At 65.3% G+C, this 55,629-nt stretch carries 62 protein-coding genes (1 of these 62 only partly in view); 56 read left to right on the forward strand and 6 right to left on the reverse strand.

The features are described from left to right. The 27 genes from F595_RS0105050 to F595_RS0105180 all read left to right on the forward strand — a co-directional run. Positions 1 to 705, forward strand: partial view of a 2-dehydropantoate 2-reductase gene (locus tag F595_RS0105050; RefSeq protein WP_022955784.1) — the 3' portion only. It extends 309 nt beyond the left edge of the window; 705 of the gene's 1,014 nt are visible here — the last part of the coding sequence; its start codon lies beyond the left edge, outside the window; the stop codon is at positions 703 to 705. Between the two features lie 215 nt (positions 706 to 920). After that, positions 921 to 1,529 carry a hypothetical protein gene (locus F595_RS0105055; protein ID WP_156873802.1) on the forward strand — a complete coding sequence of 203 codons (609 nt, stop codon included), beginning with the start codon at positions 921 to 923 and terminating at the stop codon, positions 1,527 to 1,529. A gap of 258 nt (positions 1,530 to 1,787) precedes the next feature. After that, complete coding sequence (locus F595_RS14135) at positions 1,788 to 2,807, forward strand: YfaP family protein (protein ID WP_022955786.1); 1,020 nt, start codon at positions 1,788 to 1,790, stop codon at positions 2,805 to 2,807. Between the two features lie 126 nt (positions 2,808 to 2,933). Further along, positions 2,934 to 3,605: a PAQR family membrane homeostasis protein TrhA gene (gene trhA / locus F595_RS0105065; protein ID WP_022955787.1), complete on the forward strand. Its 672-nt coding sequence runs from the start codon at positions 2,934 to 2,936 to the stop codon at positions 3,603 to 3,605. A gap of 322 nt (positions 3,606 to 3,927) precedes the next feature. Further along, a complete protein-coding gene (locus F595_RS0105070) occupies positions 3,928 to 4,290 on the forward strand; it encodes a response regulator (RefSeq protein ID WP_022955788.1) in 363 nt (120 codons plus the stop codon). A 10-nt stretch (positions 4,291 to 4,300) separates the two neighbouring features. Beyond that, the gene (locus F595_RS0105075; RefSeq protein ID WP_022955789.1) at positions 4,301 to 4,774 is read left to right on the forward strand and encodes a hypothetical protein; all 474 of its coding nucleotides are present in this window, start codon (positions 4,301 to 4,303) and stop codon (positions 4,772 to 4,774) included. Positions 4,775 to 4,785: 11 nt separating this feature from the next. Continuing rightward, positions 4,786 to 6,594 carry a chemotaxis protein CheA gene (locus F595_RS12855; protein WP_022955790.1) on the forward strand — a complete coding sequence of 603 codons (1,809 nt, stop codon included), beginning with the start codon at positions 4,786 to 4,788 and terminating at the stop codon, positions 6,592 to 6,594. Positions 6,595 to 6,609: 15 nt separating this feature from the next. After that, a complete protein-coding gene (locus F595_RS0105085) occupies positions 6,610 to 7,101 on the forward strand; it encodes a chemotaxis protein CheW (protein WP_156873826.1) in 492 nt (163 codons plus the stop codon). A 34-nt stretch (positions 7,102 to 7,135) separates the two neighbouring features. Next, a complete protein-coding gene (locus tag F595_RS14930; protein WP_022955792.1) occupies positions 7,136 to 9,481 on the forward strand; it encodes a methyl-accepting chemotaxis protein in 2,346 nt (781 codons plus the stop codon). Positions 9,482 to 9,545: 64 nt separating this feature from the next. Then, positions 9,546 to 10,391, forward strand: coding sequence for a CheR family methyltransferase (locus tag F595_RS0105095; protein ID WP_022955793.1), 846 nt, complete (start codon positions 9,546 to 9,548; stop codon positions 10,389 to 10,391). A gap of 2 nt (positions 10,392 to 10,393) precedes the next feature. After that, entirely contained in the window at positions 10,394 to 11,008 is a 615-nt protein-coding gene (gene cheD / locus F595_RS0105100) for a chemoreceptor glutamine deamidase CheD (RefSeq protein WP_084682833.1), read from the forward strand. 1 nt (position 11,009) lies between these two features. Beyond that, positions 11,010 to 12,095 (forward strand): protein-glutamate methylesterase/protein-glutamine glutaminase, encoded by a 1,086-nt coding sequence (locus tag F595_RS0105105; protein WP_051144638.1) that lies wholly within the window; start codon positions 11,010 to 11,012, stop codon positions 12,093 to 12,095. 165 nt (positions 12,096 to 12,260) lie between these two features. Further along, positions 12,261 to 12,737 (forward strand): flagellar basal body-associated FliL family protein, encoded by a 477-nt coding sequence (locus F595_RS12860; RefSeq protein ID WP_022955796.1) that lies wholly within the window; start codon positions 12,261 to 12,263, stop codon positions 12,735 to 12,737. Positions 12,738 to 12,747: 10 nt separating this feature from the next. Next, positions 12,748 to 13,737 (forward strand): flagellar motor switch protein FliM, encoded by a 990-nt coding sequence (locus tag F595_RS0105115; RefSeq protein ID WP_022955797.1) that lies wholly within the window; start codon positions 12,748 to 12,750, stop codon positions 13,735 to 13,737. Then, entirely contained in the window at positions 13,734 to 14,102 is a 369-nt protein-coding gene (gene fliN / locus F595_RS0105120; RefSeq protein ID WP_084682834.1) for a flagellar motor switch protein FliN, read from the forward strand. The genes F595_RS0105115 and fliN overlap by 4 nt, the downstream gene beginning before the upstream one ends. A 14-nt stretch (positions 14,103 to 14,116) precedes the next feature. Continuing rightward, entirely contained in the window at positions 14,117 to 14,563 is a 447-nt protein-coding gene (locus F595_RS12865) for a FliO/MopB family protein (RefSeq protein WP_022955799.1), read from the forward strand. After that, the gene (gene fliP / locus F595_RS0105130; protein WP_022955800.1) at positions 14,560 to 15,306 is read left to right on the forward strand and encodes a flagellar type III secretion system pore protein FliP; all 747 of its coding nucleotides are present in this window, start codon (positions 14,560 to 14,562) and stop codon (positions 15,304 to 15,306) included. Before F595_RS12865 ends, fliP begins: the two co-directional genes overlap by 4 nt. A 9-nt stretch (positions 15,307 to 15,315) precedes the next feature. Continuing rightward, positions 15,316 to 15,585 (forward strand): flagellar biosynthesis protein FliQ, encoded by a 270-nt coding sequence (gene fliQ, locus F595_RS0105135; protein WP_022955801.1) that lies wholly within the window; start codon positions 15,316 to 15,318, stop codon positions 15,583 to 15,585. 16 nt (positions 15,586 to 15,601) lie between these two features. Continuing rightward, the gene (fliR, locus tag F595_RS0105140; protein ID WP_022955802.1) at positions 15,602 to 16,390 is read left to right on the forward strand and encodes a flagellar biosynthetic protein FliR; all 789 of its coding nucleotides are present in this window, start codon (positions 15,602 to 15,604) and stop codon (positions 16,388 to 16,390) included. Then, a complete protein-coding gene (flhB, locus tag F595_RS12870) occupies positions 16,380 to 17,534 on the forward strand; it encodes a flagellar biosynthesis protein FlhB (RefSeq protein ID WP_022955803.1) in 1,155 nt (384 codons plus the stop codon). Before fliR ends, flhB begins: the two co-directional genes overlap by 11 nt. A gap of 2 nt (positions 17,535 to 17,536) precedes the next feature. After that, positions 17,537 to 19,678: a flagellar biosynthesis protein FlhA gene (flhA, locus tag F595_RS0105150; RefSeq protein ID WP_022955804.1), complete on the forward strand. Its 2,142-nt coding sequence runs from the start codon at positions 17,537 to 17,539 to the stop codon at positions 19,676 to 19,678. A gap of 33 nt (positions 19,679 to 19,711) precedes the next feature. Beyond that, the gene (locus tag F595_RS0105155) at positions 19,712 to 20,893 is read left to right on the forward strand and encodes a flagellar biosynthesis protein FlhF (RefSeq protein WP_022955805.1); all 1,182 of its coding nucleotides are present in this window, start codon (positions 19,712 to 19,714) and stop codon (positions 20,891 to 20,893) included. A gap of 19 nt (positions 20,894 to 20,912) precedes the next feature. Next, complete coding sequence (locus F595_RS0105160) at positions 20,913 to 21,743, forward strand: MinD/ParA family protein (protein ID WP_022955806.1); 831 nt, start codon at positions 20,913 to 20,915, stop codon at positions 21,741 to 21,743. Continuing rightward, positions 21,737 to 22,474, forward strand: a complete 738-nt coding sequence (locus tag F595_RS0105165; protein ID WP_026913255.1) for an RNA polymerase sigma factor FliA — start codon at positions 21,737 to 21,739, stop codon at positions 22,472 to 22,474. The genes F595_RS0105160 and F595_RS0105165 overlap by 7 nt, the downstream gene beginning before the upstream one ends. A 23-nt stretch (positions 22,475 to 22,497) precedes the next feature. Beyond that, on the forward strand, positions 22,498 to 23,277 hold the full coding sequence (locus F595_RS12875) for a flagellar motor protein (protein WP_022955808.1): 780 nt from the start codon (positions 22,498 to 22,500) through the stop codon (positions 23,275 to 23,277). 2 nt (positions 23,278 to 23,279) lie between these two features. Next, complete coding sequence (motD, locus tag F595_RS12880; protein ID WP_022955809.1) at positions 23,280 to 24,167, forward strand: flagellar motor protein MotD; 888 nt, start codon at positions 23,280 to 23,282, stop codon at positions 24,165 to 24,167. After that, entirely contained in the window at positions 24,118 to 25,131 is a 1,014-nt protein-coding gene (locus F595_RS0105180) for a hypothetical protein (protein WP_156873803.1), read from the forward strand. Before motD ends, F595_RS0105180 begins: the two co-directional genes overlap by 50 nt. Here F595_RS0105180 and F595_RS0105185 read toward each other — a convergent pair. The 5 genes from F595_RS0105185 to flgA all read right to left on the reverse strand — a co-directional run bounded on the left by F595_RS0105185 (position 25,083) and on the right by flgA (position 28,593). Continuing rightward, on the reverse strand, positions 25,083 to 25,400 hold the full coding sequence (locus F595_RS0105185) for an EscU/YscU/HrcU family type III secretion system export apparatus switch protein (protein WP_022955811.1): 318 nt from the start codon (positions 25,398 to 25,400) through the stop codon (positions 25,083 to 25,085). The genes F595_RS0105180 and F595_RS0105185 overlap by 49 nt on opposite strands. After that, on the reverse strand, positions 25,397 to 26,980 hold the full coding sequence (locus tag F595_RS0105190) for a flagellar hook-length control protein FliK (RefSeq protein WP_022955812.1): 1,584 nt from the start codon (positions 26,978 to 26,980) through the stop codon (positions 25,397 to 25,399). Before F595_RS0105190 ends, F595_RS0105185 begins: the two co-directional genes overlap by 4 nt. Before the next feature lie 14 nt (positions 26,981 to 26,994). Next, the gene (gene flgN, locus F595_RS0105195; protein WP_022955813.1) at positions 26,995 to 27,465 is read right to left on the reverse strand and encodes a flagellar export chaperone FlgN; all 471 of its coding nucleotides are present in this window, start codon (positions 27,463 to 27,465) and stop codon (positions 26,995 to 26,997) included. 13 nt (positions 27,466 to 27,478) lie between these two features. Then, complete coding sequence (gene flgM, locus F595_RS12885) at positions 27,479 to 27,778, reverse strand: flagellar biosynthesis anti-sigma factor FlgM (protein ID WP_022955814.1); 300 nt, start codon at positions 27,776 to 27,778, stop codon at positions 27,479 to 27,481. An 80-nt stretch (positions 27,779 to 27,858) separates the two neighbouring features. Next, positions 27,859 to 28,593, reverse strand: coding sequence for a flagellar basal body P-ring formation chaperone FlgA (gene flgA, locus F595_RS14140; RefSeq protein WP_022955815.1), 735 nt, complete (start codon positions 28,591 to 28,593; stop codon positions 27,859 to 27,861). Between the two features lie 328 nt (positions 28,594 to 28,921). Here flgA and flgB point away from each other — a divergent pair, with 328 nt between their 5' ends. From flgB to F595_RS0105350, 29 genes are all read left to right on the forward strand, one after another. Beyond that, complete coding sequence (gene flgB / locus F595_RS0105210) at positions 28,922 to 29,341, forward strand: flagellar basal body rod protein FlgB (RefSeq protein WP_022955816.1); 420 nt, start codon at positions 28,922 to 28,924, stop codon at positions 29,339 to 29,341. Then, on the forward strand, positions 29,338 to 29,739 hold the full coding sequence (gene flgC, locus F595_RS0105215; protein ID WP_022955817.1) for a flagellar basal body rod protein FlgC: 402 nt from the start codon (positions 29,338 to 29,340) through the stop codon (positions 29,737 to 29,739). Before flgB ends, flgC begins: the two co-directional genes overlap by 4 nt. Before the next feature lie 13 nt (positions 29,740 to 29,752). After that, positions 29,753 to 30,427, forward strand: coding sequence for a flagellar hook assembly protein FlgD (locus tag F595_RS12895; protein WP_022955818.1), 675 nt, complete (start codon positions 29,753 to 29,755; stop codon positions 30,425 to 30,427). Between the two features lie 35 nt (positions 30,428 to 30,462). Beyond that, positions 30,463 to 31,689 carry a flagellar hook protein FlgE gene (gene flgE, locus F595_RS0105225; RefSeq protein WP_022955819.1) on the forward strand — a complete coding sequence of 409 codons (1,227 nt, stop codon included), beginning with the start codon at positions 30,463 to 30,465 and terminating at the stop codon, positions 31,687 to 31,689. 28 nt (positions 31,690 to 31,717) lie between these two features. Next, positions 31,718 to 32,458, forward strand: coding sequence for a flagellar basal body rod protein FlgF (locus tag F595_RS0105230; protein ID WP_022955820.1), 741 nt, complete (start codon positions 31,718 to 31,720; stop codon positions 32,456 to 32,458). A gap of 15 nt (positions 32,459 to 32,473) precedes the next feature. Then, positions 32,474 to 33,259 (forward strand): flagellar basal-body rod protein FlgG, encoded by a 786-nt coding sequence (gene flgG, locus F595_RS0105235; protein WP_022955821.1) that lies wholly within the window; start codon positions 32,474 to 32,476, stop codon positions 33,257 to 33,259. Between the two features lie 15 nt (positions 33,260 to 33,274). After that, positions 33,275 to 33,970, forward strand: a complete 696-nt coding sequence (flgH, locus tag F595_RS0105240; RefSeq protein ID WP_022955822.1) for a flagellar basal body L-ring protein FlgH — start codon at positions 33,275 to 33,277, stop codon at positions 33,968 to 33,970. 11 nt (positions 33,971 to 33,981) lie between these two features. Beyond that, positions 33,982 to 35,094 (forward strand): flagellar basal body P-ring protein FlgI, encoded by a 1,113-nt coding sequence (locus F595_RS0105245; protein WP_022955823.1) that lies wholly within the window; start codon positions 33,982 to 33,984, stop codon positions 35,092 to 35,094. A gap of 1 nt (position 35,095) precedes the next feature. Then, entirely contained in the window at positions 35,096 to 35,470 is a 375-nt protein-coding gene (locus F595_RS12900; protein ID WP_051144640.1) for a rod-binding protein, read from the forward strand. 46 nt (positions 35,471 to 35,516) lie between these two features. Beyond that, positions 35,517 to 37,133, forward strand: a complete 1,617-nt coding sequence (flgK, locus tag F595_RS0105255; protein WP_022955824.1) for a flagellar hook-associated protein FlgK — start codon at positions 35,517 to 35,519, stop codon at positions 37,131 to 37,133. Positions 37,134 to 37,145: 12 nt separating this feature from the next. Further along, positions 37,146 to 38,228 carry a flagellar hook-associated protein FlgL gene (gene flgL, locus F595_RS0105260; RefSeq protein ID WP_022955825.1) on the forward strand — a complete coding sequence of 361 codons (1,083 nt, stop codon included), beginning with the start codon at positions 37,146 to 37,148 and terminating at the stop codon, positions 38,226 to 38,228. Positions 38,229 to 38,381: 153 nt separating this feature from the next. Next, positions 38,382 to 39,524, forward strand: coding sequence for a flagellin (locus F595_RS0105265; protein ID WP_022955826.1), 1,143 nt, complete (start codon positions 38,382 to 38,384; stop codon positions 39,522 to 39,524). A gap of 113 nt (positions 39,525 to 39,637) precedes the next feature. Then, a complete protein-coding gene (locus tag F595_RS14465; protein ID WP_022955827.1) occupies positions 39,638 to 40,018 on the forward strand; it encodes a flagellar protein FlaG in 381 nt (126 codons plus the stop codon). A 22-nt stretch (positions 40,019 to 40,040) separates the two neighbouring features. Continuing rightward, entirely contained in the window at positions 40,041 to 41,408 is a 1,368-nt protein-coding gene (gene fliD / locus F595_RS0105275; protein WP_022955828.1) for a flagellar filament capping protein FliD, read from the forward strand. 78 nt (positions 41,409 to 41,486) lie between these two features. Then, positions 41,487 to 41,930, forward strand: a complete 444-nt coding sequence (fliS, locus tag F595_RS0105280) for a flagellar export chaperone FliS (RefSeq protein ID WP_022955829.1) — start codon at positions 41,487 to 41,489, stop codon at positions 41,928 to 41,930. A 4-nt stretch (positions 41,931 to 41,934) separates the two neighbouring features. After that, entirely contained in the window at positions 41,935 to 42,291 is a 357-nt protein-coding gene (locus tag F595_RS0105285) for a flagellar protein FliT (protein ID WP_022955830.1), read from the forward strand. A gap of 20 nt (positions 42,292 to 42,311) precedes the next feature. Continuing rightward, positions 42,312 to 42,893: a PilZ domain-containing protein gene (locus F595_RS0105290; protein ID WP_022955831.1), complete on the forward strand. Its 582-nt coding sequence runs from the start codon at positions 42,312 to 42,314 to the stop codon at positions 42,891 to 42,893. Positions 42,894 to 43,072: 179 nt separating this feature from the next. Continuing rightward, positions 43,073 to 44,149, forward strand: a complete 1,077-nt coding sequence (locus tag F595_RS12910; protein ID WP_211213139.1) for a sigma-54 interaction domain-containing protein — start codon at positions 43,073 to 43,075, stop codon at positions 44,147 to 44,149. 25 nt (positions 44,150 to 44,174) lie between these two features. Further along, a complete protein-coding gene (fliE, locus tag F595_RS0105300) occupies positions 44,175 to 44,534 on the forward strand; it encodes a flagellar hook-basal body complex protein FliE (RefSeq protein WP_022955833.1) in 360 nt (119 codons plus the stop codon). Between the two features lie 53 nt (positions 44,535 to 44,587). Beyond that, positions 44,588 to 46,264, forward strand: a complete 1,677-nt coding sequence (fliF, locus tag F595_RS12915; RefSeq protein WP_022955834.1) for a flagellar basal-body MS-ring/collar protein FliF — start codon at positions 44,588 to 44,590, stop codon at positions 46,262 to 46,264. Then, complete coding sequence (gene fliG, locus F595_RS0105310) at positions 46,254 to 47,270, forward strand: flagellar motor switch protein FliG (RefSeq protein WP_022955835.1); 1,017 nt, start codon at positions 46,254 to 46,256, stop codon at positions 47,268 to 47,270. Before fliF ends, fliG begins: the two co-directional genes overlap by 11 nt. Further along, positions 47,260 to 47,916, forward strand: a complete 657-nt coding sequence (locus F595_RS12920; RefSeq protein ID WP_084682838.1) for a flagellar assembly protein FliH — start codon at positions 47,260 to 47,262, stop codon at positions 47,914 to 47,916. The genes fliG and F595_RS12920 overlap by 11 nt, the downstream gene beginning before the upstream one ends. After that, complete coding sequence (gene fliI / locus F595_RS0105320) at positions 47,916 to 49,283, forward strand: flagellar protein export ATPase FliI (RefSeq protein ID WP_022955837.1); 1,368 nt, start codon at positions 47,916 to 47,918, stop codon at positions 49,281 to 49,283. Before F595_RS12920 ends, fliI begins: the two co-directional genes overlap by 1 nt. Positions 49,284 to 49,294: 11 nt before the next feature. Next, a complete protein-coding gene (gene fliJ / locus F595_RS0105325; RefSeq protein WP_022955838.1) occupies positions 49,295 to 49,792 on the forward strand; it encodes a flagellar export protein FliJ in 498 nt (165 codons plus the stop codon). After that, positions 49,789 to 51,342 (forward strand): flagellar hook-length control protein FliK, encoded by a 1,554-nt coding sequence (locus F595_RS0105330; protein WP_022955839.1) that lies wholly within the window; start codon positions 49,789 to 49,791, stop codon positions 51,340 to 51,342. Before fliJ ends, F595_RS0105330 begins: the two co-directional genes overlap by 4 nt. A 122-nt stretch (positions 51,343 to 51,464) precedes the next feature. Continuing rightward, on the forward strand, positions 51,465 to 52,457 hold the full coding sequence (gene acuI / locus F595_RS0105335; RefSeq protein ID WP_022955840.1) for an acrylyl-CoA reductase (NADPH): 993 nt from the start codon (positions 51,465 to 51,467) through the stop codon (positions 52,455 to 52,457). Positions 52,458 to 52,468: 11 nt separating this feature from the next. Beyond that, the gene (locus F595_RS12925) at positions 52,469 to 52,912 is read left to right on the forward strand and encodes a DUF3465 domain-containing protein (protein WP_022955841.1); all 444 of its coding nucleotides are present in this window, start codon (positions 52,469 to 52,471) and stop codon (positions 52,910 to 52,912) included. 90 nt (positions 52,913 to 53,002) lie between these two features. Next, positions 53,003 to 53,701: an NAD(P)H-dependent oxidoreductase gene (locus F595_RS0105345; protein WP_022955842.1), complete on the forward strand. Its 699-nt coding sequence runs from the start codon at positions 53,003 to 53,005 to the stop codon at positions 53,699 to 53,701. A gap of 343 nt (positions 53,702 to 54,044) precedes the next feature. Next, positions 54,045 to 54,452, forward strand: a complete 408-nt coding sequence (locus F595_RS0105350; RefSeq protein WP_022955843.1) for a DUF4332 domain-containing protein — start codon at positions 54,045 to 54,047, stop codon at positions 54,450 to 54,452. Positions 54,453 to 54,534: 82 nt separating this feature from the next. Here the strand turns inward: F595_RS0105350 and F595_RS0105355 are convergent, their stop codons facing one another. Next, positions 54,535 to 55,605: an AraC family transcriptional regulator gene (locus tag F595_RS0105355; protein ID WP_169446959.1), complete on the reverse strand. Its 1,071-nt coding sequence runs from the start codon at positions 55,603 to 55,605 to the stop codon at positions 54,535 to 54,537. Between the last annotated feature and the right edge of the window lie 24 nt (positions 55,606 to 55,629).

A 55,629-nucleotide genomic window follows, 5' to 3' on the forward strand; every position in this document is an offset into this window, starting at 1 on the left:
AGCTTCCAGAACGGCATCCACAATGCCGCCACCCTGCAGGCGCTGCTGCCGGATCAGCCGGTGTTTGCCGGCATGGTGCCGTTCAACGTGCTGGATCGCGGGCAGGGCGGTTTTCACCAGGGCTCCGCAGGTGCGCTTGAGCTGGCGCGGGATACACGGCTGATGCCGCTCTTCGCGGAGCTTGCCGCAGCCGGTCTGGCGCCGGTCTGTCATGCCGACATGCCGGCCGTGCTCTGGGGCAAGCTGCTGCTCAACCTCAACAACCCCGTCAATGCGCTTTCCGGTCTGCCGCTCAGGGATGAGCTGTCACAGCGCAGCTTCCGTCGCTGTCTGGCGCTGGCGCAGCGCGAGGCACTTGCCGTGATGTCGGCGGCGGGCATCCGTCCGGCGCGCGTGACAGCGGTTCCCCCGAGCTGGCTGCCGCGCGTCATGGACGTGCCGGATGCCCTGTTCCGGCGTCTGGCCAGCCGCATGCTGGCGATCGATCCGCTGGCGCGCTCGTCGATGTGGGAGGACCTGGAGGCAGGTCGCCGCACCGAGATTGACTGGATCAACGGCGAGGTGGTGGCTCAGGCCGCGCGTCTGGGCATGCCGGCGCCCGTCAATGCCCGTCTGGTCGCGCTGATCCGTGACGCGGAGGCGGGCGGACGACGCGACTGGTCAGGCCCGGCCTTGCTCGCCGAGCTCACGGCAACAGGGTCCTGAGCGGCTGACTGCCCGGCACCGGGCAGCCCTTTCTGGGTATCTCGTATCAAGACTTCCATTCGTCTGGCTTCCATGTCGCCGGTCACATCGCGTGGCGGCGCCGACAGGCCTGTGCCATGTTTTCTGCGTGCAAGGCCTGCATCCGGGCTGTTTTTCCCAGTCGCCGACCAGCCCCCGGCATTCAAGGAAGAAAATGCATGAAGACAATCCATGGCGTGGCCATTCTGGCCGCATGCCTGAGCGCGTGCTCAGGCAGCGGTTCAGGCGATGCGGGGCGGCGCGACGCCGCAGCAACGGCATCCGGCGAGCAGGCGTCGGCAATGACGGCCGGCAATGATCAGCGCATGCGAGCCGCGGGCGGCGGGCACGGCGGGCACCTCGACGGTGGCGTGGACAGCAAGCCGGGCAAGGGGCATGACCACGAGGGCATCAGCGAGGATACCTCGCGCGGGCTCAAGGGGCGTGATCGTGATGGCAACGGCATTCGTGACGACATCGACCAGCTGATTGCGCAGAAGTTCTCGCCGACCCCGGAGGTGAAGCGTGCCGCCGAGCAGAAGGCGAGGGCGCTGCAGGCGATGATGGAGGCGTCAACCAAGGCGACGGTGCACAAGGCGGTATACGAGCTGGGGCGTTCGACGGCGTGTATTTTCAAAGTGATTCCAGAGAATAACGCGCAAGACGCAAAGATCCGACAGGCAATATCACAGGAAATCGAGGCATATACCGCCAATACCCGAGAGCGACTGCTCAAGTACATGGACTCCAATCGTCTTGCCGGTGGTGGCTATTTCTCGCAGCCGCCTGAACCAGTGTGTGACTGATCCAGGTGATTACTCATGAAAACTATCATCTACTTAATGCTGGCTGTGTTCTCACAGATCGGAATCCTGCATGCAAGTTCCGAGTGTACGGACGCTGAGGAGGCATTCCGCATAACTTTCACCAACGGGGTTTTGGTCAGCTCTGAAAGTGCTCTTTTATCAAAAGAGGCTCTAAAGAAAGTTTATGGCACCTCCCACAGCGGACAAGAAATCGAATATGACCTGGCCTACAACTACACCCACGGGCCGTTCACGGACATGGTGCAGGCAGCCGACCAGCATCTGAGCCAGTATTCCCACGAGGTGCTGCTCTGGCTGCACGGCGTGGGGGTGATTCCCGACTGGTTCCTGCAGATGCAGCAGCGCCTGCTGCAGGCGGCCTATGTCGCCAATGCACCCGAGCTGACCGACCATGTCGCCAAGTACCGCGATGCGGTGCTGCAGGGCCGCAAGGTGCTGATCGTGGCGCATTCGCAGGGCAACTTCTACGCCAACCAGGCGCACCAGATCCTGTCGTCGTCGCAGCCGGCGGTGCCCATGGGCAGCATCGGGATTGTCTCGGTGGCGTCGCCGGCCAACCGGGTGGCTGGTGGTGGCAGCCATGTCACGCATCACCGCGATGTCATCCAGTTCGTTCCCGGCAACCTGGCCACGAACTGGACGCTGACCGATCTGGCCACCGGTTTGCCGGCGGATGATCTGGGCTTTGTCGAGGCACACGCCTTCACCGGCACCTACCTGAGCCATGGCTACGACGTGCAAGGGCAGCTGCTGACGCTGGTGGCTGCCACCTTGTCGTCACTGCAGGATCCGCCGTCAGTGGCAGGCAGCGGCCCGGTCACCGCGACCCTGACCTGGGATACCGGCCAGAGCGATGTCGATCTGCATATCTTCGAGCCCGGTGGCGCACATGTCTTCTATGCGCAGCTGCAAGGCGAGAGCGGTGTTCTGGATGTCGACAATGTCACCGGCATCGGGCCGGAGCATTACTACACCGACTGCAACCAGCTTCAGGTCGGCAGCTACCGCTTCGGGGTCAACTACTACTTTGATCACACCAAGGAGTCGCTCAGTGATCCGTCACGTCCGGTCACGGCGACCGTGCTGCTGGGCACGCCGGGCAACAGCAGCACGACGACGGTGACCTTGACGCAGCATCTGGGCAATGCCGGCAACGGCAGTCCGACCCTGGTGGGAGAGATCCAGGTCTCGCGCATCAGCGACCCGGGCAATCCCAACCGGGACGGGCAGCTCAGCTACGACATCGTGACTTACTGAGGCCTGCGAGGAGTCGATGGCGCAGCCGGGGCGGGGGTGAAAACCCGCTCCCGTCGCGCCATCGGCAAGCGATTGTGATGTTCAGTACTGACTGTCATGATCGGGCATCATCAGCGGAGTCCCTTCATGCCCAAGCGTCCTGTTGCAGCGCCCGTCATCGCGGGATATTCCGTGAGCGAGGAGATTGCCAACGCCCTCAGTCACGGGCTGGCAATGGCGGCGGCAATCGTGGCCACCACGCTGATGCTGGTGAAGGGCCTGCCGGTGCTGACCGCCACCCAGCTGCTGGGGGTGGCGATCTACGGTGCCAGCCTGATCACCCTGTTTCTGGTCTCGACGCTTTATCACGCCTTCACGCACGAGCCCACCAAGGCGGTGCTCAAGCGTCTTGACCACTGTGCCATCTACCTGCTGATCGCCGGTACCTACACCCCCTATCTGACCATCACGCTGGACGGGCTGCTGGCGGATGTCATGCTGGCCGTGATCTGGGGCCTGGCCTTTGCCGGGGTGGCGTTCAAGATCTATTTCATCCACCGCTTCAAGCGCCTGTCGCTGGCGACCTATCTGCTCATGGGCTGGTTGTCCATGTTCATGATCTACGAGCTCTGGCTGAACCTGGACCGCACCGGTTTCTGGCTGCTGCTGGCCGGCGGGCTGTGCTTCACGCTGGGCGCGGTGTTCTATGCCGCCAAGCAGTACGCCTACACGCATGCGATCTGGCATGTCTTCGTGGTGGCAGGGGCCGCCTGCCATTGCATTTCGATTGCCGTCTACGTGATTCCGGCCGCTACCTGACCTGACTGGCGGACAGCCGGCAGGCAGGGGTGATGGCTCGACTCTTGTCGCATTGACAGCGCTTTTCCAGCCAAGTGTTTCAGCTGCCTGCCGTGATCAGGCAACGCTGCAAGCGCTGCACAATTAACCTTCCGCAACATCCGGCGACAGTGTAATCGCACATCCCGACACCGGTTTTTACCGTAACCCCGCATTGGCAACAGAGCAGCAACAATCGGCTGCAATTTTGCTTACGTAAACCGCTTCCCGCTGACTAAAGCGCGACGGAACCCGGCCGAGAAAGCCTGCAAGCTTCTAACCAATGAAGAGCAGGAGAATCTCCATGAAATTACTGATTGCCGACGACAGCAAAGCCATGCGACTGGTGATTGGCCACATGCTGCGCCAGGCCGGCTACAAGGGTCACCAGATCGTTGAAGCCGCCGATGGTGAAGAAGCCCTGGTGATGGTCGACAAGGAAAACCCGGACCTCATCATCTCGGATTGGAACATGCCCGGCAAGACCGGCATCGAAGTCCTGCAGAAGCTGCGTGAGGATGGCAACAAGACCACCTTCGGTTTTGTCACCACGGAAGTCAGCACCGAAATGCGTGCGCTGGCTGAAAACTCCGGCGCCGCCTTCCTGATCGGCAAGCCGTTCACGCCGGAAGACTTCCAGCGCGCTCTCGACACCTACCTCGCCTGAGGGCATCGCCATGCCACATGCCCTGCCCAGCACGGATGTCGTCGAACAGACACTGAGCGCCTTTGTGCGTCGTGAGGTGTTCGTCAAGGCATCACCCGCCGGTGGCGCGCCGCTGCAGTTTGCCGGCGTCTACCACGACAGCAGCCAGCAGCTGGTCGCCGTCTGCTTTGCTGACAACGCCTTTGCGGCAACGTCGGCCGCGGCGTTTGCGCTGATTCCGGCGCCGGTGGCGCGCGAGGCAGCGGCCAGCGGCAAGCTGGACGAGTCGCTGGTGGAGATCTTCGCCGAGGTGCTCAACGTGCTCTCGCGCCTGTTCACCAGCAATGACAGCCAGCGCATCACCCTGCGCGACAAGTACCTCTCGGCCGGCAGCGTGCCGGCCGACATCATGGCCTGCGCCAGCGGACCGAACAGCCTGGACCTGCTCGTCGACATCGACGGGTATGGCAAGGGGCGCCTGGTGCTTGGACTGATCAAGGCCTGAGGGAGACGATCATGAGCTTCGACATGGACATGAGCGAGTTTCACGCCATCTTCTTTGAAGAGGCGGGTGAGCATCTCGCCAGTCTGGAATCCCTGCTGCTCGAGCTCGATCGCGACAACCCGGATCCGGAACACCTGAACGCCATTTTCCGTGCCGCCCACTCCATCAAGGGCAGCAGCTCGACCTTCGGTTTTCCCGACATGGCGGCTGTCACCCATGATCTGGAAACCCTGCTGGATCGGGTGCGCAAGCAGGAAATGCCGCTGACCGATCACATCATCGACATCACGCTGGCAGCTCGCGACGTGCTGCTGGCCCAGCTTGCCCACCATCAGGGTGGCGAGCCGGTGGCAGCCGAGGTGGTCGAGCAGCTGATCACGGAAATTCGCCGTCTTGCCGCCAGCGCCGACGACATGGTGGTTGCGCCGGCCGTGGCTGCGCCCGACACGGTGGCCGTCGCAGAACCCGCCGAGGTGGTTTCCGAGTCGTCAGCGGCGGATGTCGCGGACGCTGTGGATGCCGATCCGGTGGTGTCTGTCGCAGCCGCCAGCGTGACCGCCGAACCGGTGCGTGCCCAGGACAAGCCCGGCAACGTGGTGAAGATGCCCAAGGCATCCACGGCCAGTGAAACCTCGATTCGTGTCAGCGTGGAGAAAGTCGACCAGCTCATCAATCTGGTCGGCGAGCTCGTCATTACCCAGTCCATGCTGGCGCAGACCGCGCAGGTCGGCATGAACAGCGATGACGGACTCGATCACGAGAAGCTCAACGAGCGTCTGCAGCAGCTGGAGCGCAACACCCGCGAGCTGCAGGAGTCGGTGATGAGCATCCGCATGCTGCCGGTGAGCTCGGTGTTCAACCGCTTCCCGCGTCTGGTGCGCGATCTCGCCGGCAAGCTCGGCAAGCAGATCGAGCTGCGCACCATCGGTGAAGCCACTGAAATCGATCGCGGCGTGATCGAGAAGATCACCGATCCGCTGACCCACCTGATCCGCAACAGCGTCGATCACGGCATCGAGACCGAGGCCGAGCGCGAGGCTGCCGGCAAGCCGGTCAAGGGCATCGTCACCCTGTCTGCCTATCACCAGGGTGGCAGCGTGGTCATCGACATCAGTGATGACGGACGCGGTCTGAACCGTGACAAGCTGCTGTCCAAGGCGCGCGAGCGCGGCGTCCCGGTGGCCGAGAATCCCACCGACCAGGATGTCTGGCAGCTCATCTTCGCACCTGGCTTCTCCACCGCCGAAGCCGTCACCGATGTCTCCGGACGCGGTGTCGGCATGGACGTGGTGAAGCGCAACATCGAGCAGCTCGGCGGACGTGTCGAGCTCAATTCGGTGACCGGCAAGGGCACCACCATCAGCATTCGCCTGCCGCTGACGCTGGCCATCATGGATGGCATGTCGGTGGGCATCGGCGACCAGACCTACATCGTGCCGCTGACCGCCATCATCGAGTCGCTGCGCCCGCAGGCCGAGGACGTCAAGTCGGTGGCGAGCCGCGGCCGCGTGGTCTATGTCCGCGGCGAGTACCTGCCGCTGGTGGCGCTGCATGAGGTCTTCTGCCTGACCCCCAAGACCGACAGACCGGAGCAGGGCATCCTGATCATCGTCGATACCGAAGCGGGTCGGCATGCGCTGTTCGTGGACGAGCTGCTGGGTCAGCGCCAGGTCGTCATCAAGAGTCTCGAATCCAATTACCGCAAGGTTCCGGGCATATCCGCCGCGACCATCATGGGGGACGGCAGTGTCTCCATGATTCTCGACGTGTCGGAAGCGGTGCGCCTGGGCAAGCGATCCCCTCTGGCCTGTGCTGTCTAGGAGCATGCCGACATGATGGAAGCATTGAACGTGCAAGAAAATGGCAAACCCCGCACCGGTCAGGAGTTTCTGACCTTCGCCCTCGGCAACGAGGAATACGGGATAGACATCCTCAAGGTCCAGGAGATCCGGGGCTACGAGAAGGTCACGCAGATCGTCAATGCGCCCGGCTTCATCAAGGGCGTGATCAACCTGCGCGGCACCATCGTGCCGATCATCGACCTGCGCCTGAAGTTCAAGCTCGGGAGCGCCGAATACACCCCCTTCACGGTGGTCATCATCCTCAACCTGTCCAGCCGCGTCGTCGGCGTGGTGGTGGACAGCGTGTCGGATGTCATCCAGCTCGACCCCGAAGAGATCCGCGAAGCCCCGCCGCTCAATGGCAGCGAGGTGGATACCCGCTTCATCCGCGGTCTGGCCACGCTCAACGAGCGCATGGTCATCCTGATGGACATCGAAACCCTGATGTGCAGCCCCGACATGGCCCTGATGGCCGATGCCGCCTGATCACGACTGACCCATCCGTCCTGGAGACAGAAAAATGCGTACCAACCTCCCCGTGACCGGCCATGAGAAGTTCCTTGAAGAGGGCGAGTTCATCCTCTCCAAGGCCGACCTCAAGGGCAACATCACCTACATCAACCGGACCTTCATCGAGATGTCCGGGTTCACCGAAGCCGAGCTTGCCGACCAGCCACACAACATCCTGCGCCACCCGGACATGCCGCCGGAAGCGTTCCGGGATTTCTGGGCGACCCTGAAGTCGGGCAAGTCCTGGAGCGGTCTGGTCAAGAACCGCTGCAAGAACGGTGACCACTACTGGGTGCAGGCCAACGCGTCGCCGATCTTCCAGAACGGCACCGTGTCCGGCTACATGTCGGTGCGTACCCGTCCGGATCGTCGTGCCGTCGACCAGGCCGAGGAGCTCTACCGCAAGATGCGCAGCGGCGAGTACAAGGCCACCCTCAAGGAAGGCCGCGTGATCGAGCCCGGTATCAAGGGCAAGCTGCAGGAGCTGGGCAACTTCAAGCTGCGCACCCGCATGCTGATGAGCTTTGCCGCAATGCTGTCGTTCACTGCGCTGCTGGGCTGGATGGCCACGCACGATGCCAGTTCGCTGCCGCTGCTGCGCCAGTACCTGACTCCGATCACCCTGGCGGGTCTGGGCCTGGTGTCCTGGCTGATGTACCAGTCCTACAAGGTGGTGGTGGACCCGATTGACCGCATCCGTCGCCAGATGGTGGAAATCGCCAACGGCAACATGTCGCTGCTGATCAACAAGGACCGCGATGACGAGATCGGTGACATGACCGATGCCTTCAAGTCCATGTTCATCAAGCTGCGCTTCGACATGGCCGACACTCGTCGCACCGCCGATGCCGCCCAGCGCATGAACTTCGCGCTCGACAACGTGTCCACTGTGGTCACCGTGTCGAACGAGGAGAACAACCTGATCTACATGAACCAGGCCGCGCGCAAGCTACTCGAGAGCATCTTCAAGAGCTCGGCAGCCGTTGACCGCCTGTTCGGCCACCCGCTGGCCAACTCGCTGACCGACGAGAAGCTGCTGGCCATCACCCGTGGCCGTCTCGAGAAGCCGCAGCTGGCCGAAGGCCAGGTCGGTGACCGCATCATCCGTCTCGCCACCAGCCCGGTGATCGATTCCAAGGGCGTCTACCACGGCCGCGTCTGCCAGTGGACCGACCGCACCGCGGAAATCGCCGCCGAGAAGGAAGTGGCCGCGATGGTGGAAGCTGCCGCCGCCGGCGACTTCTCGCACCGCATCAAGGAAGCCGACAAGGAAGGCTTCTTCAAGACCCTGGCACACGACCTCAACGCCTTCGTGGAGGCAGCGGACAACGGCCTCAACGATGTCGTGCGCGTGCTCAATGCCTTGGCCCAGGGTGATCTGACCCAGACTATCGAGCGTGAATACCGCGGCACCTTCGCGCAGATGAAGACCGACGCCAACGCCACCGTGTCGCAGCTCAAGCAGATCGTCGGCACCATCACCGAAGCCACTGACGCCATCAACAACGCGGCCAAGGAAATCGCGGCCGGCAACGCTGACCTGTCGCGTCGTACCGAGTCGCAGGCGGCCAACCTGGAAGAGACCGCGTCGAGCACCGAAGAGCTCACCAACACCGTGCGCAACAACGCCGACAACGCCACCCAGGCCAGCCAGCTGGCAGCCACCTCCTCGGAAGTGGCGGATCGTGGCGGTCGCGTGGTCAAGGAAGTGGTGACCACCATGGGTGCCATCCAGGAGTCGTCGAGCAAGATCGCCGAGATCATCAACGTCATCGACGGCATTGCCTTCCAGACCAACATCCTCGCCCTCAACGCGGCGGTGGAAGCGGCGCGTGCCGGTGAGCAGGGTCGCGGTTTCGCGGTGGTTGCCGGTGAAGTCCGCAACCTGGCGCAGCGCTCGGCATCGGCTGCCAAGGAGATCAAGGAGCTGATCTCGGAGTCGGTGGCCAAGGTCTCGAATGGCTACAAGCTGGTGGAAACCGCCGGTCAGACCATGGAAGAGATCGTCGAGTCGACCCAGCGCGTGTCGTCGATCATGAGCGACATCTCGGCCGCCTCGGAAGAGCAGCGCACCGGCATCATGCAGCTCAACCAGGCCATCACCAGCATGGACGAGACCACGCAGCAGAACGCTGCCCTGGTCGAAGAGGCTGCCGCCTCGGCGCAGTCCCTGGAAGACCAGGCCGCCAACCTCAGCCAGGCAGTCAGCGTGTTCCGCATCGACGGTCGCGCCAAGTCCGGTCGCCAGGCCAGCAATGTCGAGCGTCTGCCGGTGCGCAGCGCCGGTGGTGCAGCGCGCATGAAGCCGCGCAGCTCGGCCGCGCCCAAGCTGGATGACGAGTGGGAAGAGTTCTGAGTCATGACGTGAATCCCGGGGCCGTCACTCGGCCCCGGTCAACCCGATCCTGCAAGGAAAGATCATGAAGCCGCATGTCAGCATCCTCGACAAGGAACGCATCTTTGATTTCACCGAAAGTGATTTCAAGGTGGTTCAGAAACTGATCTACGATCATGCCGGCATCCGTCTTTCCGATACCAAGCATGACATGGTGTACAGCCGCATCATCCGCCGGCTGCGTGCCACCAAGCTCAACAGCTTCAACGAGTACCTGTCGCTGATCCAGCGTGATCGCGACGAGTGGGAAGCCTTCGTCAACAGCCTGACTACCAACCTGACCTCGTTCTTTCGCGAGGACTACCACTTTCCCATCCTTGCCGAGCGCCTGAAGCAGAAGGCGGGCCGTGACGTGCGCATCTGGTGCAGCGCCGCCTCGACCGGCGAGGAACCCTATTCCCTGGCCATGACCGCGATGGAGGCACTGGGCCCCAGCGCCGTTGATCGCGTCGAGATCGTGGCCACCGACATCGATACCAGCGTGCTCGCCAAGTGCGAGGCCGGTATCTATGGCGAGGAGCGCATCGAGAAGATCGAGCCGCGCTACCACAAGTACTTTCTGCGCGGCACCGGTGCCAAGGCCGGCTTTGTCCGCGTCAAGCCGGACCTGCAGCGCATGACCAGTTTCCGCCAGCTCAACCTGCTGGCGCCGGACTGGCCCATCCAGGGCCAGTTCGACATCCTGTTCTGCCGCAACGTGCTGATCTACTTCGACAAGGAGACGCAGCGCCGGGTGCTGGAGCGTTTCATTCCCTACATGGCACCGGATGCGCTGCTCTTTGTCGGCCATTCCGAGTCCCTGCTGCATCTGGGAGACCTGTTTCGTCTGCGCGGCAAGACCGTCTACGAACTGCGCAACCAGGGTCGCTGATCATGTCCAGGATCCGTCAGCGGGCGGTACGCGGCGAGCGCTTGCCCGGTGACGAGTTCGTAGCCAAGAGCCGCTTCCATGATCACCAGCTCAAGTGCGACGTGATCAAGATCATGCCCGGCGAGTTCTATGTCGCCAGCGGGCATATCGCGCTGGCCACGGTGCTGGGCTCCTGCGTGGCGGCCTGTGTCTGGGACCCCATCACGCAGATCGGCGGCATGAACCACTTCATGCTGGCCAATGCGGCAGGCCACCTCGATGGCCGTGCCGACAGCATGCGCTATGGCGCCTTCGCCATGGAAACCCTGATTCGTCATGTGCTGGCTGCCGGCGCGCTCAGCCATTCGCTGCAGGCCAAGGTCTTCGGCGGCGGCCAGGTGCTGCGCGGCTTCACCTCAAGCGATGTCGGCATGCGCAATGCCGAGTTCGTGCTGGACTATCTGGCGGATCAGGAGATTCCTGTCACCGGCCAGGACCTGGGCGATGTCTACCCCCGAAAGATCTATTTCTTCCCTGATACCGGCAAGGTGATGATGCGCCGGCTGCCCGTCAACGAAAGTACGTCCGTGCTGATGGAAGAGCAGCAGTACCGTCAACGCATTGCAAGAGAGGCATGAGATGGCATTACCCAATTCGTCCGTGCAGACCGTGCACGAGCGTCAGATACGCGTTCTGGTGGTGGATGATTCGCCCGCCATGCGCCTGCTGCTGCAGCAGATCATCAACAAGCATGAAGACATGCGCGTGATCGGCTCGGCACCCGATCCGCTGGTGGCGCGCGAGATGATCAAGGAGCTGGAGCCGGACCTGATCACGCTGGACATCGAGATGCCCGGCATGAACGGCCTCGATTTCCTGGAGCGCATCATGCGCTTGCGACCGATGCCCGTGCTGATGATCTCCAGCCGAACCGCCGAAGGCAGCGAGCACAGCCTGCGCGCCCTGGAGCTGGGGGCGGTGGACATCATCCAGAAGCGGGCACTGACCGACAAGGCGGCCATGGCCGGCATGGCGGAGGAGGTGGGCGAGAAGATCCGTGCCGCCTACAAGGCGGTCGCTCATTTTCAGGGTCGGCAGCCGTTGCGCGTGGTCAACAAGCCTGGCCTGGTGCATGTCGACAGCAAGTTCGATCCGCGCAAGCTGCTGTTCGTGGGTGCCTCCACGGGCGGTACCGAGGCCATCAAGGCCCTGCTCGACGTGCTGCCGCCGCATTGCCCGCCGGTGCTGATTGCGCAGCACATGCCGGAAGACTTCACCGCACGCTTTGCCAAGCGCCTCAACGACACCTGCACCATCCGGGTCAAGGAGGCGGTGCATGGCGAGCGTGTGCAGGCCGGTTGTGCCTACATCGCGCCCGGGCATTCGCATCTGCTCGTCCGGCGCATCGCCGGCGGCGGTTACGAGACCCAGCTCTCGGACGCGCCCGAGGTCAATCGTCACCGGCCCTCGGTGGATGTGCTTTTCGATTCCGCGGCCGACCAGGTCGGCAAGCTCTGCTCCGGCGTGCTGCTCACCGGCATGGGCAAGGACGGTGCCGCCGGTCTGCTGCGCATGCGCCAGACCGGCGCCCTGACCTACACCCAGAGCGAAGCCAGCTGCGTGGTATGGGGAATGCCGCGCGCGGCCTACCAGATGGGCGCTTCATGCGCGGAGGGCACACCGGCCGAGCTCGCCAATCTGGCGCTCAACAGCCTGCGGCTCTGACGCTGACAAATTCCCGACCATGGCCGTGCCGCTGCCGGGAATTTGACGCAACCCCTCTGGTAGTGTGTTTGCAAGATCATGTTTTAAAACGAAATTCAAGTTGGCATGTGAATTGCTTTAGTCTTGCAGACAGTCTCTACTGACGTGCAAAAGGACTCAGGCATCATGTCGAAGAAAGCCATCATCCTGCTTGTGGCCGGGATATTCCTGATGCTGGTTGCCAGCATCGGTGCCACCCTGTTCATTGCCAAGACCTACCTGGCACCGCACCCCGAGACGGATGCCAAAGAGGCGGCGGCGGCTGCCAAGCCGGCAGCAGTTCCCGATCCGGTCTACTTCACCATTGATCCGGCCTTTGTCGTCAACATCCAGGATGGCGCGCGCATGCGCTTCTTCCAGTTGCAGGTCGACATCATGGCCCGCGATCCGGCCGTCATCAAACGCTTCGAGAAATACCAGCCGCGCATCAAGGGCGAGCTGACCATGCTCTATGGCGGTGTCACCTCGGAACAGATCTACAGCCCGGAAGGTCGCGTGACGCTGCAGAAGAGCACGCTCGACACCATCAACAAGGTGCTCACCGAGGAGTCCGGCGAGGGCGGCATCCAGGCCGTCTATTTCACCAAGTTCGTGGTTCAGTGAGGGCCGCATCATGAGCAACCTGCTCGAGCCTGCCGAACTGGAGGCGCTGATGGGCGAGATGCAGCCATCGGCGGATGGCGGATCGGCCGGCAGCCAGGATTCGCGTGACCGCTATGACTTCGCCACCCAGGACTACGCCGTCCAGCGCCTGATTCCGGCGCTGTCGCTGGTGCAGACCCAGTTCGCCGAGGCCCTCAAGCTGCGCCTGCGCCAGCTTGTGCCGGGCATGGACAATGTCCGTGCCGAGCGCGTCAACGTGATGAAGTTCGGTGAACTGCAGCGCACCTTGCTGCCGCCCTGCGACATTTCGGTGATTTCCGCGCAGCCGCTGGCCGCGCCCATGTACCTGGTGTTCGAACCTGACCTGGTGTTCTCGCTGGTCGATCATTTCTTCGGGGGGCGTGGCAATACCGGCGGCAAGCGTCTGCAGGCCGATTTCTCGCCCTCCGAGAGCCGCTTCATGCAGCAGCTGGTACGTGCCTTGCTGCCGGATCTCGGCCAGAGCTGGCACAGCGTGGTCGACATCAGCCCGGTGCTGACCGAGCGTCATGGCGATCTGCGCTTCATTGACGACCTCAAGCAGAGCGACACGCTGCTGGCGACACGCTTCGCCGTGACCCTGCCGGGGCAGGAGTCCGGTGTCTGGCTGCTGGTGCCCTGGGCGGCCATTGATCCGGTGCGTGAGCATCTCGGCGGACAGAATCGTAGCAATCGTCAGGAGCACGATGCGCTCTGGCAGCAACGTCTGCTACAAGGCGTGGAGTCTGCCGCTCTTGAGGTGGTGGCGCGTCTGAACGAGTCGCGCATGCCGTTGTCACGGGTGTCGCGACTCAAGGTGGGGGACGTGATTCCCATTGATTCGCCGCAGTCGGTGACCCTGCTGATCGAGAATCTGGCCATGATGACCGGCACCTTCGGCAGCCATGACGGTCAGCTGGCGGTGAAGGTGCAGCAGTCGCTGGATCCCATGTCCCACGTTTCCCAGAGGATGAAATCATGATGGATGACAACAACCCGGCTGAGCTGAGTGATCCTGGCATGCCGCAGGCTGCCGGATTGCGCGAGCTGAAAGGCCAGTCCGAGAGTTCCCTTGGCGGGGGTGCGCATGTCAATCTCGACATGATCATGGACGTGAACGTGTCCGTGTCGGTCGAGGTCGGTCGTGCCCGCATGAGCATCAATGACCTGCTCAAGCTCAGTCAGGGTGCCATCATCGAGCTCGACCGCATGGCTGGCGAACCGCTGGATGTGCTGGTCAACGGCACCCTGGTGGCACGCGGCGAGATCGTCGTGGTCCGTGACAAGTTCGGCATCATGCTCACCGAGGTGGTGAGCCCGGAAGAGCGCCTGCGTCGCTTGAGATAACAAGGACAAGAACCATGACGCGAGTATGCGGCACGTGCGTAGAGCGGCTGGCGGCAGTGCCGCTGCTGCTGTCTTCAACCTGCCTGTGGGCGGCGCCAGCGCCGGCCGAGGTGGCACCGCTGTCGCTGGGCAGCGTGTTTTCCGTGCTTTTCGGCCTAGTGGTGGTGGTGGCGTTGCTGCTCGGCACAGCCTGGCTGATTCGTCGCCTGCAGGGGCTGCAACAGCCTAGCCTGGGTGTGATACAGCCGATCGCGCATCTGCAGCTGGGGCTCAAGGAGCGCATCCTGCTCGTCCGCATTGACCAGGAGAATGTGCTCATCGGCTGCACGCCGCAGGGCATACGTGCGCTGCACGCCTGGCAGGGGCCGCCGCCGCAGGGCATTCAGCCCGCAGGCGAGGGCATGGCCATGAACGCCCCCTTCGTCGAGCACCTCAAGCGTCTGCTGGGTGAGAAGAAATGAGGGCAGGCTGGCGTGTGCTGATCGCGCTGGCGCTGCTGCTGCCAGCGGCTGCCTGGGCCGAGGGGCAGGGCGTGCCGGTGCTCAGCGCCAGCCGCAATGCCGCTGGCGGCCAGGATTACAGCGTCTCCATCCAGCTCCTGGTGATCATGACGCTGCTGACGCTGCTGCCGGCGATCCTGCTCGGCATGACCGCGTTCACCCGCATCATCATCGTGCTGGCGCTGCTGCGCCAGGCCCTGGGTACCGGCCAGACGCCGTCCAACCAGGTGCTGCTCAGCGCCGCGCTGTTTCTCTCGCTGTTCGTCATGCAGCCGGTGTTCGAGCGCATCTACAACGATGCCGTGGTGCCCTATCAGAACGACACCCTAGCCTTCGAGCCGGCGCTGCAGAAGGCGGCTGCGCCCTTGCGCCAGTTCATGCTGGCGCAGACTCGCGAGGATGACATCGCGCTGTTTGCTGGCATCGCCCGTGCCGGCACCTTCCAGACTCCGGACGACGTGCCGTTTCCGGTGCTCGCTGCCGCCTTCCTGACCAGCGAGCTGAAGACCGCGTTCCAGATCGGCTTCCTGCTCTTCATTCCTTTCATCGTCATCGACCTGGTGGTGGCCAGCGTGCTCATGGCCATGGGCATGATGATGCTGTCGCCGATGATGATCTCGCTGCCGTTCAAGATCATGCTCTTCGTGCTGGTCGATGGCTGGGCGCTGATCATGGGCTCGCTGGCCGCCAGCTTCCAGACCTGAGGTGCTGCCATGACTCCCGATATGGTGATCGAACTGGGCCGCCAGGCACTCATCGTGACCGTGCTGCTGGCAGCGCCACTGCTGATCTCGGCGCTGATCGCCGGCTTGCTCATCGGCCTGTTCCAGGCTGCCACGCAGATCCAGGACATGACCCTGAGCTTCATTCCCAAGCTCATCGTGCTGATTGTGGCCCTGGGCCTCACCGGGCACTGGATGCTGCGCCTGCTCATCGACTACACCCGCAATCTGTTCCAGATGATTCCGGGCGTGGCGAACTGACGGCAGCACGGCAGCCATGGTCATCTCCGACGCCCAGCTCGCCGGCTGGCTCACCGCCTGGTGGCTGCCCTTCGTGCGCATCAGTGCCGCCATGATGGCGGCGCCGCTGTTCAGCCATCGCGCCGTGCTGCCGCAGGTGCGTCTGGGCATCGCGCTGGTGGTGGCGGCGCTGCTGGCGCCGTGGCAGCCGACCATTCCGGACTTCAATCCGCTCAGCCTGCAGGGCGTCCTGATGACCGCCAACGAGATCCTCATCGGCGTGCTCATGGGCTTCATTCTGCAGCTGGTGTTCGAGGCCGTGCTGTTCGCCGGACAGTTCATCGCCACCGGCATGGGTCTGGGCTTCGCCACCCTGGTGGATCCCCAGCAGGGCATCTCGGTGGCGGTGGTCGGCCAGTTCCTGATGATGATGGCGCTGCTGCTGTTCCTGGCCATGAACGGGCATCTCGCCTACATACAGATGGTCGCGGACAGTTTCGCGCTGTGGCCCATCGGCAGTGCCTGGGTCAGCCCGGACACCCTGCAGCTGGGTATTGCCTGGGTCGGGCAGATGCTGCGCGGCGCCCTCGGCATCGCGCTGCCGGCGGTGATCGCGCTGCTGGTGGTGCAGATCGCCATGGGGGTGATGAGTCGTTCGGCGCCCTCGCTGAACCTGTTCGCGGTGGGTTTTCCGGTGACCCTGATGGTTGGCCTGATCGTGCTGGAGCGGACCCTGCCGGCGCTGCTGCCGCAGGTTGAACGCCTGTTCCTGGGCGCCCTCGACGCCATGCGTCAACTTCTGGAGAGTGGCAACCGTGTCCTCTGAAGAAGGCCAGGAACGCACCGAACAGCCTACCGCCAAAAAGCTGGAGGATGCCCGCAAGAAGGGCCAGGTCGTGCGTTCCCGCGAATTGGCCACCATGCTGGTCACGATGGCAGCGGCCACCGTGCTCATGGTGCTCGGCGGCTCCTTCCTGGATGGCTTTCTGCGTCTGCTGCGCTACGGCTTCTCGCCGAGCTTTCTCAATACCCGTGATCCGCAGCAGCTGCCGACCCTGTTCCAGACCTTCCTGATGGAGTCGCTTTTCCTGGTCTGGCCCATGCTGCTGGTGTGTTTCGTGGCGGCGCTGATCGCCAACGTGATGCTCGGTGGCATGACCTTCTCGCTGGGCTTCAAGCTCGAGAAGCTCAACCCAATCACCGGCATCGGCCGCCTGTTCTCGACCCAGAGCCTGGTCGAGCTGATCAAGTCCGTGCTCAAGGTGGTGTTCATCGGGGGCGTCGCCTGGATACTGCTGGAAATGCTCACCGACGACATTCTCGAGCTGTCGCTGCAGTCGCCCGAGGCGGCCATCATGTCCAGCGGCAGCCTGCTGGTCTGGTTCTTTCTGGTGGTCAGCATGCCTTTGCTGCTGATCGCGCTGATCGACGTGCCCTGGCAGCTGTTCAGCCACAATAAGCAGCTCAAGATGACGCGCCAGGAAGTGCTCGACGAGCACAAAGAAAGCGAAGGCCGTCCGGAAGTGAAGTCACGCATCCGCCAGGCCCAGCAGGAGGCTTCGCGCCGACGCATGATGGAAAAGGTGCCGACCGCCGACGTCATCATCACCAACCCCACGCATTACGCGGTGGCGCTGAAGTACGATGCCAGCAAGGGCAGTGCGCCGGTGGTGGTGGCCAAGGGCATCGACGAGGTGGCGGCCCGCATCCGCGAGCTGGCCCGGGACAATGACGTGCCGCTGGTGGCGTCGGCGAAGCTGGCGCGTGCGGTCTATGCCAGCTGCGATCTCGATGCCGAGATTCCCGCCGGGCTCTATCTGGCGGTGGCACAGATCCTGACGTATGTGTACCAGCTCAAGCAGTGGCAGGAGATGGGAGGCGACTTCCCGGATGTGCCCGTGCCCGAGGTGGATGACCAGTACTTGAAAGATCACGGCTTTGACCGGCCGTCGAACCCAATGGATAGTTGAACATGGCTTCTTCAGCGCAGAACGGCAACTGGCAGCACACGATCAGGGACCTGAGCCGCAACGGCACCGGCATTCTCGTGCTCATTCTCGCGTTGCTGGGCATGCTCATCCTGCCGCTGCCGCCGTTTCTGCTCGACCTGTTCTTCACCTTCAACATCGCGCTGTCGCTGGTGGTGCTGTTCGCGGTCATCTATGTGCAGCGTCCGATGGATTTCAGCGCCTTTCCCAGCGTGCTGCTGATCGCCACGCTGCTGCGTCTGGCGCTCAACGTGGCCTCGACCCGGGTGGTGCTGATAGAGGGCCACAACGGCCCCGGCGCGGCCGGCCAGGTCATCGAGTCGTTCGGCCATTTCATCATTGGCGGCAACTTCGCGGTCGGCATCGTCGTCTTCATGATCCTGGTCATCATCAACTTCATGGTGGTGACCAAGGGCGCCGGCCGGGTCTCGGAAGTGACCGCGCGCTTCACCCTCGATGCCATGCCCGGCAAGCAGATGGCCATCGACGCCGACCTCAATGCCGGCGTGCTGACGCAGGAAGAGGCGCGCAAGCGCCGCGAGGACGTGCGCATCGAGTCGGACTTCTACGGCGCGATGGACGGTGCCAGCAAGTTCGTCAAGGGTGACGCCATCGCCGGCATTCTCATTCTCTTCATCAACCTGATCGGCGGCATGATCATCGGCGTGCTGCAGCACGACCTGTCGGCCGGCACCGCCGCCGAATACTACGTGCTGCTCAGCATCGGCGACGGCCTGGTGGCGCAGATCCCGGCGCTGCTGCTGTCGATCGCGGTCGCCATCATCGTCACCCGCATCTCGCGCAGCGGCACCATGAGCGAGCAGGTGGTCGGGCAGATGTTCGACAACTCCAAGGTGCTCTACCTGTCCGGTGTCATTCTGCTGCTGATCGGCATCATTCCCGGCATGCCGCACCTGGTGTTCCTGCTGCTGGGCGGCGCCTGCATGGGCGGCGGCTGGCTGATCGACCAGAAGGCGCTGCAGCCCGAGGTGGTCAGCGAAGGGGGCGCGGCGGCGGCGGGTGCGGGTGGTGCAGCAGCCGGTGCGGCGGCCGCGAAGGCGCCGACCGAGGTGCAGTGGGAGGACGTCACCCAGCAGGATGTCATCGGTCTCGAGGTCGGTTACCGCCTGATTCCGCTGGTCGACCGCAACCAGGGCGGCGAGCTGGTCGGCCGCATCACCGGCGTCCGCAAGAAGCTGTCCAAGGACCTCGGCTTCCTGGTGCAGTCCGTGCACATCCGCGACAACCTCGACATGCCGCCCACCGGCTACCGCCTGCTGGTGCTGGGCGACGTGGTGGCGCAGGGCGAGATCCAGCCCGGCATGGACCTGGCCATCAACCCGGGCCAGGTGCATGGCACGTTGCGCGGTCTGCCCACCCGGGATCCGGCATTCGGCATGGAGGCACTGTGGATCGAGCCCGCGCTGCGCGATCAGGCCCAGAGCCTGGGCTACACCGTGGTCGATACCGGCACCGTGATCGCCACCCACCTCAGCCAGGTCATCCGTCAGCACGCCCACGAGCTGCTCGGCCACGAGGAAGTGCAGCAGCTGCTGGACCGTCTGGCGCAGTCCGATCCGCGCCTGGTCGAGAACCTGGTGCCTAAGCAGCTGCCGCTGAGCGTGGTGGTGCGGGTGCTGCAGAACCTGCTGCGCGAGGGCGTGTCGATCCGCAGTTTACGCCTGATCGCCGAATCCTTGGCGGAGCAGGCGCCGCGCACCAAGAACCCTGATGAACTGCTGGAAGGTGTCCGCATCGCGTTGGGTCGAATGATTGTTCAGGAAATCAACGGCTTGGACGAAGAGATGCCGGTGATGGTGCTGGATCCAGAGTTGGAACAGATCTTGCTAAACAGTATCAGAGGCGGCGCAGGGTCGGTCGGACTGGAACCCGGACTGGCCGAGCGCATGCAACAGGGACTGGCGGATTACGCCCGTCGCCAGGAGGCTCTGGGACAGCCGGCGGTGCTGCTGGTATCCCCCGGCATCCGGTCGTGGATATCGCGGTTCATACGCCGCAGCATCCCGTCCCTGGCTGTGCTGTCCTACAACGAAGTACCTGACAATAAGCAGGTGCGCCTGGTGACCAGTCTTGGCCCCCAGGGGCGCCTGACCCAGAGCGGATAAGGCTTGCCGGGCAGCTGGCAAGGAGAACGGAACATGAAGATCAAGAAGTATCGCGCCGTCGACAGCCAGCAAGCCCTGCGGATGATCCGCGCCGAACTCGGCCCGGACGCCAGCATCCTCACCACCTACCAGGTGCCCGAGGGTGTCGAGATCGTGGTCGCGATCGATACCCCTGATCTCGTCGATGCCGACGCTCCGGCGGCACGCCAGGCCAGCGTCAAGACACCGGCAGTCGCGCCGGTTCGTCAAAAAACCGACGTCGCACCGGCCGCCGACCAGGATCTGCACTCCCTGCGTCAGGAGCTGGGCTCCATGCGCTCCCTGCTGGAACGCCATCTGCATCGCCTCGCCGTGCGCGAGCCGCATCTGGCCGGTGGCGCCGATGACAGCCTGCTGTCGCGTCTCGGCAGTCTCGGTCTGCATGGCCAGCTCGCCCAGCGCGTGCAGGCCATCCTGCCCAGAGGTGCAGGGGCCGGCGAGCTGGCAGCCGCCGTGCAGACCTGCCTGGGCGATCTGGCGCGTCCGCTCTCGACCCGGACCGGCATCACCGCCCTGATCGGCACACCGGGTGCCGGCAAGACCCACATCATGGCCACGCTGGCTCTGCAGCATGTGCTCAGCCATCAGGCCGAGCCGCTGTTCCTGGTCAGCATGGATACCCAGCGCCTGGGCGCACGCGAACAGCTGTCGGCGCTGGGACGCATGCTGCGGCTGCCGGTCCTGTTTGCTGCAGACCATGAAATTTTGACAACCGAACTCGCACAATTGCCCGCAAATGCGCGTGTTATCGTCGATACAGCAGGCATTGATGCGCACGATGCCGTCGGCATCGCGGCTCTGGGCCGTACCCTGCAGGCCATCGGCACGACACAGCGTGCTCTGGTGCTGCCCATGGACATGGCCCTTGGCCAGCGCGAGCGGGTGCTGGCTGCCTATGCCGGGCTAACGCCGGACGGAATCATCGCCACCCGCGTCGACGCCCTGGACAACCTGGGTGAGCTGGCGTCCTGGCTGCTCGAGACCGGCATCAGCTGGTTCGGTGCCAGCCAGAGCCGCGACCCCTCTGCGGCCTGGCAGGCCGCAGACGCCGACTGGCTGGCCGAGCGCATTGCCGCCGCCTGGCAGGTCCCGGTGCCGGCAGCCGCCGCGGCCGTGACAGCGGCCAGCGAGCCGGTGTCGCGCTGGTCCTGGACCGCCCAGCGCGCCAGCGCCTGATCACGCAGGAGTAGACAACATGCATCCGGTTCAAGTGATTGCCGTCACCAGCGGCAAGGGCGGGGTAGGCAAGACCAATGTCTCGGTCAACCTGGCCTGCCAGCTCGCCAAGCAGGGCAAGCGTGTGCTGCTCATGGACGCCGACCTTGGCCTGGCCAACGTCGACATCCTGCTCGGGCTGCGTCCCCTGCGCAACCTGTCCCATGTGCTGGCCGGCGAGTGTTCGCTGCGCGATGTGCTGGTGACCGGCCCGTTCGGCGTCCAGGTGATTCCGGCCGCGTCCGGCATCAAGCAGATGGCGGAACTGACACCCACCCAGCATGCCCAGCTGGTGCAGGCCTTCGGCAGCCTGGAGGACGATTTCGACGTGCTGGTGGTGGATACCGCCGCCGGCATCTCCGACAGCGTGGTGACCTTCTCGCGCGCCAGCCAGCACGTGCTGGTGGTGGTCACCGAGGAGCCGACCTCGCTGGCCGATGCCTACGGCCTGATCAAGGTGCTCAACCGCGATGCCGGCATCAGTCGCTTCAAGGTGGTCTGCAACATGGTCAGCAGCGACCTGCAGGCACGACGCATCTTCGAGCGCCTGTGCGCGGTCGCCGAGCGCTTCCTCGACGTGCAGCTGACCTTCGTCGGCGCCATCCCGCGTGACGAGTTCCTGCTGAAAGCCGTGGCCCGTCAGCGCACGGTCAGCGAGATGTTCCCCGCCACCGAGTCGGTGCAGGCCTTCAAGCGTCTGGCGGACCAGGTGTCGGCATGGCCGATTCCCGGTGAACCGCGCGGCCACATCGAATTCTTCTTTGAACGGTTGTTACCGGTCGCGACCCGCGAAGCGAGCATGGCATGGTAAGCGCACACGCAGCCTACAGACAGATGCAACGGGGCAGCCGCGACGAGCTGGTCATGCAGCACGCCGGGCTGGTCAAGAAGCAGGCGCTCTATCTCAAGGGACGTCTGCCACCAAGCCAGGATGTCGATGACCTGATCCAGGCCGGCATGATCGGCCTGCTTGAGGCGGCCAGCCATTTCGAGGCCGACAAGGGTGCCAGTTTCGAGACCTGGGCCACCATCCGCATTCGTGGCGCCATGATGGATCAGCTGCGTCGTGGCGGCTGGGCCCCGCGCTCGGTGGCCAAGACCAGCCGCGAGATCGGCGAGGCCAGGCAGAAGGTCGAGCAGCGCATCGGTCGCGCCGCCACCGCCGCCGAGGTGGCGCGCGAGCTCGCGATCGACCTGCAGACCTACCATGCCTGGCTGCAGGACGGCGAGGGCCTGTACCTGGCCAGTCTCGATCAGCTGGTCGAGGAGCATCCGGAGCTGCCGGTACTGGCTGACGGTGCCAGCGGTTCGCCGCTGCAGGAACTGATGAGTGACGGCTTCGAGCAGTCGCTGGCGGCCGAGATCTCGGCACTGCCGGAGCGCGAGCGCCTGGTCATGGCCCTGTACTACGAGCAGGGACTGAACATGAAGGAAATCGGCCGCGTCCTCGACGTGACCGAATCACGGGTCTGCCAGCTGCACGCCCAGGCCGTCAGCCGCCTGCGCAAGTCGCTGGGTGACTGGTCTGCTGAAGCCGTCTGAATGAGCCGGGGAGACGTGTCACCATGGATTTGATGACCATACTGGGCTTCGTGCTCGCCCTGGTAGCCCTCATCCTGGGCAGCATCCTCAAGGGTGCCGGCCTCAAGGGTCTGATCGGTGGCGCCGCCTTCGTGATCGTGATCGTCGGCACCCTGGGGTCGGTGTTCGCACAAACGCCGAAACCCATCTTCATGCGTGCCATGAAGATGGGCAAATGGCTGTTCAAGCCGCCGGTCATCGATCCGGCTGCACAGATCGCCAATGTCGTCGAGTGGAGCCGGGTAGCACGCAAGGACGGTCTCATGGGCCTGGAGTCGCGCATCGACGACGTCAGCGATGACTTCATCAAGAAGGGGCTGCAGTTGCTGGTGGACGGCGGCGAGCCGGAAAACATCCGCCACATTCTCGAGGTCGAGGTGGATACCGCCGAGGAATACGATACGGCAGCGGCCAAGGTCTACGAAGCCATGGGCATTTACGCGCCCACGCTGGGCATCGTGGGTGCCGTGCTCGGCCTGATGGCGGTGATGGCCAATCTCGCCGACCCCAGCAAGCTCGGCCCCGGCATCGCGGCGGCCTTTACCGCGACCATCTACGGCATTGCCTCGGCCAACCTGTTCTTTCTGCCCTATGCCAACAAGCTCAAGCACCATGTCAAGCAGCAGGCCAAGCTGCGCAACATGATGATCGAGGGCCTGGTGCTGATCGCCCAGGGTGACAACCCGCGCAACATCGAGACCCGTCTGCAGGGCTATTTCGTGGTCGAGCCCAAGAAGGGCGACGACAAGGCCAAGAAGGGCTGACCATGTCGCGCAAGCACAAGCATGAAGACCACGTGAACCACGAAGCCTGGGCGATTCCCTATGGCGACCTGGTGACCCTGCTGCTGGCGCTGTTCGTGGTCATGTACGCGATTTCGTCCGTCAACGAAGGCAAGTACCGTGCGGTGTCGGCGTCGCTGTCGGCGGCCTTCAACGGGGTGCCGCGCACGCCGATTCCGGTGCAGATCGGCGAAGTGCCGGTGCAGTCGCAGGGGGCCAGCCCCGACGTCGCCATCATGCCGCCGCCAACCCCGCCGGAGTCCGAGGCCCTGAACACGCCTGATGACGCCCAGGGCACGGGGAATGTCGCCCTTGAGCAGATTTCCGATCAGCTCAGCGAAGCGCTGCGCGACCTCATCGAGGCCGATGTCATCGTGGTCCGTGACACGCCCTATGCGCTCGAGATCGAGATCCAGACCGACCTGCTGTTTCCCAGCGGCACCGCCGATCTCAGCAGCCAGGCTCGTGCCATCCTCGGTCGTCTCGGCAATGAACTGAAGCAGTTCGCCAATCCGGTCAAGGTCGAGGGGCATACCGACAACCTGCCCATACGAACGGCCGAATTTCCCTCCAACTGGGAGCTGTCCTCGGCGCGAGCGGCAACCGTCGTGCATCTGCTCATGCAGGCGGGTGTCGCCCCCAGACGCATGACCGTGGTAGGTTTGGCGGAGTATCACCCGAAGGCAGACAATGCCACGGAAGCCGGCCGCAACCGCAATCGCCGCGTGCAGCTGATCATTCCCGGCAAGCGTGCTGACGGTCCGGCTCCGGTGCGCCAGTCCGTGCCTGCCGATGACTTGAAATCCACCCAGGGAATCCGTCATGACGACCCCAACGCCAGCCAGCCAGCCCCTGTTTCCCGGTCTCGCTGATTTTCTTCACCGCATGGGCGAGCAGATCGGTGCCGACACCCCGCTGGGCATCGCCCTGATGGATCCGCGTTCAGCCACCTGGCTGGTATTCCTGATCGCCGCCGGCAGTCTGCTCTGGCTGCTGCATCTGGCCGTGCAGCGCAGCCGCCTGCGCCGCGAAAGCCAGCATTTGCAGGCCCTGATGCAGGCAGCGCGAAGCCAGAATGGCGCCGTGGATGACGGCAGTGACCGTACCCACCGCGAGGCGCTGTCAGCACTCTATGACATGACCCCGGCAGCGGCATCGCCCGGGCTGGCAGCCGTCGAGCCTGAGCCGGCGCCACCGGCGCGTGGCCTGGCCAGCACCGACAGCAACCGTCTCGAGCCGGTGCTGCGACAGGAGGCGAGCCCGACGCTGCCGGCGTCATCGGTCACCGAACTGTTCCGAAGCGCGCCGCAGCCGGCCGTCGTGCCGCCGCAGTCGCCAGCGGCGGAGCCCGATGTTTCCCTGACGATGGCGAGCGCCATCCGCGATGTCACGACAGGAGCCCAGACCATGGCCCGCAATGATCAGGACGACCAGCACCGCGAGTCTGCCAGCGTACGTCTGCTGACCGCCGCCGTGGACCGTCTGCTGCAGCGCGTCGAGTCGCAGCAGGCACAGATCCATGAGCTGGTCAGCGAACTCAAGTCGCAATCGTCTGCCGTGGTGCTGCAGGGCGAGCGTCTGATGGCGCTGGAAGCCCATGTCACCGGCCTGGTTGCCGCCGAGCCGGAACCGGAGGTGGTGGAGCAGCCGCTGGAGGAGGCCATCAGTTCGGCGGCCCAGGGCCTGAGCACCGAAGAGCTGGTCAGCCGCTTCGGACTCAGCGAGGCCGAGGCCCGTCTCATCCATCTCGTGCACGGGGCGGACGCGTCGGCCGCCGGGCGTTCACGTCAGCTCGCTGGCGGATCGCTGACCGGTACCGACGCCTCGCGCGGGTGACCTGGCGGCGTCATGCCACGCAGGCGATAGGTGAAGGCCAGCACCTCGGCCACCGCCACGAACAGCTCGATGGGGATCTCCCGGTCGAGCTTCACCTGAGTCAGCAGCTGCGTCAGCTGCGCATCACGATGAATCGGAATGTTGTGCTGATGCGCCAGCTGCAGCATGGCGTCCGTCAGCTCGCCCTCCACCTTGGCGGTGACCCGGGGTGCCGCCATGCCGTCATAGGTCAGGGCAACCGCCTGTCGCGAGTTCTGCCAGGGATTCATGCCGTGGTCTCCAGCACATGGTGGGGCGGATCGGGCAGGGCGTCCGGATGCGGCAGCCCCTGATGACAGGTCAGCTGTGCCGGCACCACGCCCTTGTCGCGCAAGGCGCCCAGCAAGTCACCGAGGTGGTCGTGGATCTGCTGCTGCGTCGCCGCCGAACCGGTGTGGAAGTGTATCCACAGCTGTTCTCCCTGCATGCCGAGTCGAATCATCAACGGGCCTTGCGTGGCCATGTCCACTGACAGCGTCAGCTGCCAGCCGGGCGCCTGTTCCTGCTGATCGGGGCGTGGCGCGTCGCGCTGGATCTGGCACTGCCAGAGATCGATCTGCTGGCCATGGCGCAGCGGCAGCTCGAAAAGCCACTGCGGCTGGGTGCTGTCCTGCTGCTGCAGATGCATCAGCTGATGTGACTCGATGCGGGCGAGTACCGGCTCGGCTTCGGCGGCGAGCTGCATGAGCAGATTCTGCAGGCCGGCCTCGTCGGCGGGCGGTGCCAGCGTCGGCGTGGACAGCGGATGCAGCTGGCCGGCAGGAGCGCTGCGCTGACCGTGTGCATCCACCGGCAAGGTGGGAGCAATCTCGGCCAGGGCGGCAAGCGCCTGCTTGAGATCATGCGGCACATGGCCCGTGCCCGGGGTGTCACGGTCAGGCGCGAGCAGGCCGCTGCGTTGCAGGCTGCCGAGCACGCCGGCACTGGTCTGCATCTGGCTGCTGGTGGGCAGGCTGTTGAGCAGCTGACGCGCCGCCTGCAGCAGGGGCGAGGCCGTGTGCCGGCTGTCCTGCAGGGCCGGTGTCAGGGCTTGCAGCAGAGCCACCAGCCGGGTCGGATCCTGCTGTCGCGGCAGCAGGCTTTGCAGCTGCACACGCGCCTGGCTGGCGATGTCGGTCAGGCCGCGATTGACGGGCGCGGGCATGGCGGTGCCGGCAGCTGGTACTGCGGATGCAGGCCGCGCTTCGCTGCCGGGCAACGCAGCGCGAACTGCACGCGCTTCGGCCGGGGCCGATGCCAGCACCTGCGCTGCATGGGCGCCTGCGCGCGGCTCGCTGGCGCTTGCCGGCACCCGTCCGGACAGCTCCTGATACAGGCGGGTGGCAGGGGCCTGAGCACTGGCAGGCGCAGGCATGCTGGCTGTGGAGTTGCCACCTGCCGCGTTGCCAGCCGCAGTGGCCGGGGTGGCGCGCGCTGCCGTCTGGGACAGTGCCGGGTTTTGCAGTGCGCTCGTGGCCTGAGCCAGGTTCAGGGCTGCACTTGCCAGCAGCTGGCCGCGTGCCGACAGCTGGGTCAGCACGGCAGGGGTGTCGGCAGTGTCGGGAAGAGTGGCGGCATCGGTCTGGTCGGGAACCACGCTGGCCTGACCCTGGCCGTGCAGATGCAGCCTGACCGGCTGGCCGGCGATCAGCGGCACGGTACTGCGTACCTGCAGCTGCAACTGACCGGCCACGGCCTGGTACAGGTCACCGGCTAGCGGCGTGACGATGCGCGCGTCCACCACGCGACCGAGGGTGGGCGAGCCGGTGCCGGCGATGCCCGAGCCCAGCGCCGGCGGGGGTGTCGCGGGCAGCGCCGGCAGGATGCGCATGGCGAAAGACGGGGTCAGGCCACGCCGAACGATGCGTGGCGGGGCATGTGGCGGCGGGCGCCCTGGCGACCATAGGTCATGGCCTGATCGGTGCCGCCGAGCAGCAGGTCAAGCGACTGGCGCATGACGGTTTGTTGACGCGCTAGGCGGGAGCCGATGATCTGGTTGCTGCGCTGGCAGTCAGCCAGCAGTTGCAGGGTGTCCTGCCACAGACGCAGACCGTCCTGTCCGACGCAGCGGGCCATGCCCTGATGCAGCGCCGCGCCCTGCAGAAACCCCAGGCCATTGGCCTGCAGCGCCTGTTGCAGCTGGCGATGACCGTTTTCCAGTTCGCGCATGACCACGAGCTTGCGGTCCTGCAGGCTCCAGTCACCGGGTGTCGGCAGCCGCGACAGATGCTGCAGTTCTTCCTGCAGCACGGCCGCGAACTCGCGGGCATGCTCATGCAGGCTGGTCAGGGTGTTGCGCAGCAGGGTGGCCGTCATGACGGTGCTCCGTTCAGCGCCCCGATTCCATGTCCATGAAGGCTCGCGCTATCGCATCAGGGTTCATCTGGAACTCGCCTTTGGCGAGTGCCTCCTTGATGCGTGCCACCTTGGCTTCATCGATCTCGGGGGCGGCACGAGCGATGTCGGTGGCGCGGGCCAGCAGCGAGCTGCTGGCGGCCGCAGACGAGCGGTCCGTGCTGGCGGTCGGGGCCGACGAGCTTTCCGGCGGGCGGGCTACCGCCGTGGCGCGTGCCATGTCGGCACGACGCAGCGGTACCGGCGAGCCGGTGTTGTCGAGTTTGCTGACCATGACGGTCTCCCTGGGAGTGGTGCTTCAGTCACAGTATCGACGGCAATCCGGCAAACTTGAGGCCTGGCCTCGCGTTTTTTTCAGAACGCCATCGACACCGAGCCATCGGCTTCCACCTCACCTTCCAGCACTTTTTGCGACGACAGGTTGCGCACCTTGATGCGCTCACCCAGACCCCCGTCGCTGAGGGCTTCTCCGGCCATGCTGATGGACAGCGCGGCATTGTTCACGCGCAGCAGCACCTGCTGTCCGCGCCTGACCAGGGTTTCCGGTTTCACCAGAGCGCGGGTCAGGATGCTGCCACTGGCAATCAGCAGGCGGCTTTCCAGACCTTTCAGTGCGTCAGGCGGGACATGGCCCTGGCTCAGGGTGGCGACATCACGCCAGCTCACCTCGAACAGTTCCGGTCGCAGTGCCGTGCCGGCGGCGATGGCCTGCCGCGCGACCAGTGCGCGTGCCTGGGCGTTGATGCGCACCGGCAGCAGCAGACGCCAGGGCGAGGGGGCGCTGCAGGCGGCCATCACGGTGGTGCGTGCGCCGATGCGCTGACCGGCCGGCAGTGTCAGTTCCGGCGTGCTGGCGCAGGCGGGCAGACGCAGGCGGGCATCCAGCGGCTCGGCCGTGATGGACACCTGGTAGTCCGTTCCCTGCCAGGGGTGGCGAGTCTGCAGCCAGTCTTCGGTCTGCGCGCGCAGCAGTGCGGCCGACTGGGTGGCGCCGGGTGAGGCAAGAAGCGTCGACGCAGCGGCAGCCTGGGCCACGGTGGCCAGTGCCAGCCAGAACAGCAGGCTGATCGCCACCAGGCCGAGGCTCACGGACTCAGGCCCGTGACCGACCCGGAATCGGGACGGCCTGGCGGGGCAGTGCGGTGAACTGGCTGGCAGCATGGTGGCGGCAATCCGTCATGAACCTTTCGGCATGAACCATGCAATGCAGAAACCATGCCAATGGAATGTGACGGAAAACCGTCGGTGATCCGTCACGCATCCCTTCAAGGCGGCGTCAAGAAACCCGTCATCTCCGCGACGGTATCCTTCAAGTCATTGATATGACAGCTGAAAAATAGTTGGCACATGGATTGCTTAAGTCTTGTGCAATCAGATTATCGGCAGCGTGCCGGGAAACTTTAGGGGGTCAGCAACAATGGCCATCAATTTCGACAAGGCCTTGGGCATCCACGAGCAGGCACTGATGGTGCGTGCTCAGCGCAATGAAATCATTGCCACCAATCTCGCCAATGCCGACACCCCGAACTACAAGGCACGCGACATTGATTTCCGCGCGGTGCTGGCGGCTGCCGGCACCGGCAATGCGGGTGGCCAGCTGGCCATGCAGCGCACCAGCAGCGGCCATATTGATGTCAATGGCCAGTCCGGCCTGTCGCCGCTGGGCGCGCAGCTGCAGTACCGCCTGCCCAGCCAGCCGCGCCAGGACGGCAACACCGTCGAGGCGCATGTCGAGCAGACTGCCTACGCCGAGAACGCCATGCGTTACCAGGCGTCGCTGCAGTTCCTCGGCAGCAAGTTCAGCTCCCTCAAGAACGTCATCAGCGGAGGTCGTTGATCATGGCCAGCATTTTTGACATCGCCGGCTCTGCCATGAACGCGCAGATGCTGCGTCTGAACACCACGGCCAGCAACATGGCCAATGCCGACACCGTGAGCAGCACCGAGAAGGGCGCCTACCGTGCCCGCCAGACCGTGTTTTCCACGGTCATGGACAACGCTGCCGGTGGCGGCGTTGCCGTGCCGCGCATCGTCGAGAGCGAGGCGCCGGTGCCCAAGCGCTACGAGCCGGGCAACCCGATGGCGGATGCCGATGGCTATATCTATGCCTCCAACGTCAATGCCGTCGAGGAGATGGCCAACATGATTTCCGCGTCGCGCAGCTACCAGGCCAACGCCGAGGTTTTCAGCACCACCAAGTCCCTGATGCTGCGCACGCTGCAGCTGGGCCAGTAAGGAGTTCCGCCTGATGGACATCCAGAGCCTGTTGAACACGTCGAAGGCGCCCGAGGCAGCCGGCGGCACCCGCAAGAAGGACCTGTCGGAGCTGAACCAGGAAGACTTCATGACCCTGATGCTGCAGCAGCTCAAGGCCCAGGACCCGTTCAAGCCCACCGACAACACCCAGTTCATTGCCCAGATGGCGCAGCTGAGCACGGTGACCGGCATCAGTGAGATGAAGAACTCGCTGACCGACATGATCGACACCCTGCGCGGCTCGCAGATGCTGTCGGCCTCCAGCCTGGTCGGCCGCGAGGTGCTGGTCGACAGCGACAGCCTGACCATTGACGCCAGCAGCCCCGACCTGGTCGGCGAGATCAACCTCGAGAAGGGCGCCGACAGCGTCAACATCGAGATCCGCAACGCTGCCGGCGTGGTGGTCAAGCGCCTGTCGGCCGAAGACCAGATGGCCGGTCCGCTGGTGTTCGCCTGGGACGGCAAGGACGAGGGCGGTGCCCAGGTCGCTGCCGGCACCTACACGATCACCGCCACCGCCACCCGCAACGGCCAGAGCGAGGCCCTCACCACCAGCCTGCGCGCGCCGGTGACCGGGGTCAGCCTGCCGGCGGACGGCAGCGGCGCCAAGCTTCAGGTCCAGGGTCTCGGCACCCTCGGCCTCAACGACATCAAGGAAGTGGGCTGAGCCCACGCAACGGTCCCCAACGGAGAGTCATCACCATGAGCTTTCAAATCGCACTCAGTGGTCTCAATGCCGCCCGCAGCCACCTCGACGTGACGGCGCACAACATCGCCAACGTCAACACGGCCGGCTTCAAGTCGTCACGCGCCATGTTCTCTGACGTGTTCGCCACAGCCAGCAACGACCTGTCCTCGACGGCGTCGGGCTCGGGCGTGCAGGTGTCGTCGATCCAGCAGAAGTTCAGCCAGGGCAACGTCGACTTCACCAACAACAACCTCGACATGGCCATCAGCGGCGAAGGCTTCTTCGTCATGAAGGGCCGCGAAGGCACGGTCTACAGCCGCGCCGGCGCGTTCTCGGTCGATCGCGAAGGCTATGTCGTCAACGACGACCAGCAGCGCCTGCAGGTCTTCCCGGTCTCGGAAAATGGCGACTTCGCCACCGGCTCGCTCAGCGACATCCGCCTGCTGACCACGGAAAGCCCGCCCCAGGCCACCACGGATGTCGAGATCGGCATCAACCTGCCGGCCAATGCGCCGGTACCTGCCGGGGTCTTCGACGCCAACAATCCGTCAACCTACAACCATGCCACCTCGATGACGGTCTACGATTCGCTGGGCACGCCGCACACCGCGACCGTGTACTTCAGCAAGACCAGCACCGATAACGCCTGGGAGCAGCGTCTGTTCGTCGATGGCACGGAGCGCGGCACGACCCAGACCGTGACCTTCGATGCCGCCACCGGCAAGCTCGCCACGCCGGCCGCCGGCACGCTGCCACCCGTGACCATCACCGGGGCTGATCTCGGTACCGGATCCGCGGACATGGTGCTCAACTTCAATTATGGCGAGTCGACCCAGTACGGCCAGAACTTCGGCGTCAACAGCCTGTTCCAGGATGGCTACAGCACGGGCCGCATGACCGGTGTCGAAGTCGACAAGAACGGCGTGGTGTCGGCGCGCTTCACCAACGGCCAGCTCAAGCTGCTCGGCCAGGTGGCGCTGGCCATCTTCTCCAACCCCAACGGCATGCAGCAGATGGGTGAGACCTCGTGGGCCGAGACCTTCAGCTCCGGCGGTCCGCGTCTGGGTCAGGGCGGTTCCTCGAACTTCGGTCTGCTTCAGGCCGGTGCCCTGGAAGCCTCCAACGTCGACCTGACCGAGCAGCTGGTCGAGATGATCACCGCGCAGCGCAACTTCCAGGCCAACGCGCAGATGATCTCGACCTCGGACCAGATCACCCAGACCATCATCAACATGCGTTGAGCGCCACGGCGCTGACGGGGGATAGACCATGGACCACATGCTCTATATCGGCATGAACGCAGCCCGCGCCACGCAACAGGCGCAGGCGACGGCGGTGAACAACCTGGCCAATGCCAGCACCACCGGTTTCCGTTCCGATTTTCACAGTCTGCTGACCAGTGAAATCGCCGGTCCGGGTCATGCCTCCCGTTTCAATGCCACCTCGACCGAGCGCGCCAGCAACCTCGACGCCGGCCCCATCCAGCAGACCGGTCGCGACCTCGACATCGCGCTGCAGGGCAAGGGCTGGTTCGCGGTGCAGGATGCCCAGGGCGGCGAGGCCTACAGCCGTCGCGGCGACCTGCAGGTGCAGGCCGACGGTCGCGTGCTCAACGGTGCCGGCCAGCCGGTGCTGGGCGAGAACGGTCCGCTGGTGCTGCCGCCGCACAGCAGCGTCACCATCGGCCAGGACGGCACCGTGTCCGTGGTGCCGCTGGGTCAGGGCGCCAACACCCTGGCCACGGTCGACCGCCTCAAGCTGGTCGCGCTGGACGAGACCCAGGTGGCCAAGGGCGATGACGGCCTGATGCGCCAGATCGACGGCAAGCCCGGCGAACCGTCGGCGGCCGTGCAGGTCATCTCGGGGGCGCTCGAAGGCTCCAATGTCAATGCGGTCGAGGCCATGGTCGACATGATCAGCCTGTCCCGCACCTATGAAATGCAGGTCAAGCTGATGGCTACGGCAAAGGAGCTTTCCGATGCCGGCACCCGTCTGATGCGACTGGAATAAGTCAGGAGAAACACCATGAATCCGGCACTGTGGGTAGCGAAAACCGGCCTTGATGCGCAACAGACACGCATGCAGGTGGTCAGCCACAACCTCGCCAACGCCAACACCACGGGCTTCAAGAAGGACCGTGCGGTGTTCGAGGACCTGCTCTACCAGAACGTGCGTCAGGCCGGCGGCCAGACCTCGCAGCAGACCCGCATGCCCACCGGCATGCATCTGGGTACCGGTGTGCGCGTGGTCGCCACCGAGAAGATCCACTCCCAGGGCAACCTGTCGCAGACCGGCAACAGCATGGACGTCGCCATCGACGGCCGCGGCTTCTTCCAGGTGCGCATGCCCGACGGCACCCCGGCCTACACGCGTGACGGCAACTTCGAGCTCGACAACCAGGGCCAGCTGGTGACCTCCAACGGCTATGTCGTCGAGCCCGGCATCACCGTGCCCCAGGGCGCCAGCACCATCACCATCGGCAGCGATGGCACGGTTTCTGCACAGATACCGGGGCAGGCCACGCCGGCACAGATCGGCAACCTGCAACTGACGGATTTCGTCAATGCCGCCGGCCTCATGCCGCGTGGCGAGAACCTGTACGTGGAGACTGCCGCCAGTGGCTCGCCGCAGACCGGCACTCCCGGCCTGAATGGCGTCGGAACGCTGACGCAGGGGGCTCTGGAGAGCTCCAACGTGAATGTGGTGGAAGAGCTGGTGAACATGATCGAGACCCAGCGCGCCTACGAGATGAACTCCAAGGCGATCTCGAGCACGGACCAGATGCTGCAGTACCTGACCAACAATGTCTGATGACAGGATGACGCCATGAAATTGACACTGACCCCGGTGATGCGTGTTGCCAGTCTGGCAGCCGTCATGGCGTTGACGGGCTGTGCCCACAACGGCCATGTGCAGCCGGGGCAGGGTGACTGGAAGCCGGTGCAGCCGGTGGCGCCGCCCTACGCCAGCGCCACGCCTGGCGCCATCTTCCAGGCCGGTCGCGGCATGAGCCTGTTCGTCGACCACCGCGCCATGCAGGTCGGTGACATCGTCACCATCAACCTGGAAGAGCGCACCGACGCCAGCAAGCAGTCGACGACCACGACCAACAAGGAAAACGATCTTTCCGTGCCCGGCGCCACGCTGCTTGGCGGGCCGGTCACGGCCGGCGGCAAGGCCTTCTTGGAGAATGCCTTCGGCTCCGAGCAGTCGTTCAAGGGTGCCGGCTCCAGCAGCCAGAGCAACCGTCTCAGCGGCAGCATCACCGTCACCGTCGCCGAGGTGCTGCCCAACGGCACCCTGCGCGTGCAGGGCGAGAAGTGGGTGACGCTGAACCAGGGTGAGGAATTCATCCGTCTCACCGGCCTGATCCGTCCGGTCGACATCGCGCCCGACAACAGCGTGCCGTCGTGGAAGGTGGCGGATGCCCGCATCGCCTACAGCGGCAAGGGTGCGCTCAATGATGCCAATGCCATGGGCTGGTTGGGTCGTCTGTTCCAGTCCGTGCTGTCCCCGCTGTGAGGAATGCCAACATGATCATTCGCACCCTGCTGTCCAGCCTGCTCGCTGCCTGGATCCTGATGCTGTCCTCCGTCGCTCACGCCGAGCGCGTCAAGGACCTGGTCTCGGTCACCGGCGTGCGTGACAACCAGCTGGTCGGCTATGGCCTGGTGGTGGGTCTGGCCGGCACCGGTGACCAGACCAGCCAGGCGCCGTTCACCATCCAGAGCATTCGCAACATGCTGGCGCGCTTCGGCATCAAGGTGCCGGACAACGTCAATCCGCAGCTCAAGAACGTGGCCGCCGTGACCGTGCATGCCAGCCTGCCGTCATTCGCCAAGCCCGGCCAGGTGCTCGATGTCACCGTGTCGTCGATCGGCAACGCCGGCAGCCTGCGCGGCGGCAGCCTGCTGATGACGCCGCTCACCGGCGCCGACGGCCAGGTCTACGCCATGGCCCAGGGCAGCCTGCTGGTCGGCGGCCTCGGTGCGTCGGGCCAGGATGGCTCGCGCATCACCGTCAACATTCCCAGCGCCGGCCGCATTCCCAGCGGTGCCACCGTCGAGCGCGCCGCGCCCGGCCAGGTCGCCGTCAACGGCCAGATCCAGCTCAACCTGAAATCGCCGGATTTCACCACCGCGCATCGCCTGGTGGCCGAGATCAACCGCCAGTTCGGCGAGGGCGTGGCCAAGGCCCAGGACACCACCTCCGTCCTCGTGCAGGGTCCGCAGGACACCAACAGCCAGATCAGCTTCCTGTCCATGCTGGAAAACCTGGAAGTGAAGCCGGCCGAGGCGCCATCACGCGTGGTGGTCAATTCGCGCACCGGCACCATCGTCATCGGCGGCACCGTGCGCACCTTGCCGGCGGCCGTCACCCACGGCTCGCTCACGGTGACCATCAGCGAAAAGCCTGAGGTCAGCCAGCCGGAGCCGTTCTCGCAGGGCCAGACCGCCATCGTGCCGCGCTCGACCATTGCCGTCGAACAGGCCACGCCGCGCATGTTCAAGCTTGATACCGGCAACACCCTGGATGACGTGGTGCGCGCCATCAACGCGGTCGGCGCGGCGCCGTCCGACCTGGTAGCCATCCTCGAAGCCCTCAGCCAGGCCGGCGCCCTGCGCGCCGAGCTGATCGTGATCTGACATGAACATCAGCAAGCCCGTGCTCTCGCACGATGCCAACGGCCTGACGGATCTCAAGCGCGAGGCCGTCAAGGATCCGACAGCGGCGCTGAGGCCGGTAGCCAGGCAGTTCGAGTCCGTGTTCATGCAGATGATGATCAAGAGCATGCGCTCGGCTACCGAAGATGGCGGCCTGTTCAGCGACGAAGGCGGCAAGATGGCGCGTGATCTCTTCGATAACCAGATGGCTGTCAATCTTTCCGAGAAAGGTGGCATAGGAATTGCTGAAGCTTTGGTGAAGCAGCTGGCACCGTCAGCCGAAAGTCAGTCGTTGCAACTCAGCCTGCGGGCTGACGGCAACCGGACAGCGGAACGGGGCAGCAGCACCAACCAGTGAAGGCCCTCGGTGACGTCCACCGACGGCGCCGCAAGAGGGAAGTGACATGGCCGACATGATGGGCAGTGCGTTATCCGCACTCACGTCCTACCAGCGGGCTCTGGCCACCACCAGCCACAACATCGCCAACGCCAACACGGACGGCTACAGCCGCCAGAACGTGAACATGGCGGCGCGCATGGCCACCAACACGGCCATCGGTGCCATCGGCAGCGGTGTTGAAGTCACTTCCATTCGACGCGCCTACGATCAGTTCGCGGTCGATCAGCTCCGCACCAGCACCTCCGGTCTGTTTCGCGAGCAGACCTTCGCCGGTCTCGCCACCCAGGTCGAATCCGTGGTGTCCGACCCGGTCACCGGCATCAACTCCGCACTCGGCCGCTTCTTCAACGCGGCGCAGGATGTCGCCACCGATCCCTCGTCGCTGTCGGCACGTCGCGTGCTGATCGGCGAGGGCCAAGCCCTGGCCACCCGTCTCAACGACATCGACAGCCAGCTCGAAGCCATCGACCAGGATGTCGATGCGCGCATGCGCGCGTCGGTGGACGAGATCAACGAATACGCCAAGCGCATTGCCCAGCTCAACCAGGCCATTGTCGACGCCCAGGCCTCGATGACCTCGGGCTCGCCCAATGACCTCATGGATGCACGCGATCAGGCCCTGCTCGGTCTCAACGAGCTGGTCAAGGTCAGCACCGTGCCGCAGAACGACGGTGCCGTGAATGTCTTCATCGGCAGCGGTCAGTCGCTGGTGCTGTCGACCACGCCGCAGAAGCTCACCATCACGCCGAACGCCTTCAACCCGACCAAGCCCGACATTTCACTGAGCAATGGCGGCGTCATCACCAGCACGCTCAATGGCGGCTCGCTGGGCGGACTGCTGGAGTTTCGTGACGAGGTGCTGACGCCGACACGCAACCAGGTCGGCATGATCGCGCTCGCCGTGGCCACCCAGGTCAATGCCGTGCAGACCGCCGGCCGTGATCTGACCGGTGCCGCCGGCGTCGATTTCTTTTCGGTGCCGGGCCCGCAGGCCCTGCCCAGCACGCTCAATACCGGAACCGGCAGTGTCACCGCCAGCATCAGCGACCTCGGCAAGCTGCAGCCGGACAACTACCGGCTGATCGCCGATGGCGCCGGCGGCTTCAGCCTGTTCACCGAGCCCGGCGGCCAGGCCGTCAATGCCGCCGATGTCGGCCTCAGCATCAGCCTCGGTGGTGCGGCGGCAGCCGGCGACACCTTCATGATTCGTCCTGCCGGCAAGGCCGCCTCCGACATCCGCGTCAACCTGACGCAGTCGACCCAGATCGCGGCCGCCAGCGGCAGTGGCGTGTTCGGCCCGGGTGACAACAGCAACGCCTTGGCGCTGGTGGGCGTCGAGAACAGCAAGGTGCTGTTCAACGGCACCGTCAGCCTGGCCGAAGGCGTGCAGAACCTGATCAGCGAGGTGGCCAGCCAGGTGCGCAGCGCCGAGATCGCCACCACCGCGCAGAACCAGCTGGTGGAGCAGGCGATGTCCCGCCGTGATGCCGTCTCCGGCGTCAATCTCGATGAAGAGGCCGCCAACCTGATGAAGTACCAGCAGGCCTATCAGGCCGCGGCACAGATCGCCAGCACGGCCAACACCATCTTCCAGACCATCATCGACACCTTCCGTCGGTAACGGGGACTGATCATGCGCATTTCCTCGCAGCAATGGTTCCGTCAGAGCATGACCAGCATGCTCGAGCAGCAGGCCTCGGCCATGAAGACCCAGGAGCAGCTCGCCACCGGCAAGCGCTTGCTCAAGCCCTCTGACGATCCCATGGCGGCCTCGCGCATCCTCGACGTCAGCCGTGCCATCGAGAAAGTCGACCAGTTCGAACGCAACGCCGGCCAGGTGCAGGACCGCCTGCAGCTGCAGGAGACCGCGGTCGACAGCGGCATCGCCACCCTGCAGCGGGTGCGCGAGCTCATCGTGCAGGCCAACAACGGCGTCCAGAGCGACGAGACCCGCGAGATGATTGCGGTCGAGGTGGAGTCGCTGCGCAATGCCCTGACCCAGCAGGCCAACGCCCGTGATGGCGTCGGCAAGTACCTGTTCGGCGGCATCCATGATGACCAGCCACCCTACATGATGCTCGGCGAGCACGCCTTGCCGGTGCTGGAAGATGCCGGCGGCCAGCGCGTGCCCGGCGTGCTGCTGGCTGACGGCTCGCTGGCGCCCGCCATGCTCGACGTCGATGGCATGCCGATTCCGGATCCGTCGCTGGATCCGCTGGATTTCCATCCGCTGGGCAACGGCCAGCGCCAGATCCAGACCAGCGCCTCGACCCAGATGGCTGACGCCGATCCGGCCACCAGCGTCTTTCAATACGGGGCAGGGGCGTCGCGTCACGACATCCTGACCACCGTGACTGCATTGGCACAGGCCTTGCAGAAAACCAGTGTCGCTGAAGGAACAGTGCCGGTGCCCGCCGGTTCCTTGACACCCAGCCAGCGCAATGCCGCCCTCAGTGACGGCCTGGCGCAGCTGGACAGGGACATCGGGCATCTCTCGGATGTCAGAACGGGGCTAGGTGTGCGGTTGAATCAACTCGACCTGCAGGCCGATGTCCGGGCTGAAACCAGTATCCAGATGCGTTCGACCTTGTCTTCCCTGGAGGACGTCGACTACGCCGAGGCTGTCGGTCGCCTTAATCAGCAACTGACGGGGATGCAAGCCGCGCAGCAGGTGTTCGTGAAGGTGCAGGGGCTGTCGCTGTTCAACTACCTCTGAGTGTTTCGTGAGCAAGTGCAGCGTTTTGTGGGGCAAGTGTAAAGGGGCCTAAAGAGCCCGGAATGCAAGTCGATAGTCAGGGTGTTAGCGAAATAAACGCCACAGTGGCCGAGATCGCTACCGCCTACGTCCCAAGACATATGGAGAAACATCATGGCTCTGTCCATCAACACCAACGTCGCTTCCCTGAATGCTCAGCGCACGGTCTCGAAGTCGCAAGATGGACTGGCCACTTCGCTGCAGCGCCTGTCCACCGGTCTGCGCATCAACAGCGCCAAGGATGATGCTGCCGGCCTCGCCATCAGCGAGCGCTTCACCAGCCAGATCCGCGGCCTCAACCAGGCAGCCCGCAACGCCAACGACGGCATCTCGCTGGCCCAGACCGCCGAAGGTGCTCTCGGTGAAGTCGGTTCCAACCTGCAGCGTATCCGTGAACTGGCCGTGCAGGCTTCCAACGGCACCAACACCCAGGCTGACCGTGACGCCCTGAACTCGGAAGTCACCCAGCTCAAGGCTGAAATCCAGCGTGTCGCCGAACAGACCAACTTCAACGGCAACAAGCTGCTCGACGGCTCGTTCACCGGTGTCTCGTTCCAGGTCGGTGCCAACGCCGGTGAAACCATCAGCGTGAGCAGCATCGCCAACGTTCAAGTGGCAGCCTTGGGTGGTACTGTCAACCGTTTCACCGCCACTGCAGCGGCCTCGTCGATTACCGACTTCACGGCGATTGCTGCCGGCGGTATCACCGTCAACGGCACCAGCATTGGAGCCATCGGAGTTGCTGCCAACGCACAAGAGCGCGCTGGTCAGGTTACCGAAGCGATCAACCGTGTCTCGTCGACCACCGGCGTCGGTGCTTCGTACGACACCACAACGGGCTCGATCACGCTGACCAGCTCTGCTGCGATTGTGTTCGGTGGTGCTGATGCAACAGTCGTCAAGTCTGGCTTCACTGGCACTGTCGGTGCATCCACTCCTGCAGTTGGCGTGGCTTCCGCAGATGTGTCCAGCTTCACTGGAGCACAAAACACGATCGCCATGATGGATGCGGCACTGAAGGAAGTGAACACGGCGCGCGGCAACCTGGGTGCCATCCAGAACCGCTTCAGCTCGACGATCGCCAACCTGCAGACCACCTCGGAAAACCTCTCGGCTTCCCGCGGTCGCATCCAGGATGCCGACTTCGCCGCCGAAACGGCCAACCTGTCCAAGGGCCAGATCCTGCAGCAGGCCGGTACCGCGATGCTGTCGCAGGCCAACTCCCTGCCGCAGGGTGTCCTGGGTCTGCTCCGCTAAGGGCAGTCGCCGGGGTTGTCACCGCCCCGGCAGCATCATCCCGCAGGCAGGGGGCGCGTCGCGCTCCCTGCCTGCACCTGCTTGACGTTCCAGCCTGCGGGCGGAGGTGAATCATGGACAACATCGCAGCCGTACAGTCCCTGCGCATTCCGGCGGCGGTCTCGCCAGCGACCGGAACCCCGGTATCGCCGGTCGCCTCATCGCCATCGGCCAGCACAGTGACAGCGGTTCCGGCGCCGACACTGTCAGCACCAGTCGCAAGCGGCGAGGCCGCTGCACCGAGTGCCGAGCAGATAAGAAATCTCGACCAGTTGTTACAACAACGCCAACAACATCTGTCGTTGAGCGTGGATGATAAGAGTGGTCATTCGGTGATCAAGATCATCGACAGCGAGTCTGGCGACGTCATTCGCCAGCTGCCCTCGGAGGCTACGCTGAAGCTGGCCGAGTCCCTGTCCGAACAGGGCTCCGGACTGATTCACGATCGCGCCTGAGGCGCCCACAGGAGTCGACATCATGGCAGGCATCTCGTCCGCGGGACTGGGCTCCGGCCTCGACATCAACAGCCTGGTCAGCCAGCTGGTGCAGGCGGAAAGAGCGCCGGCCTCTGGTCGTCTGACCACGCGCGAAACCCGGGTCAGCTCCAAGCTGTCGGCCTACGGCACCCTGAAGTCGACCATCGCCGAGTTCCAGGAGTCGCTGAAGAAGCTGAAGAAGATCGAGACCTTCCAGAACCGCTCCGCCAAGGTCAGTGACGAGTCCCTGCTCAAGGCCACCGGCGGCACCACCGCCACGCCGGGCAGCTATCGCGTCATCGTCGAATCGCTGGCACAGACGCAGAAGCTGGCAAGTGACGCCTACGCGACCAGTTCCACCGTGGTCGGTACCGGTCAGCTGCAGTTCAGCGCCAACGGCAAGTCCTTCAATGTCGACATCACGGCGGCCAACAACACTCTGGCCGGCATCCGCGATGCCATCAATGGCGCCTCCGGCAACCCCGGCATCAAGGCCTCCATCGTCAATGCCACCACCGGATCGCATCTGGTGATCACGGCGGCTGGCAGCGGCACGGCCGAGGGCATGACCATTGCCGTCAGTGGTGCCACCGGCAGTCTCGGCGATCTCGCCTACAACCCGTCGGCTGGCAGCAATCCGATGACGGTCAAGGTTGCCGCCACCGATGCCCGCATCGACCTCGACGGCTTCAAGATCACCTCGTCCACCAATGTGTTCAGCAATGCCATCGACGGCGTCACGCTGACGGCGGCCAAGGTCGATCTGGCGACGCCCGTCGACATCACGGTGGCCAACGACAGCAGCGCCTCGAAAACAGCTGTCGACCAGTTTGTCAGCAGCTACAACAAGCTGCAGACCAAGCTCAATGAAATGACCGCCTACAACGCCACCACCAAGTCGGCGGGGCAGTTGCAGGGCGATTCGCTGACCTCTCGCCTGGCCTCCCAGCTGCGCAACGAACTCAACACCGCCTTGTCGGGCGTCGATGCCGATCTCGACACGCTCACCGAGCTCGGTATTACCAGCGCGGCCAAGACAGGCACGCTGAGCGTCAACAGCAGCAAGCTGGACACGCTGGTGAGCGAGCGCTTCGAGGATGTCGCCGCCTTGTTCACCGGAGACAACGGCCTCGCGGCACGCATGAACAAGATGCTCGATGCCTTCAGCGGCAGCGATGGCTCCATCGCGGCACGCACCAAGAGTCTGCAGGGCGAGCAGAAGTCGCTGACCACGCAGCGCGAGGCGCTGGACCTGCGCATGACCCAGCTGGAAGCGCGCTACATGAAGCAGTTCACGGCGCTCGACACCATGATGTCCAGCCTGGCCAGCACCAGTGCATTTCTCAGTCAGCAACTCGCCTATCTGTGAAAAACAGGCTCAAGTCTCCCGGCCTGACGTCGATAAACAAGGTATGCAAGCCACACCGTACACAAGGGGGACGACACCATGAAATTTGGATACGCACACGCTGCCCGCGCCTATGCCGACATGGGTCGTCATGCCAGTGTCGAGGCCGCCAGCCCCCACCGTCTGGTGCAGATGCTCTTCGAAGGCGCCCTCGATCGCATGGCAGCCGCACGCGGTGCCCTGGCGCGTCGTGACATCGCCACCAAGTGCCACGAGATCGGTCGTGCCGTGCGCATCGTCGAAGGCCTGCGCATGAGCCTGGACCGTCGTCTCGACACCCCGCTGACCGCCAACCTCGACGAGCTCTACGATTACATCGGCCGCCGTCTGCTGCTGGCCAACCTGAACAACGACGACGCCATCCTCGACGAGTGCGCGCGTCTGCTGCGCGAGGTCAAGGCTGGCTGGGACGAGATTCCCATGCACCTGCGTGACGGCGTGCCGGCGCAGTCGGCCGACCTGGCCGTGGCCGTGGGGGGCTGAGATCATGCTGACCCATGCCGAGGTGATCGCCTTTCCGAAACCGGCCTCGCCGGAGCGGCTGACCTGGAACGGCCTGCTGGAAATGACCCATGCGCTGCTCGAGCAGGCGCGACAGGGTGACTGGACCGGAGCCCTGGCTCTGCAGCAGGCACGCCGTCCACTGCTGGAGCAGTATTTCCGCGAGCATCCCGAACACATCGACCGCCAGGAGCTGGCGGCCGGCATTCGTGTCATGCTCGGTCTCGATGCCGAGGTCACCCGTCTGGCGGCCGAGCACCGTCAGCAGCTTGACGACGAGATGTCGGGCATTCATCGTGCCGGCAATGCCGCCGGCGCCTACCTGCGCCACCAGGGCCTGTGACGACCAGCGAGTGAGCGACCATGCCGAACCGTGACACCGGTAACCGTCCTGTCGAGGACGCCATCGCCAGCGAAGAGACGCTGGCCGAGACCATCTGTCTCGATGGCGTGTTCCCGGTTTCCTGGAAGGAAATGCCTGCTGGCCTGGCCGATGTCGAATACGCGGCGCTGCACGAAGGCAACCTGATGCTGCTCAATGCCATCGCGGTCATGGAGCAGCCTCGCCATGCCGAGGGCGAAGAGGGCAGCGCGCTGCACCAGGACATGTTCCGCCTCGAAGCCAAGGTCGACCTGCTCACCAGCCTGGTGACCCGTCTGCTCACCCATTACGAGATGGTGCCGCCGCTGGCCGCCGTGACCCTGACCGCGCGTACCTTCCACTGGCATGGCAAGGTGCTGCCGGCCGAGCCCGGCCAGTCCGGCATCATCGAGCTCTACGTGCATCCGCTGGTGGCTGCGCCGCTGCGCCTGCCGGCACGCATCGAATCCGCCGGCGTCGCCAGTCTGGGTGAGATGTCACAGCCGGTGCGCAACGGGCTGGAGAAGTTCCTGTTCCGTCAGCACCGCCGCCAGATCGCCGTGCATCGCCAGGCGCGGAGCTGAGTTCATCACCCAAGTGGTCAGTTTTTTACTCGCGCAATGAACGGGTTACAAAAGCCTGACAATTCTGGCCTCAAGTCGTACGAACAGCGCCTCAATCAGCAACTGATCGCCAGCGTCAAATAACCGACAGTCACCTCATGAACTTCGCTGACGGACAGGGGTCCGAAGGGAGCATGAAGATGAATCTCGGTATCGTCGAAACCATCCAGGCCAACAAGCCCGTCAACAGCCCGCTGGGCAACTCGCCGGCCATCGTGCAGGTGCGCAAGCTGGTCAGCCAGGTTGCCGCCCACAACACCCTGGTGCTGATCCAGGGCGAGTCCGGCAGCGGCAAGGAAGTGGTGGCGCGTGCCCTGCATGACAGCTCCGACCGTGCCGGCAAGCCCTTCATCCCGGTGAACTGCGGCGCCATCCCCGCCGATCTGCTGGAAAGCGAGCTCTTCGGCCACGAGAAGGGCGCCTTCACCGGCGCCATCGCCACCCGCAAGGGCCGCTTCGAGATGGCCGAGGGCGGCACCCTGTTCCTCGACGAGATCGGCGACATGAGCCTGCCAATGCAGGTCAAGCTGCTGCGCGTGCTGCAGGAGCGCTGCTTCGAGCGCGTCGGCAGCAACCAGACCATCCACAGCAATGTACGCATCATCGCGGCCACCCACCGCGATCTGGACGCCATGGTCGATGCCGGCACCTTCCGTCAGGACCTGTACTTCCGCCTCGCCGTGTTCCCCATTCAGGTGCCGCCGCTGCGCGACCGCGTCGAAGACATTCCGCTGCTGCTGCAGCATTTCCGCCGCCGCCTCGAAGCCCGTGGCGACAAGCCCGCCGAGTTCAGCCAGGGTGCCCTGCAGGCCCTGATGCAGCACCGGTGGCCGGGCAATATCCGCGAGCTGGAAAACCTGGTCGAGCGCATGTCCATCACCCATGCCGGCGAGCTGGTACGAGTGCGTGATCTGCCGGTGCGCTATGCCGGCGACTTCATCCAGAGCAGCGAAGACGAGAAGTCCTGCCTGCTCGACAAGCCGCTGATCTCGGCCATACCGGCGGCACGTCCTGCCGAGGAGCGCGAAGAGGCTGCCGCACTGCCCAGCCAGGGCATGGATCTGCGTCAGCATCTGCAGGATCTGGAAGTGAACTACATCAACGAAGCCCTGCGTCAGGTCAACGGCGTGGTGTCCCAGGCAGCCAAGCTGCTCGGCCTGCAGCGCACCACGCTGGTCGAGAAGATGAAGAAGTTTGGCCTGCAAGCTGCATGGTAAGCCACAGGATTGACGGAGCAGGGCAATGAACGGCATTTCAGGCGTCGACAACATTCTCAGCCAGATTCGTAGCATGCGGCAGCAGACCAGTCTGCCGGTGGGCGGCGCTGGCAGCACCCCGGTGCCGCTGCGTCCGCTGGACACGGCATCTGACGTCAAGCCGGCCGGCTTCAGCGATCTGCTGAAGAACTCCGTGCAGGCGGTGAACCAGACCCAGAGCAAGGCCACCGAGATGACCACGGCCTGGGAGCGCGGTGACAGCGAGGTCAGCCTGACCCAGGTCATGGTGCAGCTGCAGAAGGCCGACGTGTCCTTCAAGGCCATGATGGAAGTACGCAACAAGATGGTCGACGCGTACCAGGAAGTGATGCGGATGTCGATCTGATCGATCTCCGGATTCAGTGACCAGTCAGCAACAGCACCAGACAGGACAGCATCATGGCCAAGGCGGATCTCAATCAACTCAAGCAGCGCTTCGCAGCCAACGGCCTTCCGGCCTGGGCGCGTCAGCTGATCCTCATGGTCGGTGTTGCCGCCAGCGTGGCCATCGGCCTGTCGCTGGTGCTGATGAGTCGTGAGCCGGACTACCGCGTGCTCTACAGCAGCCTGCCGCCGGAACGCGCCAGCGCTGTCATGGATGCGCTGACGGCACAGAACATCGCGTACAAGCTCGAAGACAACACCGGCGCCATCCTGGTTGCCGAGAAAGAGCTGCACAATGCCCGCCTCAAGCTGGCTGGCAGCGGCCTGATGCAGTCCGAGGACGGCACCGGCCTGGAAATGATCCGCGAGGAAAAGGGCTTCGGCGTCAGCGAGTTCATGGAAACCCGCAAGTACCAGCATGCCCTCGAAGTCGAGCTGGCACGCACCATCGAGAGCATCCAGCAGGTGCGTTCGGCACGCATTCATCTCGCGCTGCCCAAGCAGAGTGTCTTTGTGCGTGACCGCAAGTCGGCCAGCGCCTCGGTGATGGTCGACATCCAGCCCGGCAGCACGCTCGAGCAGAAGAACGTCAAGGCCATCATGAACCTGGTGTCGGCGAGCATTCCCGAGCTGACCCCGGAGCAGGTCACGGTGGTCGACCAGCAGGGCAATCTGCTGTCCCGCGTGGACCGTGACGATGCCCTGGAGATCAGCAACCGCCAGTTCACCTACCGTCAGCAGGTGGAAAAAGCCTACGAAGAGCGCATCGAGCGCCTGGTGTCGGCGATCACGCCGTCCGGCCAGGTGCGTGTGCAGGTGTCGGCCGACATGGATTTCTCGCAGCAGCAGGAAAGCCGTGAAAGCTACAACCCGGACAAGGCCGTGGTGCGCAGCGAGCAGATCACCACCAGCAACAGCGGCACTGCATTGGCCAAGGCCGAAGGCGTGCCGGGCGCGCTCAGCAACCAGCCGCCGGTGGATGCCACGCCAGCGCCGGGTGCCAGCGAAGCCGGCGCGGCCACGGCCGCTGCCACCGGCAACTCCGCGATCACCCGCAACTACGAAATCGAACGCGTGCTGAACTACAGCGCGACCCCCGGCGGCGCCATCCGCAATCTGTCGGTGGCCGTGGTGGTCGACAGCGCCCCGGTCAAGGACGCCGCCGGCAAGATCGTCAAGGCCGGCCCCGGCACCGCCGACCTCGAACGCATGACCGGTCTGGTGCAGGGCGCCATCGGCTTCCAGGTCGAGCGTGGCGACAAGGTCACCGTGGTCAGCGCCCCGTTCACCAATGTCGACATGGCCAGCATGGGCGAGAGCGAAGAAGCCGCCTTCTGGGAGCAGGCCTGGTTCCGTGACCTGATCAGCCAGGTGCTCATCGGTGTTGCCGTGCTCATCGTCGCCCTCAGCGTGCTGCGTCCGCTGCTGCGTCAGCTGCTCGGCGGCGGCACGGGTGGTGCTCTGCCGGAGGCCGTGCCGCTGCTGGCCGGCGGTCCGCAAGGCGACGCCATGATGCGCATGGGTTATGTCGGTCCGGACGGACTGCCGGCACCAGCTCACGCCGCGCCGCTGGCCCTGCCGTCGAACCAGATGCTGGAAGATCGCATGAACGCGGTGCGCCACGCCGCCGCCGAAGACCCGCGCCTGGTGGCGCAAGTCGTGAAGAGCTGGGTGATGCCAAATGAACAGTAATGCCGCCGTTGCCGTCGCGCCGGGAAGCCAGCAGGCCGCCATGCTGCTGCTCATGCTGGGTGAGGACCGTGCCGCCGAAGTGCTGAAGTACGTGGGTTCCGAAGCCGTCGAGCGCATCGGCATGGCCATGGCCGGCATCCGCGAGGTCAACAACGACCAGGCGCTGCAGGTCATCGACCAGTTCGGCTCCGCGCTCAAGGCGCACACCCCGCTCGGCGTCGGCGTGCCGGATTACGTGCGCCAGGTGCTGGTCAGCACGCTGGGCGAGCAGCAGGGCCGCACCCTGGCCGACCGCGTGCTCGGCGAATCGGCGCCGGTCGAGATCGACTCGCTGCGCTGGCTGGATTTCGACACCGTGGTGCAGATGCTGCGCGACGAGCACCCGCAGATCATCGCCATCACCCTGGCCCACATGGCCAAGGACCAGGCCGGCATGATCCTCGACAAGCTCAGCCCCGAGCTGCAGCAGGACGTGGTGCTGCGCATCGCCACGCTGGAAAAGATTCCGCAGGCGGCGCTGATCGAGCTGCAGGACATCCTGCGCAACAAGCTGTCGCTGTCGGGCTCGTTCAAGTCCAAGGCCATCGACGGCGCCAAGGCCGTCGCCGGCATCATGAACTGCGTCGGCTCCGACACCGAACAACGCATCATCCAGGCCCTGAGCCAGGCCGACAGCACGCTGACCGCCAAGATCCAGGACCTGATGTTCGTCTTCGACAACCTGATCACGCTGGATGACAAGGGCATGCAGCTGCTGCTGCGCGAAGTCTCAAGCGATCTGCTCGGTCTCGCCCTCAAGGGCACCGCCGAGCCGCTGCGCGAAAAGATCTTCAAGAACATGTCCAAGCGTGCCGGCGAGATCCTGCGCGAAGACATGGAGACCCGCGGTCCGGTCAAGATGAGCGACGTCGAAGCCGCCCAGAAGGACATCGTGGTGATTGCCCGCCGTCTTGCCGAGGCCGGCCAGATCACGCTCGCCACCGGGAGAGACGATTATGTCGAGTAAGATGGCCCAGGCCTGGTCGCGCTGGCAGATGCCGGCCATGCACGACATTCCGGCACGTCATGCCGGCCATGACGAGGACTATGTCGATGTCGCCACGGCCGCCATGCCGCGTCACGATCACGAGGCCGACCTCGCCGCGCTGCGCGAAGCCGCGCGCCAGGAAGGCTGGATGCAGGGCCTCAACGAGGGCCGCCAGGCCGCACGCGGCGAACTGCGCCTGCAGGCCGAGCGCTGGCAGCAGCTGATCCGTCATTTCAGCCAGCCGCTGGCCGCACTCAACGAGCAGGTCGAAGAGGAATTGCTGGGACTGGCCTTCGCGCTGGCTCGCCAGGTGGTCGGCGAGACCCTGGCCGCCGAGCCCGAGCGTGTGCTGACTACCTTGCGCGAGGCGGTGGCCGCGTTGCCGGCCTCGTCGCGTCATGTGCGCGTGCACTTGCACCCGGAAGACGTGCATCTGGTCCGCGAAAACCTGCCGTCTGGTGACGATGTGCACTGGCAGCTGATCGAGGATGCCACCATCACGCGTGGTGGCTGCCGCCTGGAATCCGGCAGCGCGCGCATCGACGCCCGCGTCGAGACCCGTCTGGCCGAAGCCGCGCAGCGTCTTGACCTGCCGCAGCCGGTGCCTCTGAGAGTAGTGAGCTGATGACCCAGTCGCCCGACATCGATGCCACCCGCCAATGGCTGAAGGCCCTGAGCAGCCGTCGTCAGCAGCTCCAGGAGCCGCTGGCGCCGGTGGTGGAAGGGCGCCTGCGCCGCATCGTCGGCATGATGATCGAGGTCGAGGGCATCACCGCCGCCATGGGCTCGCGCTGCGCCATCGAGACCGGTGACGGCGGCTGGCTGGAAACCGAGGTGGTGGGCTTTCACGGCGACCGCCTGCAGCTCATGGCCACCGGCGAGATGGTCGGCATCAAGCCCAATGCCCGTGTCGTGCCGGTCGCCAGCGACCCCAGCGTGCCGGTCGGCGACGGTCTGCTCGGACGCGTCATCGATGCCTCCTCGCGTCCGCTCGACGGGCTCGGCCCGCTGCAGACCCATGCCCGCCGGCCGCTGCTGGCGCATCCGCTCAACCCGCTGCAGCGCCAGCCCATCCGCGAACCGCTGGATGTCGGCATCCGTTCGCTGAACGGCCTGCTCTGCGTCGGTCGCGGCCAGCGCATCGGCCTCTTCGCCGGCTCCGGCGTCGGCAAGTCGGTGCTGCTCGGCATGATGACCAAGCACACCGAAGCCGAGATCGTCGTGGTCGCGTTGATCGGCGAGCGTGGCCGTGAAGTCAAGGAATTCGTCGACCACATTCTCGGCCCCGACGGCATGGCTCGCGCCGTCGTCGTGGCCACGCCGGCCGACCACTCGCCGCTGATGCGCCTGCGCGCGGCCTGGGTCGCCACCGCCATTGCCGAGCACTTCCGCGACGAAGGTCGCCAGGTGCTGCTGCTGATGGATTCGCTGACCCGCTTCGCCCAGGCCCAGCGCGAGATCTCGCTGGCGGTGGGCGAACCGCCGGCCACCAAGGGCTATCCGCCGACCGTGTTCGCGCGCCTGCCGGCGCTGGTCGAACGGGCCGGCAACGGGCCTGCCGGCGGCGGCTCCATCACCGCGTTCTACACCGTGCTCGCCGAGGGTGACGACCAGCAGGACCCCATCGTGGACTCGGCGCGCGCCATCCTCGACGGCCACATCGTGCTGTCGCGTCACCTCGCCGAGGCCGGGCATTTTCCCGCCATCGACATCGAGCAGTCGGTGAGCCGGGCCATGAACGACATCATCAGCAAGCCCTATCGCCTCGCGGTGCGCCAGTTCCGCCAGCTCTGGGCGCTGTATCAGCAGAACAAGGACCTGATCGCCATCGGTGCCTACCAGCGCGGTGCCGATCCCCGCGTCGACGAGGCCATTCGCCTGCAGCCGCTGATGACGGCCTATCTGCAGCAGGACGTCGACGAGGGCGTCACCGTGGACGAGGCGCAGCAGGGCCTGAGCCAGCTGCTCTCGCTGACCAGCCAGCCGACCTGAGGTAGCCCGTCATGAAGCCGCGTTCGCAACGCCTGCAACCGGTCGCCGATGTCGCCCAGCGCAACGAGGCGCAGCACATGAAGCTGGTGGCGGCGGCGCGTCAGCGCCTGGCTGACGGCCAGCACAAGCTGCTGCAACTGACGGAATACCGTGACGAATACCGTCAAGGCCTCGACAGGCAGCGCGGCGGCGTCATCAACCTGACGCAGCTGCAGACCGCGCGGCACTTCCTGCAGCGCCTGGATGACGCGATTCGCCAGCAGCAGGCCGAAATCGTCAAGCTGGAACAGAACGTGCATGTCTGTTTGACACGCTGGCAGGACGCGCGCCGCCAGCAGAAGAGCCTGGATGGCCTGATTGATCGCTACCGCGACGAGGAGCTGCTGCAGCGCGAGCGCAAGCAGCAGGCCCGCGACGACGACATGGCCGGGCAGCGCTGGCTGCGCCAGCGTCAGCAGCAGGCACAGGATACCCACGCAGCGAGCGACGCTGCAGGAGCAGGAACATGATGTCAGGACTGGCGGCCCGCGAGGCCACAAGCGCACTGTCGGGCGTGCTGCCGGCGGCGGCTGTGTCGGCCGATCCGGCGGCGGCAGGCAAGGGCGGCAACCCGTTCGCGTCCATCCTCTCGGGCATGCTGCCCGGCGAGGCATCGCCGGCCGCGACCGCTGCTGCACCAGCCTCCGCAACCGGCCTGCCAACCTCGGCGAGAGCGGCCAGCGCGGCAACGGCGACTGCCACCGGCAGCACGGAGGCCACCCTGGCAGATGTCGGCAGCACCGCGTCTGCGACCGCTTCCGGCGAGCTTGCGACTCCCGTCACGGCTGCTGCCACGGACAGCAGCGCCGCCAGCGGCCTCGATGCCACGGCAGCCGCACTGGCAACGCCGGTGACCACGACGCTGGCCGGCATGCTGTCGGCAACCACCGTGGCAGGCAGCGACAGTGCCGTCGAGGCCAGCGCCGAAGGCAGCGACAGCGAGACGGCCGAGGATGACCCGCTGACCGCGATGGCAGATGATAGTTCCAGCGCGGCGCTGATGCCCGGTCACGCCGCGCTCACGCCGGCGCTGACCCATGCCGCGCCGCTGCAGCTTGCCGGTCATCCGGCTGCCGCCGCCCTGGCCCAGGCCGTGGCGCGTGCCGGTGGCCAGGCCGCGTTGCCGGGCGACAGCGGCGAGGCGCCAGGCGACAAGACGCTGCCCGACGGCCTGCTCAAGGCCTCGCTGCAGCAGGCCGTGCAGGCACAGCAGAACAGTTCGGCGCTGGCCGCGCACGGCGCCGCGGGTGCGCTTGGCGCAACCGGAAGCGGTCATGCCCAGGCCGCCTCGGTGGCATCGCTGAATGCCGCGCCGGCCTGGCTGTCGGTGCTGCGTGATGCCATGAGCAGCGGCCAGCCGGTGGCTGCCTCGGCTCTCGACGGCATGGTCGCCGGTGAGACTGGCGGCAGCCCGGGCCTGTCCGGCGAGTTCTCGCTGCGTCTGGCACAGCCCGCCGTGAGCCGCGAGCTGCCGGTGTTCACGCTGGCGCCCAACGCCCAGCAGGACACCAGCGCCTGGACCGCCGCCTTCAACCAGCGCCTGACGCTGATGGCGCAGCAGGGCATGCAGCAGGCCAGCCTGACCATGAACCCGGTCGACCTCGGTCCCATCGAGGTCCATCTCAGCATGGCCGATGACGTCGCCCGTGTGCAGTTCTCGGCCCAGCATGCCGCCACCCAGGACCTGATCGAGTCCGCGCTGCCGCGTCTGGCGCAGGCCTTCGAAGCCCAGGGCATGCGTCTTGAAGACGCCCGCGTCAGCGCACAGCCGCTGCGTGCCGACACCGGCTTTCTGGCTCAGGCGGGCGGACAGTCGTCCGGGCAGCAGCTGAACCAGGGCCAGAACCAGAGCCACGGCGCGTCGGCACAGGCCGGCGGGCAGGGCGGGGATGGTCGTGGCCAGGCGCAGGCCGGACAGACCGGTCAAGCGACCGGTTCGGACAGCTTCCTGAGCGACACCTCCAGCACCCCGGCCTCCGCCATCGCCAGCGCTGACGGCGCGGTCGACTACTACGCCTGAGCGGACGGCGCCCGTCTGCACCCAAGTGCCTGCACGGGCCGGTCTCTGACCGGCCCTTGTCTTTTGCGCGCTGACACCAGACCATCGGGGACCTGTCCCGAGATCGTCCGGAGTCCGTCATCGTGTCGTTTCCCGCCATCCTGCTGAGCCGCCCCGAATCGGGCTTCCACGCCGAACTCACCACGCTGCAGCGCGAGCAGCTGCCCGATGCCGACGTGCACGTCGCCATCAGCCATTCCACGCTCAACTACAAGGATGGCCTGGCCATCTGCAACCGCTCGCCGGTGGTGCGCCAGTGGCCCATGGTCGCCGGCATTGACGGCGCCGGTACCGTCATCGACAGCCGTGATCCGCGCTGGCAGGCCGGCGACGCCGTCGTGCTCAACGGCTGGGGCGTGGGCGAGACGCACTGGGGCTGCCTGGCCGGCGAGGCCCGTCTCAAGGGCGACTGGCTGATCCGTCGCCCGGAGGCGCTCAGCGCCCGCGACTGCATGATCATCGGCACCGCCGGCTACACCGCCATGCTCTCGGTGCTGGCCCTGGCCGACCATGGCGTGGCGCCGTCACATGGCGAGGTATTGGTTACCGGTGCCGGTGGTGGCGTCGGCTCGGTGGCCGTGGCCCTGCTGGCCCGGCGCGGCTTTACCGTCGTCGCCAGCACCGGCCGCGTCGACGCGCTGGGCGAGAGCCTGACCGCGCTCGGCGCCAGCGAGGTGGTCTCGCGCGAGTCGCTGTCGCAGCCCGGCAAGCCGCTGCAGAAGGAGCGCTGGGCCGCCGTCGTCGACTGCGTCGGTTCGCACACCCTGGCCAACGCCTGTGCCCAGACCCGCTACGGCGGCGTGGTCACTGCCTGCGGCCTGGCCCAGGGCATGGACTTCCCGGCCTCGGTGGCACCGTTCATCCTGCGTGGTGTCACCCTGCGCGGCATCGACAGCGTGATGGCGCCGCGTGCCGCACGCGAGCGCGCCTGGGCCACGCTCGCCACCGAGCTCGACCGCGCCACCCTGGACCGTCTGTGCAGCCGTGACATCGGCCTCGACCAGGTCATCAGCACCGCCGGCGAGCTCATGGCCGGCAGCGTGCGCGGCCGCGTCGTCGTGCGCGTGACCGGCTGAGTCGGGCCATCATGTCCGCGTTCAAGGGCAAGTCCGCCTGGAGCGGCTGGCTGCTGCTGTTGCTGCTCATCGTCGGCATCAGCCAGTACCGCGAGTCGCTCAGCAACCCGGCCCCCGACGACGACGTCTCGGCGCTGGCCGAGGCCTTCAGCCAGGGCCGCAGCGACGTCTGGCTCAACGGCGTCGGCGAGGTCAGCAAGCTGCTGCCCGATGACAACACCGGCAGCCGTCACCAGCGCTTCGTGCTGACCCTGGCGCATGGCCAGACCGTGCTCGTCGCCCACAACATCGACCTCGCACCGCGCATCGACGGCCTGGTCGTCGGTGATCGCATCCGCTTCCGCGGCGAGTACGAGTGGACGGCGCAGGGCGGGGTGGTGCACTGGACCCATCACGACCCGCGCGGCCGCCACGACGGCGGCTGGCTGGAGAAGGACGGCAAGCGCTACCGCTGACCCCGGCAGCCGTGGTAAACAGCGTGCTCGCGCCAGCCGGCGACACCACCATCCGGCAGCCACCGTCCAGCCATTGCCAGGGAGACCGCCATGCAGGTCCTGATCGTCCACGCCCACCCCGAGCCGCAGTCCTTCACCGCCGCCCTCAAGGATGCCGCCGTGGCTGACCTGACCGCCGCCGGCCACACGGTGACCGTGTCCGACCTCTACGCCATGCAGTGGAACCCGGTCGCCAGCCCGGCCGACTTCGCCACCCGCGGCAACCCGGACTACTTCAACTACGCCCTCGAACAGCGCGCCAACACCGAGGCCGGCACCCTGGCCCCCGACATCGCCGCCGAGCTGGCCAAGATCGAGGCCGCTGACCTGGTGCTGTTCACCTTTCCGCTGTACTGGTTCTCGGTGCCGGCCATCCTCAAGGGCTGGATAGACCGCGTCTTCGTCTCCGGTCGTGCCTATGGCGGACGCCGCATCTACGACCGTGGCGGCTTTGCCGGCAAGAAGGCCTGGCTGGTGCTGACCTGCGGCGGCCGCGAGCACATGCTCAGCGAAGGCAGCATCCACGGCGACATCACCGCCATCCTCAAGCCGGTGCTGCAGGGCAGCCTGGGCTATGTCGGCATGACCGTGCTGCCCCCGTTCGTGGGCTACCACGTGCCCTACCTGACGCCCGAAGCACGCGGCGAGATCCTTGCCGACTTCCGGGCGCAGCTGGCGCGCATCGACGAGATTCAGGCGCTGCCGATGCCGGTGATGGCGAATTTCGATGCGCAGCTGAAGCCGCTCTGATTCAGAGGCTGGCTCCTGGAGCTGGCTCCGGGGGTGGGGGATGTTCGTCCCCTGCGGGGATCGAACACCGCCCATCCCCGGAGACGGCACATGGCCGACCCACAATGCGGATTCAGCAGCGTGTGACTCGGGCCTTGGTGGTCTGACTTACCGCTACTGCCCGATATGAGGCCGTCGTGACGGAAGTGGGTATTTCGGCCCCGAACGGGGCCCGAAAACCCACTCCCGGCACGCCAACCTCTAATACCCGACAAACGGCACGCTCAAAAGACAACCTGTCACACGCCGCTCAATTCTCTGGCGTACCCTCGGATGGTCATTCAACCGCACAGGAGACCATCTCATGGGGACCAAGCTGGAAGCGATCGAGGGCATCGGCCCGGCCTATGCCGCCAAGCTGATCCAGGCTGGCGTCAGCACCGCCGAAGACCTGCTGGTAAAGGCGAAGACGGCCAAGGGCCGTGACATGCTGGCACAGGCCAGCGGCGTCGCCGAAAAGCTCATCCTGGGGTTTGCCAACAAGGTCGACCTGACGCGGGTCAAGGGCATCGGTGCCGAATACGCCGACCTGCTCGAAGCTGCCGGCGTCGATACCGTGCCCGAACTGGCTCGCCGCGTGCCGGCCAACCTGGTCGCCAAGCTCGCCGAGGCCAACGAGAAGGTCAAGCGCGTCACCCGCCTGCCGGCGGAGTCCGAGGTCGCGCGCTGGGTAGAGTTCGCGAAGTCGTTGCCGCGCGTCATCGAGCACTGATCCGTGTGAGCCCTGCCTGCCCTGGGGGTGTCTGATTCCTGGAGGGAACAGACACCCCCAGGGCAGGCAGGGCCGACCACCTTCAGAGCTGGTAGCGGCGCCGCCAGCGCGCGGGGCTCATGCCGGTCTGGCGCGTGAAGGCGCGGGTGAAGGCGCTCTGTTCGGCGTAGCCGAGCAGGTCGGCGATGTCGCAGAGGGTCAGGCGCGGGTCGCGCAGGTATTCCTCGGCCACGTGCTGGCGCGTGCGCTCCAGCAGCTCGCGAAAATTCAGGCCGGCCTGCTGCAGGCGGCGGTGCAGGGTGCGCTCCGACACGTGCAGGGCCTCGGCCAGCGCGGGCAGGGTGGCGCGCTGCTGACGCAGGGCCTGGGCCAGCCAGCGCCGCATGGTGCCGATGTCACTGTCGACCACCGGCAGCTGCGCCATGAGCTGGTCGATCTGGCGCTCCAGCAGACCCAGCAGCTGCGGGTCGGGCTGGCGCAGCGGCAGGTCCAGCACCACCGCTGGAATGCGCACCTCGGTATCCGTCCCCGAAAACGTCGGTGTCACCCCGAAGAAGGCGGTGTAGGGCGCCACGTCCGCCGGCGCCGGGTTCACGAACTGCACCTGTACCGGCGCCTCCAGCGCCCCCGTCAGCAGGCGTGCGCACTGCACCAGCGTTGCCACCGCGCACTCGTCCACCAGCGGGCCGGGGCGACCGTGATCCGTGCCCCAGTGCAACACCAGCCAGTCGGTGTCGCCCTCGTGGCGATGCAGGCGCTGCAGCGGGTTGATGTCGTTGATCAGGCGCTCGTAGCGCTGCAGCCGCTCCATCGCCGCGCCCAGCGTCAGGCACGACTGCAGCACGTAGCCGAACAGCCCCAGATGATGAATGCGGATGTGGCGGCCGATCATCAGGCCCAGATCCGGGCGCTGCCAGGCCGCTGACACCGCCTGCAGCACCTCGCGCCAGGCCGGCATCGGCATCACCACGGCATCGCCCAGCCGTTCCTTCAGCGCCAGCAGCGCCGGATGCTGCGCCACCGTCTCGCCACGTTCCTGCACCAGCTCCTCCAGCACGCGCACATAGGCCGTGCTGACGTGGCCGTGGCGGGCGGCATCGGGGAGGGGCGCTGCGGCAGCGCGCGGCGTGGCGGAATCGGTCATGTCAGTCATGGCGAGAAGTGTCAAAAAATTGGC

Origin of the sequence: Perlucidibaca piscinae DSM 21586 (assembly GCF_000420045.1) — a bacterium.
Lineage (GTDB): Bacteria > Pseudomonadota > Gammaproteobacteria > Pseudomonadales > Moraxellaceae > Perlucidibaca > Perlucidibaca piscinae.

Coding starts and splice junctions, on each gene's coding strand:
- F595_RS14135 (WP_022955786.1), top strand. CDS start 1,788: ATGGTGCAGGCAGCCGACCAGCATCTGAGCCAGTATTCCCACGAGGTG.
- trhA (WP_022955787.1), top strand. CDS start 2,934: ATGCCCAAGCGTCCTGTTGCAGCGCCCGTCATCGCGGGATATTCCGTG.
- F595_RS0105070 (WP_022955788.1), top strand. CDS start 3,928: ATGAAATTACTGATTGCCGACGACAGCAAAGCCATGCGACTGGTGATT.
- F595_RS0105075 (WP_022955789.1), top strand. CDS start 4,301: ATGCCACATGCCCTGCCCAGCACGGATGTCGTCGAACAGACACTGAGC.
- F595_RS12855 (WP_022955790.1), top strand. CDS start 4,786: ATGAGCTTCGACATGGACATGAGCGAGTTTCACGCCATCTTCTTTGAA.
- F595_RS0105085 (WP_156873826.1), top strand. CDS start 6,610: ATGGAAGCATTGAACGTGCAAGAAAATGGCAAACCCCGCACCGGTCAG.
- F595_RS14930 (WP_022955792.1), top strand. CDS start 7,136: ATGCGTACCAACCTCCCCGTGACCGGCCATGAGAAGTTCCTTGAAGAG.
- F595_RS0105095 (WP_022955793.1), top strand. CDS start 9,546: ATGAAGCCGCATGTCAGCATCCTCGACAAGGAACGCATCTTTGATTTC.
- cheD (WP_084682833.1), top strand. CDS start 10,394: ATGTCCAGGATCCGTCAGCGGGCGGTACGCGGCGAGCGCTTGCCCGGT.
- F595_RS0105105 (WP_051144638.1), top strand. CDS start 11,010: ATGGCATTACCCAATTCGTCCGTGCAGACCGTGCACGAGCGTCAGATA.
- F595_RS12860 (WP_022955796.1), top strand. CDS start 12,261: ATGTCGAAGAAAGCCATCATCCTGCTTGTGGCCGGGATATTCCTGATG.
- F595_RS0105115 (WP_022955797.1), top strand. CDS start 12,748: ATGAGCAACCTGCTCGAGCCTGCCGAACTGGAGGCGCTGATGGGCGAG.
- fliN (WP_084682834.1), top strand. CDS start 13,734: ATGATGGATGACAACAACCCGGCTGAGCTGAGTGATCCTGGCATGCCG.
- F595_RS12865 (WP_022955799.1), top strand. CDS start 14,117: ATGACGCGAGTATGCGGCACGTGCGTAGAGCGGCTGGCGGCAGTGCCG.
- fliP (WP_022955800.1), top strand. CDS start 14,560: ATGAGGGCAGGCTGGCGTGTGCTGATCGCGCTGGCGCTGCTGCTGCCA.
- fliQ (WP_022955801.1), top strand. CDS start 15,316: ATGACTCCCGATATGGTGATCGAACTGGGCCGCCAGGCACTCATCGTG.
- fliR (WP_022955802.1), top strand. CDS start 15,602: ATGGTCATCTCCGACGCCCAGCTCGCCGGCTGGCTCACCGCCTGGTGG.
- flhA (WP_022955804.1), top strand. CDS start 17,537: ATGGCTTCTTCAGCGCAGAACGGCAACTGGCAGCACACGATCAGGGAC.
- F595_RS0105155 (WP_022955805.1), top strand. CDS start 19,712: ATGAAGATCAAGAAGTATCGCGCCGTCGACAGCCAGCAAGCCCTGCGG.
- F595_RS0105160 (WP_022955806.1), top strand. CDS start 20,913: ATGCATCCGGTTCAAGTGATTGCCGTCACCAGCGGCAAGGGCGGGGTA.
- F595_RS0105165 (WP_026913255.1), top strand. CDS start 21,737: ATGGTAAGCGCACACGCAGCCTACAGACAGATGCAACGGGGCAGCCGC.
- F595_RS12875 (WP_022955808.1), top strand. CDS start 22,498: ATGGATTTGATGACCATACTGGGCTTCGTGCTCGCCCTGGTAGCCCTC.
- motD (WP_022955809.1), top strand. CDS start 23,280: ATGTCGCGCAAGCACAAGCATGAAGACCACGTGAACCACGAAGCCTGG.
- F595_RS0105180 (WP_156873803.1), top strand. CDS start 24,118: ATGACGACCCCAACGCCAGCCAGCCAGCCCCTGTTTCCCGGTCTCGCT.
- F595_RS0105185 (WP_022955811.1), bottom strand. CDS start 25,400: ATGAATCCCTGGCAGAACTCGCGACAGGCGGTTGCCCTGACCTATGAC.
- F595_RS0105190 (WP_022955812.1), bottom strand. CDS start 26,980: ATGCGCATCCTGCCGGCGCTGCCCGCGACACCCCCGCCGGCGCTGGGC.
- flgN (WP_022955813.1), bottom strand. CDS start 27,465: ATGACGGCCACCCTGCTGCGCAACACCCTGACCAGCCTGCATGAGCAT.
- flgM (WP_022955814.1), bottom strand. CDS start 27,778: ATGGTCAGCAAACTCGACAACACCGGCTCGCCGGTACCGCTGCGTCGT.
- flgB (WP_022955816.1), top strand. CDS start 28,922: ATGGCCATCAATTTCGACAAGGCCTTGGGCATCCACGAGCAGGCACTG.
- F595_RS12895 (WP_022955818.1), top strand. CDS start 29,753: ATGGACATCCAGAGCCTGTTGAACACGTCGAAGGCGCCCGAGGCAGCC.
- flgE (WP_022955819.1), top strand. CDS start 30,463: ATGAGCTTTCAAATCGCACTCAGTGGTCTCAATGCCGCCCGCAGCCAC.
- F595_RS0105230 (WP_022955820.1), top strand. CDS start 31,718: ATGGACCACATGCTCTATATCGGCATGAACGCAGCCCGCGCCACGCAA.
- flgG (WP_022955821.1), top strand. CDS start 32,474: ATGAATCCGGCACTGTGGGTAGCGAAAACCGGCCTTGATGCGCAACAG.
- flgH (WP_022955822.1), top strand. CDS start 33,275: ATGAAATTGACACTGACCCCGGTGATGCGTGTTGCCAGTCTGGCAGCC.
- F595_RS0105245 (WP_022955823.1), top strand. CDS start 33,982: ATGATCATTCGCACCCTGCTGTCCAGCCTGCTCGCTGCCTGGATCCTG.
- F595_RS12900 (WP_051144640.1), top strand. CDS start 35,096: ATGAACATCAGCAAGCCCGTGCTCTCGCACGATGCCAACGGCCTGACG.
- flgK (WP_022955824.1), top strand. CDS start 35,517: ATGGCCGACATGATGGGCAGTGCGTTATCCGCACTCACGTCCTACCAG.
- flgL (WP_022955825.1), top strand. CDS start 37,146: ATGCGCATTTCCTCGCAGCAATGGTTCCGTCAGAGCATGACCAGCATG.
- F595_RS0105265 (WP_022955826.1), top strand. CDS start 38,382: ATGGCTCTGTCCATCAACACCAACGTCGCTTCCCTGAATGCTCAGCGC.
- F595_RS14465 (WP_022955827.1), top strand. CDS start 39,638: ATGGACAACATCGCAGCCGTACAGTCCCTGCGCATTCCGGCGGCGGTC.
- fliD (WP_022955828.1), top strand. CDS start 40,041: ATGGCAGGCATCTCGTCCGCGGGACTGGGCTCCGGCCTCGACATCAAC.
- fliS (WP_022955829.1), top strand. CDS start 41,487: ATGAAATTTGGATACGCACACGCTGCCCGCGCCTATGCCGACATGGGT.
- F595_RS0105285 (WP_022955830.1), top strand. CDS start 41,935: ATGCTGACCCATGCCGAGGTGATCGCCTTTCCGAAACCGGCCTCGCCG.
- F595_RS0105290 (WP_022955831.1), top strand. CDS start 42,312: ATGCCGAACCGTGACACCGGTAACCGTCCTGTCGAGGACGCCATCGCC.
- F595_RS12910 (WP_211213139.1), top strand. CDS start 43,073: ATGAATCTCGGTATCGTCGAAACCATCCAGGCCAACAAGCCCGTCAAC.
- fliE (WP_022955833.1), top strand. CDS start 44,175: ATGAACGGCATTTCAGGCGTCGACAACATTCTCAGCCAGATTCGTAGC.
- fliF (WP_022955834.1), top strand. CDS start 44,588: ATGGCCAAGGCGGATCTCAATCAACTCAAGCAGCGCTTCGCAGCCAAC.
- fliG (WP_022955835.1), top strand. CDS start 46,254: ATGAACAGTAATGCCGCCGTTGCCGTCGCGCCGGGAAGCCAGCAGGCC.
- F595_RS12920 (WP_084682838.1), top strand. CDS start 47,260: ATGTCGAGTAAGATGGCCCAGGCCTGGTCGCGCTGGCAGATGCCGGCC.
- fliI (WP_022955837.1), top strand. CDS start 47,916: ATGACCCAGTCGCCCGACATCGATGCCACCCGCCAATGGCTGAAGGCC.
- fliJ (WP_022955838.1), top strand. CDS start 49,295: ATGAAGCCGCGTTCGCAACGCCTGCAACCGGTCGCCGATGTCGCCCAG.
- F595_RS0105330 (WP_022955839.1), top strand. CDS start 49,789: ATGATGTCAGGACTGGCGGCCCGCGAGGCCACAAGCGCACTGTCGGGC.
- F595_RS12925 (WP_022955841.1), top strand. CDS start 52,469: ATGTCCGCGTTCAAGGGCAAGTCCGCCTGGAGCGGCTGGCTGCTGCTG.
- F595_RS0105345 (WP_022955842.1), top strand. CDS start 53,003: ATGCAGGTCCTGATCGTCCACGCCCACCCCGAGCCGCAGTCCTTCACC.
- F595_RS0105350 (WP_022955843.1), top strand. CDS start 54,045: ATGGGGACCAAGCTGGAAGCGATCGAGGGCATCGGCCCGGCCTATGCC.
- F595_RS0105355 (WP_169446959.1), bottom strand. CDS start 55,605: ATGACTGACATGACCGATTCCGCCACGCCGCGCGCTGCCGCAGCGCCC.